The organism is Gordonia sp. McavH-238-E, from assembly GCF_022348225.1.
In the GTDB taxonomy this organism is placed as follows: Bacteria; Actinomycetota; Actinomycetes; order Mycobacteriales; family Mycobacteriaceae; genus Gordonia; species Gordonia terrae.
This window is the reverse complement of record NZ_JAKRFE010000001.1, coordinates 57,672-115,342: the sequence shown is the minus strand read 5'-3', so window position 1 is coordinate 115,342 and position 57,671 is coordinate 57,672. Positions and strand designations below refer to the sequence as shown.

General features: G+C 68.7%; 51 protein-coding genes, 1 tRNA gene and 1 pseudogene (2 of these 53 cut by a window edge). 23 read left to right on the top strand and 30 right to left on the bottom strand.

Annotated features, from left to right (window positions below; translation table 11 throughout):
* A protein-coding gene (locus MHN80_RS00530; RefSeq protein ID WP_239398665.1) for a quinone-dependent dihydroorotate dehydrogenase crosses the window boundary here: on the top strand, positions 1–422 show its 3' portion. Its footprint begins 715 nt before the window's first position; 422 of the gene's 1,137 nt are visible here — the last part of the coding sequence; its start codon lies off the left edge, out of view; it ends in the stop codon at positions 420–422.
* Between the two features lie 190 nt (positions 423–612).
* Here the strand turns inward: MHN80_RS00530 and MHN80_RS00525 are convergent, their stop codons facing one another.
* The gene (locus MHN80_RS00525) at positions 613–1,158 is read right to left on the bottom strand and encodes a YbhB/YbcL family Raf kinase inhibitor-like protein (RefSeq protein ID WP_064570815.1); all 546 of its coding nucleotides are present in this window, start codon (positions 1,156–1,158) and stop codon (positions 613–615) included.
* A gap of 129 nt (positions 1,159–1,287) precedes the next feature.
* A complete protein-coding gene (locus tag MHN80_RS00520) occupies positions 1,288–2,622 on the bottom strand; it encodes a M20/M25/M40 family metallo-hydrolase (protein WP_239398663.1) in 1,335 nt (444 codons plus the stop codon).
* A 108-nt stretch (positions 2,623–2,730) separates the two neighbouring features.
* On the opposite strand from MHN80_RS00520, the gene MHN80_RS00515 reads away from it, so the two are divergent.
* Positions 2,731–2,819 (top strand) — tRNA-Leu (locus MHN80_RS00515).
* 71 nt (positions 2,820–2,890) lie between these two features.
* Here the strand turns inward: MHN80_RS00515 and MHN80_RS00510 are convergent.
* Together MHN80_RS00510 and MHN80_RS00505 are read right to left on the bottom strand one after the other, a co-directional pair.
* A complete protein-coding gene (locus tag MHN80_RS00510; protein ID WP_064570804.1) occupies positions 2,891–3,820 on the bottom strand; it encodes a mechanosensitive ion channel family protein in 930 nt (309 codons plus the stop codon).
* A 92-nt stretch (positions 3,821–3,912) separates the two neighbouring features.
* Entirely contained in the window at positions 3,913–5,175 is a 1,263-nt protein-coding gene (locus MHN80_RS00505) for a M23 family metallopeptidase (protein WP_239398661.1), read from the bottom strand.
* Positions 5,176–5,287: 112 nt separating this feature from the next.
* Here MHN80_RS00505 and MHN80_RS00500 point away from each other — a divergent pair, with 112 nt between their 5' ends.
* Both MHN80_RS00500 and MHN80_RS00495 read left to right on the top strand, forming a co-directional pair.
* The gene (locus MHN80_RS00500) at positions 5,288–6,355 is read left to right on the top strand and encodes a nucleoside hydrolase (protein WP_239398659.1); all 1,068 of its coding nucleotides are present in this window, start codon (positions 5,288–5,290) and stop codon (positions 6,353–6,355) included.
* Positions 6,356–6,359: 4 nt separating this feature from the next.
* Positions 6,360–7,310 (top strand): LLM class F420-dependent oxidoreductase, encoded by a 951-nt coding sequence (locus tag MHN80_RS00495; protein WP_239398657.1) that lies wholly within the window; start codon positions 6,360–6,362, stop codon positions 7,308–7,310.
* 8 nt (positions 7,311–7,318) lie between these two features.
* Here the strand turns inward: MHN80_RS00495 and meaB are convergent, their stop codons facing one another.
* From meaB to MHN80_RS00480, 3 genes are read right to left on the bottom strand one after another with little or no spacing between them, the layout of a single operon-like run.
* Complete coding sequence (gene meaB / locus MHN80_RS00490) at positions 7,319–8,317, bottom strand: methylmalonyl Co-A mutase-associated GTPase MeaB (protein WP_004019109.1); 999 nt, start codon at positions 8,315–8,317, stop codon at positions 7,319–7,321.
* Positions 8,317–10,605 (bottom strand): methylmalonyl-CoA mutase, encoded by a 2,289-nt coding sequence (gene scpA / locus MHN80_RS00485; RefSeq protein ID WP_239398655.1) that lies wholly within the window; start codon positions 10,603–10,605, stop codon positions 8,317–8,319. The genes meaB and scpA overlap by 1 nt, the downstream gene beginning before the upstream one ends.
* Positions 10,602–12,548: a methylmalonyl-CoA mutase family protein gene (locus MHN80_RS00480; protein WP_239398653.1), complete on the bottom strand. Its 1,947-nt coding sequence runs from the start codon at positions 12,546–12,548 to the stop codon at positions 10,602–10,604. Before MHN80_RS00480 ends, scpA begins: the two co-directional genes overlap by 4 nt.
* Before the next feature lie 145 nt (positions 12,549–12,693).
* On the opposite strand from MHN80_RS00480, the gene MHN80_RS00475 reads away from it, so the two are divergent.
* The 3 genes from MHN80_RS00475 to MHN80_RS00465 all read left to right on the top strand — a co-directional run bounded on the left by MHN80_RS00475 (position 12,694) and on the right by MHN80_RS00465 (position 14,819).
* On the top strand, positions 12,694–13,479 hold the full coding sequence (locus tag MHN80_RS00475) for a TVP38/TMEM64 family protein (RefSeq protein WP_239398651.1): 786 nt from the start codon (positions 12,694–12,696) through the stop codon (positions 13,477–13,479).
* 81 nt (positions 13,480–13,560) lie between these two features.
* Positions 13,561–14,172 carry a hypothetical protein gene (locus MHN80_RS00470; protein WP_101818860.1) on the top strand — a complete coding sequence of 204 codons (612 nt, stop codon included), beginning with the start codon at positions 13,561–13,563 and terminating at the stop codon, positions 14,170–14,172.
* Entirely contained in the window at positions 14,169–14,819 is a 651-nt protein-coding gene (locus MHN80_RS00465; RefSeq protein ID WP_004019114.1) for a hypothetical protein, read from the top strand. Before MHN80_RS00470 ends, MHN80_RS00465 begins: the two co-directional genes overlap by 4 nt.
* Positions 14,820–14,835: 16 nt before the next feature.
* Here the strand turns inward: MHN80_RS00465 and MHN80_RS00460 are convergent, their stop codons facing one another.
* The 3 genes from MHN80_RS00460 to MHN80_RS00450 all read right to left on the bottom strand — a co-directional run bounded on the left by MHN80_RS00460 (position 14,836) and on the right by MHN80_RS00450 (position 17,448).
* Positions 14,836–16,059: an SPFH domain-containing protein gene (locus MHN80_RS00460; RefSeq protein ID WP_004019115.1), complete on the bottom strand. Its 1,224-nt coding sequence runs from the start codon at positions 16,057–16,059 to the stop codon at positions 14,836–14,838.
* 50 nt (positions 16,060–16,109) lie between these two features.
* A complete protein-coding gene (locus MHN80_RS00455; protein ID WP_004019116.1) occupies positions 16,110–16,538 on the bottom strand; it encodes an NfeD family protein in 429 nt (142 codons plus the stop codon).
* An 82-nt stretch (positions 16,539–16,620) separates the two neighbouring features.
* Complete coding sequence (locus tag MHN80_RS00450; protein WP_064570799.1) at positions 16,621–17,448, bottom strand: DUF3097 domain-containing protein; 828 nt, start codon at positions 17,446–17,448, stop codon at positions 16,621–16,623.
* Between the two features lie 143 nt (positions 17,449–17,591).
* On the opposite strand from MHN80_RS00450, the gene MHN80_RS00445 reads away from it, so the two are divergent.
* Complete coding sequence (locus MHN80_RS00445; RefSeq protein WP_239399256.1) at positions 17,592–18,461, top strand: serine/threonine protein kinase; 870 nt, start codon at positions 17,592–17,594, stop codon at positions 18,459–18,461.
* On the opposite strand, the gene MHN80_RS00440 is transcribed toward MHN80_RS00445, so the two are convergent.
* The 9 genes from MHN80_RS00440 to MHN80_RS00400 form a co-directional block, all read right to left on the bottom strand.
* Positions 18,447–19,106 (bottom strand): hypothetical protein, encoded by a 660-nt coding sequence (locus MHN80_RS00440; RefSeq protein ID WP_239398649.1) that lies wholly within the window; start codon positions 19,104–19,106, stop codon positions 18,447–18,449. The two genes, MHN80_RS00445 and MHN80_RS00440, sit on opposite strands and share 15 nt — an antisense overlap.
* A gap of 314 nt (positions 19,107–19,420) precedes the next feature.
* Positions 19,421–20,524: a ferrochelatase gene (locus MHN80_RS00435; RefSeq protein WP_239398647.1), complete on the bottom strand. Its 1,104-nt coding sequence runs from the start codon at positions 20,522–20,524 to the stop codon at positions 19,421–19,423.
* Positions 20,521–21,360: an NADH-dependent enoyl-ACP reductase InhA gene (gene inhA / locus MHN80_RS00430; RefSeq protein WP_004019121.1), complete on the bottom strand. Its 840-nt coding sequence runs from the start codon at positions 21,358–21,360 to the stop codon at positions 20,521–20,523. The genes MHN80_RS00435 and inhA overlap by 4 nt, the downstream gene beginning before the upstream one ends.
* 76 nt (positions 21,361–21,436) lie before the next feature.
* Entirely contained in the window at positions 21,437–22,171 is a 735-nt protein-coding gene (gene fabG1, locus MHN80_RS00425) for a 3-oxoacyl-ACP reductase FabG1 (RefSeq protein ID WP_004019122.1), read from the bottom strand.
* An 86-nt stretch (positions 22,172–22,257) separates the two neighbouring features.
* On the bottom strand, positions 22,258–23,226 hold the full coding sequence (locus tag MHN80_RS00420) for a VWA domain-containing protein (RefSeq protein ID WP_004019123.1): 969 nt from the start codon (positions 23,224–23,226) through the stop codon (positions 22,258–22,260).
* A gap of 4 nt (positions 23,227–23,230) precedes the next feature.
* Positions 23,231–24,169, bottom strand: a complete 939-nt coding sequence (locus MHN80_RS00415) for a DUF58 domain-containing protein (RefSeq protein ID WP_239398645.1) — start codon at positions 24,167–24,169, stop codon at positions 23,231–23,233.
* The gene (locus MHN80_RS00410; RefSeq protein ID WP_004019125.1) at positions 24,159–25,358 is read right to left on the bottom strand and encodes a MoxR family ATPase; all 1,200 of its coding nucleotides are present in this window, start codon (positions 25,356–25,358) and stop codon (positions 24,159–24,161) included. The genes MHN80_RS00415 and MHN80_RS00410 overlap by 11 nt, the downstream gene beginning before the upstream one ends.
* A 193-nt stretch (positions 25,359–25,551) precedes the next feature.
* Positions 25,552–27,063 carry an NlpC/P60 family protein gene (locus MHN80_RS00405; protein ID WP_033203537.1) on the bottom strand — a complete coding sequence of 504 codons (1,512 nt, stop codon included), beginning with the start codon at positions 27,061–27,063 and terminating at the stop codon, positions 25,552–25,554.
* 373 nt (positions 27,064–27,436) lie between these two features.
* Positions 27,437–28,048 (bottom strand): DUF6676 family protein, encoded by a 612-nt coding sequence (locus MHN80_RS00400; protein WP_239398643.1) that lies wholly within the window; start codon positions 28,046–28,048, stop codon positions 27,437–27,439.
* Positions 28,049–28,420: 372 nt separating this feature from the next.
* Here MHN80_RS00400 and MHN80_RS00395 point away from each other — a divergent pair, with 372 nt between their 5' ends.
* Entirely contained in the window at positions 28,421–31,243 is a 2,823-nt protein-coding gene (locus MHN80_RS00395; RefSeq protein ID WP_239398641.1) for an aconitate hydratase, read from the top strand.
* A gap of 15 nt (positions 31,244–31,258) precedes the next feature.
* Complete coding sequence (locus tag MHN80_RS00390) at positions 31,259–31,825, top strand: TetR/AcrR family transcriptional regulator (protein WP_004021928.1); 567 nt, start codon at positions 31,259–31,261, stop codon at positions 31,823–31,825.
* A gap of 3 nt (positions 31,826–31,828) precedes the next feature.
* Here the strand turns inward: MHN80_RS00390 and MHN80_RS00385 are convergent, their stop codons facing one another.
* Positions 31,829–32,692, bottom strand: coding sequence for a hypothetical protein (locus tag MHN80_RS00385; protein WP_239398640.1), 864 nt, complete (start codon positions 32,690–32,692; stop codon positions 31,829–31,831).
* 196 nt (positions 32,693–32,888) lie between these two features.
* Here MHN80_RS00385 and MHN80_RS00380 point away from each other — a divergent pair, with 196 nt between their 5' ends.
* From MHN80_RS00380 to MHN80_RS00355, 6 genes and pseudogenes are all read left to right on the top strand, one after another.
* Positions 32,889–34,454 carry a GMC oxidoreductase gene (locus tag MHN80_RS00380; protein WP_239399254.1) on the top strand — a complete coding sequence of 522 codons (1,566 nt, stop codon included), beginning with the start codon at positions 32,889–32,891 and terminating at the stop codon, positions 34,452–34,454.
* Positions 34,455–34,566: 112 nt separating this feature from the next.
* Positions 34,567–36,129, top strand: a complete 1,563-nt coding sequence (locus MHN80_RS00375) for an acyl-CoA synthetase (RefSeq protein ID WP_239398638.1) — start codon at positions 34,567–34,569, stop codon at positions 36,127–36,129.
* 218 nt (positions 36,130–36,347) lie between these two features.
* The gene (locus MHN80_RS00370; protein WP_239398636.1) at positions 36,348–38,030 is read left to right on the top strand and encodes a thiamine pyrophosphate-binding protein; all 1,683 of its coding nucleotides are present in this window, start codon (positions 36,348–36,350) and stop codon (positions 38,028–38,030) included.
* A pseudogene (locus MHN80_RS00365) lies at positions 38,027–38,691 on the top strand (SRPBCC family protein). The gene MHN80_RS00370 and the pseudogene MHN80_RS00365 overlap by 4 nt, the downstream one beginning before the upstream one ends.
* Positions 38,688–39,719, top strand: coding sequence for a 3-oxoacyl-ACP synthase III family protein (locus MHN80_RS00360; protein ID WP_064570809.1), 1,032 nt, complete (start codon positions 38,688–38,690; stop codon positions 39,717–39,719). Before MHN80_RS00365 ends, MHN80_RS00360 begins: the two are co-directional and overlap by 4 nt.
* Positions 39,716–40,774: a histidinol-phosphate transaminase gene (locus tag MHN80_RS00355; RefSeq protein WP_239398634.1), complete on the top strand. Its 1,059-nt coding sequence runs from the start codon at positions 39,716–39,718 to the stop codon at positions 40,772–40,774. Before MHN80_RS00360 ends, MHN80_RS00355 begins: the two co-directional genes overlap by 4 nt.
* Here MHN80_RS00355 and MHN80_RS00350 read toward each other — a convergent pair.
* Entirely contained in the window at positions 40,758–42,386 is a 1,629-nt protein-coding gene (locus tag MHN80_RS00350) for an ABC-F family ATP-binding cassette domain-containing protein (RefSeq protein WP_033203399.1), read from the bottom strand. The genes MHN80_RS00355 and MHN80_RS00350 overlap by 17 nt on opposite strands.
* Before the next feature lie 100 nt (positions 42,387–42,486).
* On the opposite strand from MHN80_RS00350, the gene MHN80_RS00345 reads away from it, so the two are divergent.
* Together MHN80_RS00345 and MHN80_RS00340 are read left to right on the top strand one after the other, a co-directional pair.
* Positions 42,487–43,299 (top strand): SDR family oxidoreductase, encoded by an 813-nt coding sequence (locus MHN80_RS00345; protein WP_004021937.1) that lies wholly within the window; start codon positions 42,487–42,489, stop codon positions 43,297–43,299.
* Positions 43,300–43,356: 57 nt separating this feature from the next.
* A complete protein-coding gene (locus tag MHN80_RS00340; RefSeq protein ID WP_064570789.1) occupies positions 43,357–44,484 on the top strand; it encodes a lycopene cyclase family protein in 1,128 nt (375 codons plus the stop codon).
* Here the strand turns inward: MHN80_RS00340 and MHN80_RS00335 are convergent, their stop codons facing one another.
* The 8 genes from MHN80_RS00335 to MHN80_RS00300 form a co-directional block, all read right to left on the bottom strand.
* Positions 44,485–44,877 (bottom strand): DUF1992 domain-containing protein, encoded by a 393-nt coding sequence (locus MHN80_RS00335; RefSeq protein WP_004021939.1) that lies wholly within the window; start codon positions 44,875–44,877, stop codon positions 44,485–44,487. It abuts the gene before it with no gap.
* 101 nt (positions 44,878–44,978) lie between these two features.
* Positions 44,979–45,371, bottom strand: a complete 393-nt coding sequence (locus MHN80_RS00330; RefSeq protein ID WP_004021940.1) for a metal-sulfur cluster assembly factor — start codon at positions 45,369–45,371, stop codon at positions 44,979–44,981.
* On the bottom strand, positions 45,368–45,835 hold the full coding sequence (gene sufU / locus MHN80_RS00325; protein WP_004021941.1) for a Fe-S cluster assembly sulfur transfer protein SufU: 468 nt from the start codon (positions 45,833–45,835) through the stop codon (positions 45,368–45,370). Before sufU ends, MHN80_RS00330 begins: the two co-directional genes overlap by 4 nt.
* Before the next feature lie 3 nt (positions 45,836–45,838).
* On the bottom strand, positions 45,839–47,128 hold the full coding sequence (locus MHN80_RS00320) for a cysteine desulfurase (RefSeq protein ID WP_239398632.1): 1,290 nt from the start codon (positions 47,126–47,128) through the stop codon (positions 45,839–45,841).
* Between the two features lie 44 nt (positions 47,129–47,172).
* Positions 47,173–47,946 (bottom strand): Fe-S cluster assembly ATPase SufC, encoded by a 774-nt coding sequence (gene sufC, locus MHN80_RS00315; protein WP_239398630.1) that lies wholly within the window; start codon positions 47,944–47,946, stop codon positions 47,173–47,175.
* 55 nt (positions 47,947–48,001) lie between these two features.
* Entirely contained in the window at positions 48,002–49,189 is a 1,188-nt protein-coding gene (gene sufD, locus MHN80_RS00310; RefSeq protein ID WP_239398628.1) for a Fe-S cluster assembly protein SufD, read from the bottom strand.
* Entirely contained in the window at positions 49,189–50,637 is a 1,449-nt protein-coding gene (gene sufB, locus MHN80_RS00305; RefSeq protein WP_004021945.1) for a Fe-S cluster assembly protein SufB, read from the bottom strand. Before sufB ends, sufD begins: the two co-directional genes overlap by 1 nt.
* Entirely contained in the window at positions 50,634–51,488 is an 855-nt protein-coding gene (locus MHN80_RS00300; RefSeq protein WP_239398627.1) for a metalloregulator ArsR/SmtB family transcription factor, read from the bottom strand. The genes sufB and MHN80_RS00300 overlap by 4 nt, the downstream gene beginning before the upstream one ends.
* A gap of 133 nt (positions 51,489–51,621) precedes the next feature.
* Here MHN80_RS00300 and mptB point away from each other — a divergent pair, with 133 nt between their 5' ends.
* From mptB to MHN80_RS00280, 4 genes are all read left to right on the top strand, one after another.
* Positions 51,622–53,454, top strand: a complete 1,833-nt coding sequence (gene mptB / locus MHN80_RS00295; protein ID WP_033203403.1) for a polyprenol phosphomannose-dependent alpha 1,6 mannosyltransferase MptB — start codon at positions 51,622–51,624, stop codon at positions 53,452–53,454.
* A gap of 66 nt (positions 53,455–53,520) precedes the next feature.
* The gene (locus MHN80_RS00290) at positions 53,521–54,552 is read left to right on the top strand and encodes an ABC transporter ATP-binding protein (protein WP_239398625.1); all 1,032 of its coding nucleotides are present in this window, start codon (positions 53,521–53,523) and stop codon (positions 54,550–54,552) included.
* Positions 54,549–55,364 (top strand): ABC transporter permease, encoded by an 816-nt coding sequence (locus MHN80_RS00285; protein ID WP_239398623.1) that lies wholly within the window; start codon positions 54,549–54,551, stop codon positions 55,362–55,364. The genes MHN80_RS00290 and MHN80_RS00285 overlap by 4 nt, the downstream gene beginning before the upstream one ends.
* Positions 55,361–56,404, top strand: a complete 1,044-nt coding sequence (locus MHN80_RS00280) for a heme A synthase (RefSeq protein WP_239398621.1) — start codon at positions 55,361–55,363, stop codon at positions 56,402–56,404. The genes MHN80_RS00285 and MHN80_RS00280 overlap by 4 nt, the downstream gene beginning before the upstream one ends.
* Positions 56,405–56,416: 12 nt before the next feature.
* Here the strand turns inward: MHN80_RS00280 and MHN80_RS00275 are convergent, their stop codons facing one another.
* The gene (locus tag MHN80_RS00275; RefSeq protein ID WP_004021951.1) at positions 56,417–56,803 is read right to left on the bottom strand and encodes a hypothetical protein; all 387 of its coding nucleotides are present in this window, start codon (positions 56,801–56,803) and stop codon (positions 56,417–56,419) included.
* A gap of 32 nt (positions 56,804–56,835) precedes the next feature.
* Between MHN80_RS00275 and MHN80_RS00270 the strand changes: the two genes are divergently transcribed.
* Positions 56,836–57,671 carry the 5' portion of a quinone oxidoreductase gene (locus MHN80_RS00270; protein WP_239398619.1) on the top strand. 139 nt of this gene lie beyond the right edge of the window, so the window shows 836 of its 975 coding nt (coding positions 1–836); the start codon lies at positions 56,836–56,838; the stop codon falls past the right edge of the window.

The following is a 57,671-nucleotide window of genomic DNA, read 5'->3' as shown; positions in this document are numbered from 1 at the left end:
ACGACGACGTCGACGCCGTGGCGGACCTGGCCGTCGAGCTCGGCTTGGCCGGGATCGTCGCCACCAACACCACGATCGGCCGCGAGGGTTTGCGCACCGCATCCGACGAGGTCCGGGAGATCGGTGCGGGTGGACTCTCCGGGCCACCGGTCGCCGCGCGGTCGCTGACCGTGCTGCGGCGCCTCTACAACCGGGTCGGCGGACGGATCGCGCTCGTCAGCGTCGGTGGCATCGAGACCGTCGACCAGGCCTGGGAACGCATCTGCGCCGGCGCCGACCTGCTGCAGGTCTACACCGGCTTCATCTACGGCGGCCCGGTGTGGCTCGCCGAGTTGCACGCCGGCCTCGCGCAGCGGGTGCGTGCCGGTGGCTTCGCCTCGATCTCCGACGCGGTGGGGTCCGCGGCTCGCAACCAGCCCTGATTCGCGAGAACCACACCCACTGCTCCCTCATCCGAAAGAGGCGCCCCCGCTCCCTGAGGTGCGACCGAAGCGAGCCCGAAGGGTCTCGCAACGTGCCTCACCAGGCCCTTCGAGGCTCGTCGCTATCGCTCCTCGCACCTCAGGGATCAGGGGGGTCATGCGGTTCTTTCGGATGAGGGAGCAGGGGTTATCAGACGTTCTCGCCCGGCTGTTCGTAGGTGCCGATGAGGGTCGCGCGCGCGATCGCGTGGGAGAACAGGTTGAAGCCCAGGTACGCGGGTGTCGCGTTCTCCGGTAGGCCCAGGGACTCGGTGTCCACGGCGTGGACGACGACGAAGTACCGGTGCGGTCCGTGTCCGGGCGGCGGCGCCGCACCGATGTAGCGGCGCAGCGAGGCGTCGTTGGTGAGCGTGACCGCACCATCGGGCAGTCCGGACCCCTCCTCGTCACCCGCCCCTTCGGGCAGGCTCGTGACCGAGACGGGGATGTCGGCGACCGCCCAGTGCCAGAATCCGGCGGCGGTCGGAGCGTCGGGGTCGTACACGGTGACGGCGAAACTCTTGGTCTCGGCGGGGAACCCGGACCAGCTGAGCTGCGGCGAGAGGTCCTCCCCACCCGCGCCCATGATCCCGCTCACCTGCCCGTTGGCCAGCGCGGCCCCGTCGGTGAGGCTCTCCGAGGTCAGGGTGAAGCCGGGCAGGCTCGGTAGCGGGGAGTACGGGTCGAATGACGACATGTGTTCACCTTTCTCACGTTTCGCGCGTCGGAAGAGTGCCGGGCATTCTCCGACGCGGTGGTCCCGGTCGGGAGGAAGGCCGTGCCGCCCACTGTAGTGGTGTGTCTCAGTGGTGCGTCTCGGATGCGATCAGCTGTGCCGCAGAAAGTGCTCGAAGACCTTGGTGCCGAACAGAACCGAGTCGACGGGAACGCGCTCGTCGACGCCGTGGAACAGTGCCGCGAAGTCGAGTTCGGGCGGCAGCTGCAGCGGCGCGAAGCCGAAGCAGCGGATCCCGAGTTTCGCGAACGCCTTGGCATCGGTGCCGCCGGAGAGCATGTACGGCACCGTCTTTCCCTGTGGATCGTGCTCGAGGATGGCGGCGTTCATCGCCTCGACGAGGTCACCGTCGAACGTGGTCTCGTAGGAATCGAGATGAGTGATCCACTCGCGGCGCACGTTGGGCCCGATGAGTTCGTCGATCTCCTTCTCGAAGGCGGCCTGGCGTCCGGGCAGGACGCGGCAGTCGATGACCGCCTCGGCCTTCTGCGGGATGACGTTGGCCTTGTAGCCGGCCTTGAGCATCGTGGGATTGGCGGTGTCGCGCAGTGTCGCACCGATGATCCGCGCGAGATTGCCCAGTTTGAACAGCGACGTCTCCAGGTCGGGGGCCTCCGGGCTCAGGTCGAGACCCGTCTCCGCGCTGACCTCGGCCAGGAACTGGCTCACCGATTCCGTCATCACCAGGGGAAACGTGTGCCGTCCGATCCGGGCGACCGCGTCGGCGACCTCGGTGACCGCGTTCTCGTCGTGCAGGAACGACCCGTGCCCGGCCCGCGCCTCGGCGGTCAGGCGCATCCAGGCCAGACCCTTCTCCGCGGTCTCCACGAGATAGAGACGCTTCTGGGTTCCGTCCGGCCGGTCGACGGTGAGCGAGAAGCCACCGACCTCGCCGACCGCCTCGGTGATGCCCTCGAACAGGTCCGGACGGTTCTCCACCAGCCAGTGCGAACCCCAGGCACCACCGGCCTCCTCGTCGGCGAGGAACGCGAAGACGATCTCCCGGGGCGGCACCGTGCCGTCGCGCTTGAACTGCCGGGCGAGCGCGAGCGCCATCCCGGCCATGTCCTTCATGTCGACGGCGCCGCGGCCCCAGATGTAGCCGTCCTTGATGGCGCCGGAGAACGGATGCACGCTCCAGTCGGCCGGCTCGGCCGGGACGACGTCGAGGTGCGCATGCACGAGCAGCGCGCCGCGGTCGGAATCCGCCGGTCCGGCCAGCCGCGCGAAGACGTTCCCGCGGCCGGGACGTCCCGACTCGACGTACTGGGTGGTGTAGCCCACCTCCTCGAGTTGCTGGGCCACCCACTTGGCGCAATCCTCTTCGCCTTTGGTGGTCTCGGGTTCACCCGTGTTGGAGGTGTCGAACCGGATCAGCTGGCTGACCAGATCGACGACTTCGTCGGTCGCAGACTGTGAAGACACCCCTCACTCCTACGGGATTTGGGATACGCGGGCAACCTCGGTTAGGGTTATCCCGCTGCAGCGAGATGACGGCGGGACACCGCCGGAAACACTCACCGCGGCATGCAGGTCCGAGTGGCGGAATGGCAGACGCGCTAGCTTGAGGTGCTAGTGTCCTATTAACGGACGTGGGGGTTCAAGTCCCCCCTCGGACACCAGAACAATGAGTAGAACCCCGGCTCTGAGCCGGGGTTCTTCTCGTTGTGTCAGCAGTCGTCTGCGCAGCCCGTCACGGCGCGACGGAATCCGCCAGCGCCGCCCAGGCCCGCGAGTACGGCAGGTCGATCGAGTTCTCCACGAAGGCCCGCAGGATGGCACGGCGCAGACGCCGCTGCACCGCCCACTGGCCGTTCGGCTTGGTCTTCACCGTCAGCCGCAGGACGACCTGATCCGACGACACCTCCTGCACGCCGAGCATCTCGATCTGGCCGAGGATGTCCGTCGAGTCCTCCTCGACCGCGGTGCGGGCCGCCTCGTCCGCCACCTGCTGCGCCTTGTCGATGTCGGCACCCGGTGCCACCGGGACGTCGACACGCGCGACCGCGAATTCCTGGCTCATGTTGCCCACCCGGGCGATCTCGCCGTTGCGGACGTACCAGAGGGTGCCGTCGATGTCGCGCAGCGTGGTCACCCGGAGACCCACCGACTCGACCTCGCCGACCGCCTCGCCGAGATCGACGATGTCACCCACGCCGTACTGGTCCTCGAGGAGCATGAACACGCCGGTCACGAAGTCCCGCACCAGATTCTGCGCGCCGAAACCGATGGCGAGGCCGACGATCCCGGCCGAGGCGATGAACGGTGCGATGTTGACGCCGAGGACGCTGAGCACGCTGAGCACGACCCAGACGAGCAGGACGATCGACACCGTGGACTTGAGGACCGAGCCGATCGTCGCCGCACGCTGCGCCCGCCGGGCGGCGATCTGCGCGCTGCGTTCGGGCGAGGGCGATTTCGACCGGAGCCCACGCATGAGGGCCGTCCCCCGGCCCGGCTCGCCACCGGCGGTTCGCGGCCGGGTGGCGCGGTCGATGGAGCGATGGATCACGAAACGGACGATCAACGCGACGACCACGTAAGCGACGATGCGAGCAGGATTCTCGATCAGCCATTCGCGATTCGTTTCCGTCCATTCGAAGGCAGAGTCTTGAATCGACATGGGTCCGACCGTACGGATGATGACCTCGATGTCCAGTCGCGACGGGCCGCGTCATCGCGGACGGCCGCGTGTGACGGAGTCGGAAACCGTTGTCAGCCTGCGGTGAACGAGACGATGTTCTGATCGAGGATCATCTGATCCTCATGTGTGCTCTCGGTCACGCCAGGCGTGAGCCGAAGCGGTACCCCGGTCCCCTCCGACGCGTCGAAGGCCGCGGTGTCGGCCACGCGCCCGGTGACCGTGAATCTGTCGGTCACACTGGGGACGCCTTCCGACCCGAGGAACTCCGGTCCGTTCATCACGTGCACGTGCAGGTGCGGCGCCACCGAGTTCCCGCTGTTGCCGACCTTGCCGAGGACGTCGCCGCGCCGCACGCGATCGCCCGCTGCGAAGCGCACCGACCCGGGTTGCATGTGCGCGTAGTTCACGTAGAAGCCATCGCCGATGTCGAGCACGAGATTGTTGCCGTCGGCGTCGTCGATCGGCAGTCCGGCCGGATACTCTCCCGGGGTCTGCTCGGGCAGGTCGTTGCGGCTCGCGACGACGGTGCCGTCACCGACGGCGAGGACGTCGTCGCCGAAGATCCGATAACTCGCCGGGTTCTTCGCGTCGCCGACGAAGATCCGTCCGTCCGCGGCCGCCTGTTCCCAGTCCACCGCGTACCGCTGCGCGAGGACCGGGGATCCGTTCAGCGGGAGGACCGCACGGGTGTGCCGGACGGCGTCGCAGCACGCATCGGCGGCGATGTAGTACTCGCCGGCGAGTGGCGGTCCCAGGACCGGGACGGTCGAGTCGCTGACCGTGACGGGCGCGATGCGTTCGTTGACGCTCTGCATCCCCGCTGGCGCCTCGTCAGCGCGTACCGCGATCTCGTGGATCAGTTCCTTCGGCGCGTTCCCCGAGAAGATCACGTGCAGGAAGAGGACGCCGTTCTGACCCGCCGCCAGCACGGCCGCGTACCCCTCCGGTGTGCCGGGGGCCGTCGGCACCGACGGTGCGCCGGTGGGCTTGAGCCGGCTGCGGACCCCGTTCTCGTCGAGAGCGAGCAGCGGTTCGCCGTTCGCGGTGGCGTCGAGAACCTCCACCCCGGTGATCGTCACCGGTGCGCGCATGAAATTGGTCAGCGAGATCTCGTAGACGAGATGGTTGTTGCCGTCGGAACCGGCGAAGGGCGTGGGGGCGAACATCACCGAACCGACCACCGGTGTGACGACGGGTTCCGGCGGGGTGCCGCTCGACCCGGCCGTATCACTGCTCGCGGAGGCATCCGGATCCGACGAGTTCGCGCCGCATGCGCTCATGAGGAGTACCGCAGCGGCACCGAGGGCGGCCAGCATGAGTCGTGTCGAGGCCATCGGTTTCCTCCGGGCTCATCGGGCCGACGTCGGTTCGTCCCGGCTGCGGCGAGCGTAGGGCTCCGGCGGGGTGGTGCGGCGACGTTCGCGCCGGACCCGGCACAATTGTGTGGTGACCCAGCGCCTGTTCTTCGACTGCGACACCGGCATCGACGACTCGCTCGCCCTGATCTACCTACTCGCACGCGCCGACGTCGATCTCGTCGGCATCGCATCCACGGCCGGCAACGTGCCCGTCGACGTCGTCACGTCCAACAACCTCTCCTGGCTGGAACTGTGCGGCCGTCCCGAGGTACCGGTCTCGACCGGTTCGGCCACTCCCCTCGTCGCGGCACTGATGACCACCGAGGACACACATGGACCGCTGGGTGTCGGGCACGCCGAGCTGCCTGCCCCCACGACGACGCCGAGCCATCTCGATGCCGCCGACGCCTGGATCGAGGCGTCGCAGGCGCACGACGGTGAACTCGTCGGCCTGGTGACCGGACCGCTCACGTCCCTGGCGACCGCGATCCGCCGGGACCCGGGCCTGCCGCAACGCCTGCGGCGACTGGTCATCATGGGCGGCGCCTTTCACACGCACGGCAACACGACACCCACCTCGGAGTGGAACGTCGCCGTCGATCCGGAGGCCGCCGCCGAGGTGTTCGCGGCCTTCGGCACCGCGGGTGCGCCCGAACCCATCGTCTGCGCACTCGACCTCACCGAATCGGTCGTGCTGACCCCCGATCATGTGGTCCGGCTCGCCGCCGCGGCCGGCAGCGCACCCGTCGAATGCCCGGACCCGACCGACGAACGCGGCCTCCGGTCGGTCGCCGACAACGAGATCGTCCGGCACCTCGTCGACGCCCTGCGGTTCTACTTCGAGTTCCACGACGACCACGACGAGGGCTACATCGCCCACCTCCACGATCCGTTCGCCGCGCTCGTCGCGCTGGTCCCCGACACGGTGCAGACGCGCGCGGCGTATGTCGACGTCGAGCTCGCCGGGACCCTGACCCGGGGCATGACCGTGGCTGACGAACGCTGGATGACCTCACCTGGCCCCAACGTCCGCATCGCGACATCGGCCGACGTCGACGCCGTGTTCGACGAACTCATCGAGACGATCGGCGCGTTCGCCCGACGCCGTGCAACGGAAATGAACGGCGCCACGGCGGAGTCCGCCGGACTAGTCTGAACGGGTGACTCGACTCGGATATCAGATCCCGAACTTCACCTACCCCGGCGTGCCCGCCGACCAGCTGTTCCCCACCGTGGTGGCGCAGGCGCGAGAAGCCGAGAACGCCGGATTCGACACCGTTCTCGTGATGGACCATTTCTATCAACTGCCGATGCTGGGTGAACCCGACGATCCGATGATCGAGTGTTACACCCTGCTCGCGGCCCTCGCGCAGCACACCTCGAAGGTCCGTCTGTCATCGCTGGTCACCGGCAACACCTATCGCAATCCGACCCTGCTGGCGAAGACGGTCACCGCACTCGATGTGGTGTCCGGTGGTCGGGCTCAGCTCGGCATCGGCGCGGGATGGTATGAGCTGGAACACGATTCACTCGGGTACGAGTTCGGGACGTTCACCGACCGGTTCGAGCGTCTCGAGGAGGCGCTGCAGATCATCCTCGGCATGCTCGCCGGGGAGGCTCCCAGCCTCGACGGCAAGCGCTACCGGGTCGCCGATGCCCTCAATGTGCCTGCGCCGCTGTCGAAGATCCCGGTGATGATCGGTGGCGGCGGTGAACGCAAGACGTTGCGGATGGTCGCGCAGTACGCCGACGAATCGAACCTGCTCTGCACGCCCGCCGACATCCCCCGCAAACTCGACGCCCTCGCCGAACACTGCGAACGACTCGGTCGCGACCGCTCGGAGATCACCGTGACCGTGCAGACGTCGGCGTGCGTGGCGCCCACCTCCGCCGAGGCGACCGCCGAGCTGGAGGCATACCTGGAGCGCACACCGGCGGCCGAGTCGCGTCGCGGATCGACGATCGTCGGCGACCCCGACGAGGTGGCCGCCCGGTACGCCGACCTGCTCGCGACCGGTATCGACGGTGTCACGGTGAACGCACCCGCCAACGGCCATGTGCCGGGACGTGTCTCGCTGCTCGGCGAGACACTGGCACCGCTGCTGGCCTGACCGACAGCTCAGCGTTCGTCGAACGCGTCCACGATCCGTTGCGCCGCGAGTGCGGGGGTCAGTGACCCGTCACGCAGCTGCTGCTCGACCTCGCCGCGGATTCCGCGCACCGCGGACGAGTCGCCGAGCCGGGACAGCACGATGTCGTTGACCATCGCCCACGTCCAGTCGATCTGCTGCTGGTTGCGGCGCGCGGTGAACTCCCCCGCCTCGGTGAGGGTCTCGTTGTGGCGCACGACGGTCTTCCAGAACTCGTCCACCCCGGTGTTCTCGATCGCGCTCATCGTGAGCACCGGCGGCATCCACAAGGCGTCGTGTGGGTAGATGAGCTTCAGCGCGTTGGTGAGTTCCCGGGCCGCGCCCTTGGCCTCGTTGAGGTGTTTGCCGTCGGCCTTGTTCACGACGACCACATCGGCGAGCTCGAGGACGCCCTTCTTGATGCCCTGCAACGAATCTCCGGTGCGGGCCAGGGTGAGGAACGTGAAGGTGTCGACCATGTTGGCGACCGTCACCTCGGACTGGCCGACGCCGACGGTCTCCACCAGCACGACGTCGAACCCGGCCGCCTCGACGAGCACGATGCTCTCGCGGGTGGCCTTGGCGACGCCACCGAGCGTGCCCGAGGTCGGCGACGGCCGGATATACGCGTTCTCCGACATCGACAGCCGACCCATGCGCGTTTTGTCGCCGAGGATCGAGCCGCGGGTACGCGTCGAACTCGGATCGACGGCGAGCACCGCGACCTTGTGACCGAGCTCGAGCAGATGCATACCGAGCGCTTCGATCGTCGTCGACTTGCCGACGCCCGGCACACCGGTGATGCCGACCCGGAACGACTTACCCGCGTGCGGGGTCAGCTTCAGGAGCAGTTCCTGCGCGGCCGCCCGATGGTCGGCGCGCTTGGACTCGACGAGCGTGATCGCGCGCGCCAGGTCGGCACGGCGATCCGCCAGCACGGCGTCGGCCAGCGCGTCGACGTCGACGGGACGTCGAGGTTGCACCGCCATCAGTTCGCGGTCGCCCCGGGCAGCTCCAGGCCGAGCGTGTCCGCCAGCTTGCCGATGAGCTCCACGGCCGAGTCGGCGATGACCGATCCGGGCGGGAAGATCGCGGCGGCGCCGGCCTCGTACAGCTCCGCGAAGTCACCGGGCGGGATCACACCGCCGACGACGACCATGATGTCCTCGCGGCCGACCTCCTTCAGCGCCTCCCGCAGGGCGGGGACCAGCGTCAGGTGGCCGGCGGCCAGTGACGACACTCCCACCACGTGCACGTCGTTGTCGGCGGCCTGGGCGGCCACCTCCTCGGGCGTGGCGAACAGCGGGCCCACGTCGACGTCGAAGCCGAGGTCGGCGAAGGCGGTCGCGATCACCTTCTGACCGCGGTCGTGACCGTCCTGGCCCATCTTCGCGACCAGGACACGCGGCTGACGACCCTCCGCCTCGGCGAACTGGCGCACGGCCTCGATCGCCGCATCGATGTTGCTCACCTCGCCCGCCTCATGCCGATACACCCCGCTGATCGTCTTGATCTCCGCCTGATGGCGACCATAGACCTTCTCGAGTGCCTCGGAGATCTCGCCGACCGTCGCCTGATGCCGCGCGGCCTCGATGGCCAGCGCCATCAGGTTGTTCTCCAGACCACCCTCCGACGACGCGGCGGCGCGGGTCAGATCGGCCAGCGCAGCCTCGACGGCTGCCGAGTCACGCTCGGCGCGAAGCCGATCCAGCTTCTCCAGCTGCTCGGCGCGCACCTTGGAGTTCTCGACCTTGAGGACCTCGATCTCCTCGTCGTCGGCGACCTGGTACTTGTTCACACCGACCAACGGCTGCTGGCCCGAGTCGATGCGCGCCTGGGTCCGTGCCGCGGCTTCCTCGATACGCAGCTTCGGCAGGCCCTCGTTGATGGCCTGCGTCATACCGCCGGCCTCTTCGACCTCACGAATGTGCTTGCGCGCCTTCTGCGCCAGCTGATGGGTGAGCCACTCGACGTAGTTCGAACCGGCCCACGGATCGATCGGGCGCGTGGTCCCCGACTCCTGCTGCAGCAGCAGCTGCGTGTTGCGGGCGATGCGCGCCGAGAAGTCGGTCGGCAGCGCGATCGCCTCGTCGAGGGCGTTGGTGTGCAGAGACTGGGTGTGCCCCTGGGTCGCGGCCATCGCCTCCACGCAGGTGCGGGCCACGTTGTTGAACACGTCCTGGGCGGTCAGCGACCATCCGGAGGTCTGCGAATGTGTGCGCAGCGACAGCGATTTCGCGTTCTTCGGCTCGAAGTCGGCGACGAGCTCACTCCACAGGAGACGCGCCGCCCGCAGCTTGGCGACCTCCATGAAGAAGTTCATGCCGATGCCCCAGAAGAACGACAGGCGCGGCGCGAACTTGTCGATGTCCAGACCGGCCTCGAGGCCCGCGCGGATGTATTCGACGCCGTCGGCCAGGGTGTAGGCCAGTTCCAGGTCGGCCGTCGCCCCGGCCTCCTGGATGTGGTAGCCGGAGATGGAGATCGAGTTGAACTTCGGCATCTTCTGGCTGGTGTACTCGAAGATGTTCGAGATGATCCGCATCGACGGCTTCGGCGGATAGATGTAGGTGTTGCGGACCATGAACTCTTTGAGGATGTCGTTCTGGATGGTCCCGGCCAGCTTCTCCGGCGGCACACCCTGTTCCTCGGCGGCCACGACGTAGAGCGCGAGGATCGGCAGCACGGCGCCGTTCATCGTCATCGACACCGACACGCTGCCGAGGTCGATGCCGTCGAAGAGCTGACGCATGTCGAGGATCGAGTCGATCGCCACACCGGCCATGCCGACGTCGCCGGCGACACGCGGATGGTCGGAGTCGTATCCGCGGTGGGTCGCGAGGTCGAAGGCGACCGACAGTCCCTTCTGGCCGGCCGCGAGGTTACGGCGGTAGAAGGCGTTGGACTCGGCGGCGGTCGAGAAGCCGGCGTACTGGCGGATCGTCCACGGCTGGTTGACGTACATCGTCGGGTACGGGCCCCGGATGAACGGCGCGGCACCGGGAACCGAGTCGAGCGGGTACGGATGCTCGGCGTCGTCGAGCACGGCGTCGCGCTCGGCACGGGTGTAGACCGGCGTGACGTCGATCTGCTCCGGGGTGTTCCAGGTGACCTGGTCCACCGAGTAACCATGCGCCGAGGCGAGTTCGTCGGTGACCGCGGCCGCGGAACCGGACGGTCCCCCGCCTGCGATCGACGAGCCGGTGTCGTCCGACGTCAGCCCGATCCCGGCGAAGCTCGGGATCGACTGTGTCACATCGGGTTCGGTCTGGGTCATGCCGTAGCTCCCGCCGTCGTCGGGGATGTCGAGGCCAGCTGGTCGAGAAGGTCACCGAGGGTGCTCACCGCGTCGATGCCCACCCGCAGTGAACCGTCGGGGCGATCGTCTCCCTCGGGCCATTCCTTGTCCGGTCCGGCGAGCAGGACCTTCGACAGTCCGGCCGCGCGAGCGGCCGCGAGTGCGGCGGGCCCCTCCTCGGCGTACCGGGCCTTGGTGCCACAGAGCACCGCGATCGGGGTGCTCGCCCCGGCCACCGCGTCGCCGATCTTGTCGGCGGTCAACGGGCCCGGGTTCACGACGGTGATGCCGCCGGCCCCCAGGAAGTTCGCGACGAAGGTGGTGCGGCCGTTGTGTTCGGCGACGCTGCCCAGCGGGATCAGCAGGATCGAGGGCCGGGCCCCGCGCTCGGCGAGCACGACGTCGGAACGATCCCGCAACGCCTCGAAGGCGCGCCCGATCCGCGCGAGACGCGGTGTTCCGGTGACGACATCGGTGACCGCCGAAGCCGGGGCCCCCGTCGTCTCCGACAGCGCGCGCTCGTCGATGTTCGGGAACTCGTTGACGCCGGTCACCGAGATCCGACGGTGTGCGACCTCGGTGTCGCGGCGTGCGAGCGAGGCGTCGACCTTCTCGGTGATCCAGCCGGTGTCGAGCGCGACACGGTAACCGCCCGCGGCCTCGACCTCGGTGAACACCGTCCACGCATTCGTGGCCATCTCGTCGGTCAGCGATTCGACGAACCACGAGCCACCGGCCGGATCGAGGACACGGCCGACGTTGGACTCCTCGAGCAGCAGCAACTGGGTGTTGCGCGCGATGCGCCGTGAGAACGAGGCGCTCGAGGTGCGCTTGTCCGCCGGGATGGTCGCGTCGTAGCCCAGGACGGTGAGCTGGTCGGCACCGCCGACACCGGCCCCGAACGCCGCGATGGTGCTGCGGAGCATGTTCACCCACGGGTCGCGCTGGGAGTACATCGACAGATCGGTCACGCCGTGGGTCAGGGCACCGCCGGCTGCGGGTGCGCCGACCACCTCGGCCACTCGGGCCCAGATCTTGCGCAGCGCACGGAATTTCGCGATCGTGGCGAACTGGTCGTCATCGGCCGAGACGCCGAAGGTGATCTGACCCAGCGCTGCCTCGGCCGAGAGGCCGGCGGCGGTGAGGTCCCGGAGATGGGCGACCGCGGCCGCCACCGTGAGGGCCAGTTCGAGGCCGTTGTCGGCGCCCGCGGTGGCGAAGTCGCTTCCGTCGACGCGGAACGTACGCACCCCGTCGGGCAGCCCGGAGGCCGCGAGCGCGGTGGCCTCGTCCGGATCGACGGTGGGTCGGCCGGAGAAGGCCGCCGTCAGCGGCGACAGTCCGAACGAGTGGACGGTGGCCGCCGTCGGAGCGGCGGCGACCGGAGCCGACTGGGCCTGTTCCTTCAGTCTGAGCAGTTCGCGGGCTGCCGCGATCCCCTCCGTGCCCGCATCGAGGGTCACCGGCACCAGATCGAGGTACACGCCGCGCAGCGCTGTCGCGAGGTCGGCGACCCCGAGCCCGTCGCCGGGCCTGCTCACCGAGAGCCAGAGTCCGCTCGTCCCGTTGGCCATCGCCTCGAGGATGAGCTCGTTGAGGTCCTCCGCGGAGGCCGCGTCGTCGCCGAAGCGCTCGGTGACACGCCAGCCGGTGGTGACATCCCGAGCGGGATCGGCACCGCGGACGAACGGGAAGCGACCGGGAACACCGGGTTCGGCGAGTTCGTCGCGCCGCGTGTAGAGCGGTCGGATGGTCAGCCCGTCGGCGGTGTCGGTCGAGAGCAGCGCCTCGGGTGTGTCGGGCAGCTCGTCGACGTCGACACGTCGCGACTTCGCCAGAACGGCCGCGGCGGCCGTGGACCACGCCTGGTAGGCCTGGTCGAGTTCTGGGTCCGGTTTGGGCTGGTCAGTTTGCTGTGGCATGTGGGGAAGCACACCTCCGTGAATGCACTGTGATGAGCGCGTAGACGACACTAGCCGATCGCTCGCTCGGCCCGGCGCCGAGGTGGGCGTGACGTGGCCCACTCGAGCAGGCTGACCGTCGCGGGGTCCAGAGTAGAGTGTCCGGGTGCCCGATCCTTCCACTGTCAGCGAGGACGTCGCCGACCCGATCGGGACCGATGCCGCCGATGCCGCGGACGCGGGAGCGACCGGCGACGCCCGGACCCCGGTACCCGGCCGCCGGCGATTCGATCGCCGAACCGTGCGCCGGGCGGTCTTCGCCGCCGCACTCCTCGCAGCCGTCCTCGCCGGTTCCTACTTCGTCCCGCTGCCCTCGATCGTGAGCGTGCGCGACTGGGGCGCCGACCTCGGCCCGGCCTTCGTGTGGGTGTTCTTCCTCGCCTACGCGGTGATCACCATCGCGCCGATCCCGCGTTCGACGTTCACCGTCATGGCCGGGGTGTTCTTCGGGCCGCTCGTCGGCTTCGCGGGGGCGATGATCGCCTCGTCGATCGCGGCGGTGGCCGCGTTCGCCCTGGTCCGCCGGGTCGGGCGTGATCGCGTGCAGCCCTATCTGAAGACGCCGGTGGTCCGGGCCGTCGAGTACCGGCTCGAGCGACGCGGCTGGCTGGCGGTCGGGTCACTGCGCTTCATCGCGGCCTGCCCGTTCTCGGTGGCGAACTACTGCTCGGCCCTGTCGTCGGTGCGTCCCGTGCCGTACGCGGTGGCCAGCATCCTCGGGATGGCCCCGGGTACCGCGGCCGTGGTGATGCTCGGCGATTCCCTGACCGGTGACACGCATCCGGCTCAGCTGGCGGTCACCGGCGGCTTGTTCGCGATCGGCATCGCCGGCCTGGTCTTGGACTCGCGCCTGCCGGTGGTGCGCGCCGGGGCGACAAGCTCCGAGCGTTGATGGCCACCGATCAAGCCATCAGTCTTGATTCATCTAGCTCCATGCCTTGATTCACCCTGATCAAGCATATAGCCTTGAGTGATGTTCGTTGTGACCGTCGACCAACGGGGCAGCCGGCGCGACATCGACCGGGTGGACCCCGTCCTCGCCGCACTCGAGGCGGTCGACACCGTCCGCGCCTTCGAACGCACCGCGGGTGACGAGATCCAGGGCATCCTCGCCGACCCGGTGGCCACTGCCCGACTGGCCGTCGAACTCACCGCCGACGGGCACTGGAGTGTCGGCATCGGCGCCGGCGATGTCGACGAGCCCCTCCCCCCGTCCACCCGCGCCGGGCGCGGACCCGCCTTCGTCCACGCCCGCGACGCCGTCGAGGCCGCCAAACGGCAGCGGATACCGCTGTGCGTCCGCGGCCCCGACGCCCGCTGGTGCCGCCACGCCCAGACGGCCGGCCGGCTCATCGCCGACGTCATCACCGCGCGCAGTTCCGCCGGGCGGGAGGCGGTGGAACTCATGCGGCGCGGCCTGACCCAGGTCGACGCAGCCGCCGAACTCGCCATCACGCCGCAGGCCATGAGCCAACGCCTGCGTGCCGCGGGCTGGGATCTCGAATCCGACTCCCTCGACCTCGTCGCCGATGCGCTCGCCGAGGCAGACCGACGGATGACAGCACCGACCGGAGGACCGGAATGACCACCGCCGCGATCGTCCTGCTGCTCCTGACCGCCCTGACGACGCCGATCTGGGCACTCGCGACGCGCACACGGCGCAGCCGGGCTCCGGTGGCCGTCGTCCGCAGACTCGACGTGATCGGAGCCGTCGTACTCCTCCTGCTGGCCTCGATCGCCGCCGTGCTCGCCGCCGCAGCCGGGCCCGCGACCGGCTTCCTCGCATCGGCGGTCCCGGTCGTCGCCGCCCTCGCGGCGGTCACCGGCGGCGGACCCGTGGTCCGGACGGTTCTCGTCGCCGGCGGGGTCGGCGCGCGAACAGGCCGCGGGCCCGACGCCCCGGACTCGCCGGACCACGAACCGGGCGGCGACGCCGAATCACCGGACGCCCCGGAGCACCCGGCACCCGACGCCGACGGACCGGCCGGGGCCACCGACGGCGGCCCGCTGCGCGGTGGCCGCGTCATCGGCTATCTCGAACGACTCGCGGTCGTCACCACGCTCATGGCCGGATGGCCCGAGGGCCTCGCGATCATCCTCGCCGTGAAGAGCCTCGCCCGTTATCCCGAACTCCGCGCGCCGCACGCGGCCGAGCAGTTCATCATGGGCACTTTCGCCTCGGTGATGTGGGCCGTCGGGATGGCGGGGATCGAACACCTCGTCATCCGCTGAACGCGGCGCCGACCGACTACGTCGTGGGCTCGGACGTGCCCGGATCCGCGGGTTCGGACCAACCGCCATCGGTGAGTTCGGCCGGCTCGGTCCCGACCGGCGGTACATGTCGTGAGGCGCGCCCGGCGCGCGCCGTGATCTCGGGCGCGACCGGGGTACGGGCGACCGCCTCGGCCTCGGCGACCGCCTGCGCGACCTTCGGATCCGAGGCCATCGAGAACCAGTCCTCGGTCTCCGTGTCGTCGATCGGCGAGGGCGGCGAGTCCGTCGGCTCGTACCGGAACACCCCATCGTCCCCCTGCACACCGAACGACTTGGCGAATCCCTGTAGGGCCGAACCGAAGTCGGAGGGCACGACCCACACCTTGCTGCCCTCCCCTTTCGCCATCTCGGGCAACTGCTGCAGATATTGGTAGGCCAGGAGCTCGGGCGTCGGCTTGGCCGCCTTGATCGCGGCGAAGGTCTTCTCGATCGCCTTCGCCTCACCCTGCGCGTTGAGGTACGACGCGGCCCGCTCGCCCTGTGCCCGGAGGATGCGCGACTGCCGGTCGGCCTCGGCCGCGAGGATCGCGGCCTGCTTGGCACCCTCGGCGGCGAGGATCTGCGACTGCTTGTTGCCCTCGGCGGTCTTGATCGCCGACTCGCGCTGGCCCTCGGCGGAGAGGATCGTCGCCCGCTTCTCGCGGTCGGCCTTCATCTGCTTCTCCATCGACTCCTGGATCGACGGCGGCGGCATGATCGATTTCAGCTCGACGCGTGCGACCCGGAGTCCCCAGCGGCCGGTCGCCTCGTCGAGGACGCCGCGCAGCTGACCGTTGATGGAGTCGCGAGAGGTCAGGGTCTCCTCGAGTGTCATCCCGCCGACCACGTTGCGCAGGGTCGTGATGGTCAGCTGTTCGACGCCGGCGATGTAGTCGTCGATCTCGTACACGGCGGCCCGCGGGTTGGTGACCTGGAAGTAGACGACCGTGTCGATGGACAGGGTCAGATTGTCCTCCGTGATGACCGGCTGCGGCGGGAACGAGACCACCCGCTCACGGACATCCACGCGAGCGCGGATGCGGTCGATGAACGGCAACAGCAGCGTGAGTTGCCCAGACACGGTCCGCGTGTAGCGGCCCAGTCGCTCGATCACCGCCGCCTCCGCCTGCGGGATGAGGGCCACCGACTTGACCAGCATCACCACCACGAGCAACACGAGCAAGACGAGGACGGTCAGGCCGAAGATCTCGTACTCCATGGTCACCTTCCTGCGTTGTCGTTCCTACGTGTCCGCACTGCCGCCGCGGATCAGGCGCGCCACACCACCGCGGTCGCGCCGTCGATCTCCACGACGGTCACGTGGGTTCCCGGTTCGAGCACCTGAGACGGATCCATCGTGCGGGCCGACCACACGTCGCCGTCGATCTTGACCCGACCGTCGGTGGCGTCGACCTGTTCGGTCACCACCGCGGGCCGACCCTCGAGAGCCTCGGTGTTCATCAGCACCGCGGGCCGGTTGAGCATGTGCCTGCGGGCGATCGGACGAACCGCGACGAGCAGCAACACCGAGACGAGTGCGAAGACGACGCCATCCACCCAGAGCGGTGGCTCGAAGACGAAGTCGACGCCCGCAGCAGCGAGTGCGCCACCGGCCAGCATGAGCAGGACCAGTTCGCCCCCGAACATCTCCGCGACCGTCAGGACGATCGCGGCCGCCAACCACAGCAGGGCGCTCATGCGTCCAGTCTGCCAGAGATGTCCGAACCCCCTTCGGCGCTCGCGACGCGGACGCATCCCTGTCCGCGTCCGGCCGGAGTGGTCATCTGGGCTCTTCGGCCGCGGTCACGAAGTCGATGAGTTCTTCCACCGAGCGCAGGAGATCGACCTCGAGGTCTCGGAAACTGCTCACGCCGCTCAGCACCCGGCGCCAGCCGTCGCGCGGCTCCCCCCAGCCGAGTTCCGCGCACACCCCCGTCTTCCAGTCGGTGCCCCGCGGAATCCGCGGCCACGCAGTGATCTTCACCGACGCGGGCTTCACGGCCTCCCAGACGTCGATGTAGGGGTGCCCACACACGAGGACGTGCTCCCCGACCTCGGCGGTCAGGTGTGCTTCTTTGGACCCGGCGACCAGATGGTCGACGAGGACCCCCGCGCGTCGATGAGACGCGGGTTGGAACTCCTCGAGCGCCGCATCGAGGTTGTCGAGCCCGTCGAGACTGACGACGACCACACCCTCGGCGCGGAGATCGTCGCCCCACACGCGTTCGAGAAGCGTCGCGTCGTGCACGCCCTCGACGAAGATCCGGCTCGCGCGGGCGGTGCGCGCGCGTGCACGCGGCGCGGCTCGCGAACCCGAGGCCGTCATGGCCGGTTTCTGCGGCCCCCTGGTGCGCGGACGCACGAGCGTCACCGGGCGGCCGTCGATGAGGAACGCACCGGGGTGCATGAGGAAGACCCGCGTCTGCCCCCGCCGGTCCTCGAGCCGTACGAGGTCGCCGGCGTAGCTCTTCTCGAGGCCGACGACCGCACCGCAGAATCCGGTGGCGGCGTCCTCGACGACCAGGTCCCGCTCCGCGGCGACCTCCGCGGGACGCGGCTTCGCCCGGCGGGGTTGAGAGAGCACGTCGCGCCCGTAGCGGTCATCCATCGCACACCACCTTCTCGATCCGACCTCTCGCCGCCGCGGCGGAGAGCGTTGCCGCGGCGCACACACCGTATGCCCCGACGCCCCGCTCAGCGGGTTGCCACGCCCGACCCGACCGTCGGCCGCGGCGGTACCCTGGCATCTTGATGAATCGCAGCCGTCTCCTCTCCTCGACCGTCGCGTGGCCGACGTGTGCTCTCGGCGCGTGGTCGGCCGCCTGGCTGACCGGCCGTTGCTCGCCCGACGACGTGATCGAGACGCTGGCGGAGTCCGCCGACCGGCACCTGGTGCAGTGGCCGGACGCCCCCGGACCGACGGTCGAACAGGAGTCGCTTCCAACGGGTTCGGCGAGTGGAGTGCTCGACCTCCTGGCGCTTCTACGACCGGCCCGGCGACTCGTTGTCCGTCTGCCCTCGACGGGCGATCCACAGGGGCTCCCGCCCCATGCGGCGACATCGGCCGCCCTCGGCGCGGGTGAGGTCCTGCTCGTCGACGACGCGACGGGCACCGGCACGCTCGCCCTCGTGCCGACCTTCACCGTCAGGACGTCCGCCGTTGACGTCGCCGAACCGCCGTTCATCATCTGCACGTGGTACGCCCACCGATATAACACCGCACTCGACCTCGGACACCTCGTCTCCGCGGGACCCAGCGCGGGCGACCTGGAATACGAGCTGCGGCAGGCCGTCCGGGACGCCACCACGATCATCGGCGGTCTCGGCGGCCGACGGGCGACGGACGCGACCGACCTCCGCGCGCAGCTGGTCGCGCTCACCTCGCGGCATCGGGTCGCCCTGCCGCCCCACGTCCTGGACGCCCGGTCGACCCGCCTGATCGACACCGCGGCGCAGGTGGAGGCCATCGTCGACCTCGCGGGCGCGCGCGGCGTGGAGATCGGCGACAGTGCCGGACAATGGGATTCCGGCGACGCGACCCTCCGCGGTCTCCAGGTGTTGACCCGGACCGCGAGGGCCGCCGCGGTCAACCAGACGATTCTGGAGTTACTGCGTCACTGAGTCGCGGTGGTGTTCACCGGCTCGGACTTCTCGCAGTCTGGGTGGGCGCTCGGACACGACGCCGTACAGGTCGAGTCCGTTCCGGCTCTCCGTCGCGAACAACGACGCTCCCCATTCGTGGACGAACCAGTCCCGCAGCCGCTTGGATCCGGTCCAGGCGTAGTACGGCCGGGCCGCCGAGACACAGAACCGTTCCACTTCGCGCATCATGCCGGTGAGGGCGTCGCCACCACGGACCTCGGGAGCGACCGCCGCGATTCGCACATCGACGGCATCTGTTGCCGGGAACGGCAACTGCTCGCTGGTCAAGAACTGGATCAGCCGCTCTCGGAGTCCGGGGATGGTCGCGACCCGGACGAAGTCTTCGGGGATGAGTAGCGGTGCACCGTCGGATGACAACTCGACGTCATGAGGATGCCAGATGAGGATTCCGACGAGGTGCTCGTCGAAAAAGGAACCGATCACATATCCGGCTCCGAGATAGGGGCGCACCAGAATCTCGGCCAACCATTCACGCAGCGAGCGATCTGTGAGGCGATCACCCAATACCCATCGATACAGCGGAATTTCCTCGACCGCTCGGGCCAGGAGTTCGGTGGCGGGCCGTAGATCAGCGGCGGTCAGTGTTCGTTCTGAGGTGAGCACGGTGGTGTACGCCCTGGAAGAAGGTGGTCATGCCGTGGTGAGCCGAGTCGACGACACAGCCCACCACGGCTGAACAGTTTTAGGTGGGGGTTTCGCTGCTGCCTTCAGCGGAGCCGGACATGAGTGTTTCGAGAATCGGTCCGAGGACGTCGATCTCGAGCCTGATGGGTCCTTCTGCCATGGCAATTCCTCTCTCACATTCGCACTCTGATCCGAGTGCGCGTGCTAAGAGGGTTACATTTCTGTTGAGGCGAAGATCACATTTCGGCACGTTCCTATATCAAAACGTTATAGACGCGAATGATTTGTGCCGATCAGCGAGAATTGTTCGCCGCCGATTTCGGTCGCGCCGCAGGCACACAACACCGATCTCGACACGTACGACCGTTGTCGCCGCACCCCATGGCGGACAGATCGCCGTCGCCCCCGGCGTAGCCCTGGACGAAGTCGCCGATCATCGAGATGAAACGCGGATCGGGACCCACGGTGGCGGCGCGCGCATAGTCGATGCCCAGCCGTTCGGCGACCTCGGCGGCCTCGTTGTCCAGATCCCAGATCACCTCGAGATGGTCGGAGATGAACCCCACGGGGTACACCACCACGCGCCGGACCCCCTGGGCAGCAAGGCTTTCCAGATGATCACAGATGTCCGGCTCGAGCCATGGGATCTGCGGCGGACCCGACCGCGACTGCCAGACCTGATCGAAGTCGGTGACGCCGAGTTCGTCGGCGACAGCCTGTGAGGCAGCCATCACCTGGCGCGAGTACAGGCCGCCGCCGTCCGCTGCGGGCCCCGACGCGGCGTCGGCCGAGGTCGGTACCGAGTGGGCGGTGAACACCAGCCGCGGGGTCTCGTCACCGGGGCCGAGCGTCTCGAACGCGCGGCGTACCGCGTCGGCCCCGGCCGCGACGAACGCCGGATGCGACCAGTACTGCGGAAGTTTGCGCAACACCACCGCGTCGTCGGGACGACTGCTGCCCGGCTCGCGTTCGGCCAGTGCTGTCAGCGCCCGGTCGATGTCCTCGTGATACTGCCGGCAGCCGGAGTAGCCACCCCACGCCGACGTCGGGAACACGAGGATCCGGCGATGTCCGGCCCGATACATCTCGGCCAGCGTGTCCTCGACCATCGGGTGCCAGTTGCGGTTTCCGAAGTACACCGGCAGGTCGACACCGCGCCGGCCGAGCTCGTCGCGGAGCGCGTCGATCATCTCCAGGTTGAGCCGGTTGATCGGCGAGACACCACCGAAGTGGAGGTAGTGCTCGGCCACCGACTCGAGCCGCTCACGCGGGATTCCGCGACCACGGGTGACGTTCTCCAGGAACGGCATCACGTCATCGGGTCCGTCCGGCCCGCCGAACGACAGGAACAGGACGGCATCGAAGGGCGCGGTGTCGCCCGGTGCTGGCGAGCTCATGAGCCGGTGGTCATGCCCTCCGGGAACCAGGTGTTGTGGCTGGCGCCGCCGTCGACGTAGACGATGGAACCGGTGGTGGCCGGCAGCCAGTCGCTGAGTAGTGCGCAGACCGACTTGGCGACGACGGTCGGGTCATCGACGTCCCAGCCGATCGGCGACGCACCGTCCCAGTACTCGTTGAGCATGTTGAGCTGCTTGGCGTCGTCTGTCGCGGTCCCGGCGATGGCCTTCGCGGCCAGGGTCTTGATGGGACCGGCGGCCACGAGATTCGATCGGACGTTCTTGGCGTTGCCGACCTCGCGCGCCACGTACCGGTTCACCGATTCCAGCGCAGCCTTCGCCACGCCCATCCAGTTGTAGTACGGCATCGCGGTGCGGGGGTCGAAGTCCATGCCCACGATCGATCCGCCCTCGTTCATGGCGGGCAGCACGGCCCGGGCGAGCGAGGCGTAGCTCCAGGCCGAGATCTCGAAGGCCTTCGCGGCGTCGGGGCCGGGCCCCTCCAGGAACGGCTTGGCCTCGGGGCCCATCAACGTCCGGGGCGCGAAGGCGATCGAGTGCATGACGCCGTCGATGCCCTGCGGTGCCAGTTCGGTGATCTTCCCGGCGAGTGCGTCGAGGTCGTCCTCGTTGGTGACGTCGAGACCGATGGCCGGCGGCACCTCCTTGGGCAACCGCTTGGCGATCCGGTCGATCAGCCGGAGCCGCTCGGGGATGCCGGTGATGATGACGGTCGCGCCCTGCTCCTGCGCCATGGCGGCAGCGTGGAAGGCGATCGACGCATCGGTGATGATGCCCGTGATGAGGACGGTCTTCCCGTCCAGGATTCCGCTCACGTGGATGTGCTCCTGAGATCGACGTTGATTGACGTGCCGTGTGGCCGCGCATGGCGGCTCGGTGATCGGGTGACGGTCAGTGCCCCATGCCCATGCCGCCGTCGACGGGCAGGACCGCACCGGAGATGTAGCCGCCCTCGTCGGAGGCGAGGAAGCTGATGGCCGCGGCAACGTCCTCGGGCTTGCCGGTACGGCCGAGTGGGATGGCCTGCTTGGCCATCTCGATGTAGCGGTCCTCCATCGACGCGGTCATGTCCGTCTCGATGAATCCGGGCGCCACGACATTGGCGGTGATGTTCCGGGACCCGATCTCACGTGCGATCGAGCGCGCCATGCCGATCAGGCCCGCCTTCGAGGCGGCGTAGTTCACCTGTCCGGGGATGCCGGACATCGCGACCACCGAGCCGAGGAAGATCATGCGTCCCCACTTGGCGCGCTGCATCCCCTTGGTGGCGCGCTTGGCGCACCGGAATGCGCCGGTGAGGTTCGCGTCGACGACCTTCTCGAAGGAGTCCTCGGACAGTCGCATGAGGAGCATGTTGTCGGTGATGCCCGCGTTGGCGACGAGGATCTCGACGGGGCCCTGGTGCTCCTCGACCTCGGCGAACGCGCGGTCCACCGACTCGGAGTCGGTGACATCGCACTTCACGCCGAACAGTCCGTCCGGGGCCCCGGAACCACGATGGGTCACCGCGACCCGGTGACCGTCGGCCGCGAGGCGCTGTGCCACGGCCAGGCCGATTCCGCGGTTGCCGCCGGTGACCAGGACCGAGCGGGAGGGATTCTGCGCTTCGTTGCTAGCTGCCGTCATGGGTGTTCAACCTATCCGTTCTCGTTGCGTGGGTGGCACGCGGTCGGCGCGCGGGGGCGTGGCGGCACACCCCGGACACCTCCGCGTCAGGGCAGCCGGCGATTGATCGCCAGCGCGGCGAACGCCGACACCAGCGCAAACAACGTACCCGCGATCAGCCACGGCTTCGAATTGTCCCCTCGCCGGGTCTCGTAACCGATCTCGTCCTGGAGCTGCTCGTAGACCTTGTTCAGTTCGTCGAGGCTGGCCGCGGTGAAGAAGTCGCCGCCGGACAGGTTGGCGATCTTGCGCAGCGAGTCGTCGTCGACCGGGACCGGCACCCGGTCACCCTCGAGTTCGACGGTGCCCGTCCGGGTGCCGAAGGAGATGGTGGAGACCGGGATCTTCTCCTCCTTGGCCTTGCGGGCAGCGGTGAAGGCACCGCGCGGATCGTCGGGGTCGTCCGGCACGGTCTCCTTGCCGTCGGAGAGCAGCACGATGCGCGCGGGCGGCGCGCCCTCGGTGCCGCCGAGCACCGCGTTCAGGGTGCTGATCTGCTGGAGCGCCGCGAAGATGCCCTCGCCGGTTGCCGTCTTGTCGTCGAGACGGAGTTTGTCCACGGCGACCTTGGTCGCGTTGTGGTCGGGTGTCGGTGACACCAGGCTCGCCGCGGTCCCGGCGAAGGAGATCAGACCGAGATTGATCCCCTCGGTCAGCTCGTCGGCGAACTTCTTGGCCGCCTCCTGGGCCGCGCGGATCCGGGAGGGCGACACGTCGGTGGCGTTCATCGATCGCGACACGTCCATCACCAGCACCACCGTCGCCTTGTTGCGCGGCACCTTCCGATCCGCCTGCGGGCCGGAGAGCGCGACCGTCAGCAGGATCAGCGAGATGATCAGGAGCGCGATCGGCAGGTGACGCAACCGGCCGCGGTCGGCCGGGGCGACCGACTTCAGCAGGTCGAGGTTCGCGAAGGTCAGCGCGCGTTGCCTACGGCGCCGCAGCATGTACACGTAGGCGACGCCGAGCAGCACCACGACCAGGAGCAGCAGCAACCACCAGGGACTGGACAGCATCGGCCTACCCCACCCCCGCCGCGAGGCCGCGACGGCGTTGTGCGACGAACTTGACGGTGTCGGCGATCCATTCGCGATCGGTACGCAGGGTCAGGACCGCCCCGCCACAACTGCGCAGCGTGCGGTGGACCCGCTGCTGGTGCGCCGCGGCCGCGGCCCCGAAGTCGCGTCGGAGATCGTCGGTGATCGTCACGTCGTGGATCTCGCCGGATTCCGCATCGGCCAGCGTGACCTCGCCGATCGCCGGCAGGTCGAGGTCGCGGGGATCGAGGACCTCGACCGCGAGCAGTTCGTGATGCGCGCCGACGGCGCGGAGCGAGCGTTCCCAGTCGATGGGTCCGAGGAAGTCGCTGATGACGACCGCGAGCCCGCGCCGACGCTGGGGCCGGCGGAGGGCCTCGATGCCCGCCCTCAGATCGCCGCGCACCCCGGGAGAACTGCGTCGGGTCGTGGCGATGGCCTTCAAGAGGTTCTGTGCGTGCGCGCGTCCGGCCCGGGCCGGGACCCGCACGAGGTCGTCGCCGGTCACCACCAGCGCGCCGTGCCGGTTGCCGCCGCCGGTCGTGAGATGGACCAGCGCCGCGGCCGCAGCCACCGCGAGGTCACGCTTGGTGCAGTCGACGGTGCCGAAGTCGAGACTGGCCGAGGCATCGACGACGAGCCAGGTCTCCAGTTCGCGGTCGGCGATCATCTGCCGGACATGCGGCTGGGTGGTGCGCGCGGTGACCGACCACTCCATCCGCCGGACGTCGTCGCCCGGCTGGTAGGCCCGTGCCTCCCCCGGTTCCGAACCCGGTCCGGGAATCAGTCCCAGGTGCTCACCCTGCAGCACGCCGTCGAGCTTGCGCCGCACGGTGAGCTCGAGCATCTTCAGGGCCGCGGTCAGCTGCGGCTCGTCGAGCAGACCGGCTCCGAGGCGCGGAAGGTCGCGATTAGCCGCCATACTGAGGTGAATTCCGGTTCGCCGGTGCCGAATTCGGGTCCACCGGTCCGGCGGACTGCGAGACCTGCTGTCCCGCATACCCATTCGGCCCGTGTCCACCGTTGGGCGCCTGCGGCTGCCCGGCCGGGTACTGCCCCTGCGGGATCGGCTGCGCGCCGACCTGCGGCAGTCCGACGGTCTGCAGGACCCGGGCGATCACCTGGTCGGCGTCGATCTCGTCGGCCAGTGCGTCGTAGGACAGCACCAGTCGGTGCCGGAGCACGTCGGGCATGATCTCGACGACGTCCTGCGGGATCACGTAATCGCGACCGCGGACCAGCGCCAGCGCGCGAGCGGCGGCCACGATGCCCAGGGTCGCGCGCGGCGATGCCCCGTAGGACAGCCAGGAGGCGACGTCGTTGAGGCCCAGCTCGGCCGGGCGGCGGGTCGCGTTGATGACGCGGACGACGTAGTCGACGAGGGCGTGGTGGACGAAGACGTTCGCCGCGGTCCGCTGCAGGCGCAGCATCGCGGCCGGGTCGAGGACCTGGGACGCGGTCGGTGGGACGTTGCCCATCCGGTAGACGATCTCTCGTTCCTCCTCCACCGACGGGTAGTCGACGAGCACCTTGAACAGGAAGCGGTCCCGCTGGGCCTCGGGCAGCGGGTAGACGCCCTCGTTCTCGATGGGGTTCTGGGTCGCCATCACCAGGAACGGATCCGGCATCGAGTAGGTCTTGCCGCCGATCGAGACATGCCGCTCGGCCATCACCTCGAGCAGGGCGGACTGCACCTTGGCGGGTGCGCGGTTGATCTCGTCGGCCAGCAGGAAGTTCGCGACGACCGGGCCCAGCTCGGTGTCGAATTCCTCACGGCCCTGGCGGTAGATACGCGTACCGATCAGGTCGGTGGGCACCAGGTCGGGGGTGAACTGGACGCGGGAGAACGACCCGCCGACGACGCGGGCGAACGTCTCGACCGCGAGCGTCTTCGCGACACCGGGCACACCCTCCAGCAGGATGTGGCCTCGGGCCAGCAGACCGACGAGAATGCGCTCGACGAGCTGATCCTGGCCGACGATGACGCGCTTGACCTCGTAGATGGCCCGTTCGAGCAGGGCGACGTCGGCGTCGCTCAGCACCGAGGAGTCCGCTCCTGCCGCCCCGGGATCCCCCGTGGCCGCCTTGCCGAGGGAGTGCGATTCGGTCAACCCGTGCTCCTGTTCCTCTGAACTGCTGTTCTTCTCGGGCGGCGAGGCGTCAGCCCTGGGTGCGGCCGCGATCGCGCAGCGCGCAGGCGTCGACCCCGCGTGTCTGTGCCAGCCTAGCCGTGCGAACTGAAAAGGTGCCAAGAAGACTCGGCGGTTGTCGGTCGTTCACGACCCCCGCCCGGACCGCCGGCCGTCAGAGCAGACGCACCACGTTCGGCATCGCGCCGTCGGTGCGCAGCGGCGACACCTTGACGACGTCTCCGGACTGCGGCGCCTCGACCATCTTGTTGTCCCCGAGGTAGAGCGCGACGTGCGCACTCGCGTTGGGGCCGTAGAAGATCATGTCGCCGCGGCGCATCTGCGACAGCGGGAACTGCGGTCCCGAGGTGTACTGGTAGCCGGTGTAGTGCGGCAACTCGATACCCACTCCGGCGAACGCGTAGATCATCAGACCCGAGCAGTCGAAGCCGATCTTGTTGTAGTCGCCGTAGCTGTCGGCGACGCCGCCGTCGCGGATGCCCTGCGTGGGCCCGTTGGCGTCGCCGCCGCCCCAGGCGTAGGGCACGTTCAGCTGCGAGAGGGCGCGGTTGACCGCGATCTCCACCGCCTGCGGGCCGCGCAGTCCGGGTCGGACCATCCCACCTCCGCCGCCACCGCCGGAGGAGCTGCCGAACAGGGTGCCGAGGCTTCCGGAACCGAGTCGCGCGCTGAGGGTGTCGCCACCGCTGCTGCCGGTGACATCCGCACCACCGAGTCCGAGCTCGTTCAGCAACTCCGACTGCGGCAGCTGCTGCTGACCGACGAGACCCGCGAGGATCGACTGACCGACATCGACCGCGAGGCGTGCGGCGGCCTCGGCCGCGACGGCGAGCGCCTGGTTGTCGGTGACCGGCGTGGCCGGCAGCGCCTTCAGGGCACCCTCGGCCGACGGGTCCTTCGGGAACAGGTTGGACAGCAGATCGCTCGCCGACGGCCCCTCGACCGTCTTCTTCGGGACATAGCCGCGAATGGTGTTGAGACGCTTCTGTACCCGATCGCGCTCACCGATGAGGGTGGCCTTGCGCTTCTGCTGGGTCGTGATGGCGGTCTTGGCCTCGGTCACCGCGGCCATCGCATCGATCTTGCGCTGCTCGGCGCTCTTGGCCGCGAACGACGCCTGTCGACGGGTGGCCTCCACCGCGGCGAGACGGTTGGCCTTCTGGTTGCGTGCGACCTGCAGCCGCCGGATCATCTCCTGCTGCTTCTTGCCGACCTGGTCGATCAGCTTCATGCGGTCGAGCACGGCCTGCGGGTCTTCCGAGGACACGTAGTTCGACATCGAGCCCTGCTCGGGTCCCTGCTGGTAGGCCAGCCGCGCGAACCGGTCGAACTCCTTCTGCGCATCGACGACGGCCTTGCTGGAGCGATCGAGTTCGGTCCGGGCGCCGCGTGCGGCCACCGTGGCGAGGCGTCGCTGGGCGAGGGAGTTCTGGAAATCGGCGATCGACCGGTTCACGTTCTCCTGGCGGGCGGCGAGCGCCTGATCCAGGTCGGCGATGTCCTGGTTGACCGTCGCGATGCGGTTGATCAGACCGGAGATGGGCGACTCGGGCGTCTTCTTGGGTGCCGCGTCGGCGTGACCCGCGCCGAGCGCGCAGATGAGTACGACAGCCAGGGCTGCCGAGACGCGCGCCGGCCACGACGCACCAGTTCTTCCTCGCCTCACCTGGAACTCCTCGCGATTCGTGCGGGGATCTCGCGATCCCCGGCCGGCGATCGTCCGGGTCGTCGAAACCGCGGCGATCACGCACTGCACTTGCGCCACATCGGACCCTGTAGGGGACACAGGCATCACACGTGACATCAGAACCGTACGTCACATCAACCACACGAGAAAACCGCGTTCGTGAATTACAAACGCGTGATTACCTGCGAAAATGCCGTGAACTGGCGAAAGCTCGAGCAGTTGTCGAGGTCTCGAATTGGCAACAGACCGGACGACACGCCGGCCATGGTCCGCAGGGAGGGACGAGACGGGTGTCAGGGGGTCGAGATCGGGCGCCCCGGCTGTCGCGTCGAGCGGCGCCGGAGCCTCGCGACTACCTGCCGGAAGAAGACGACTCGCGGTGGCGCGACGACGGTTCGTCCGATGTCGTGCCGGCGGGCTGCACGGGTCCCAGCGGACCGGCGGCCAGGTTCTTGCGGGTGCGGATCCGACGCAGCCTGGCGAGCACCGCACCGATCGCGACGACGAGGACCAGCAGGACGCCGACGATCGTCCAGTCCACATTCGGACCGGTCATCGTGTCGATCATCTGGCGAGCCGCCCCGGCCGGGTCCGTCAGCGTGAGGCCGTCGGTGGCCTGCTCCTGCACCACGCGGCTGAAATCCGGAGACGAGCTACCGACCGAGTTGGGGCCCAGCACGATGACGGTTCCGCCGACCTGCTCCTGCAACTGGTTCGCGATGTCGCGGTAGAGCGTGAAGCGCGGCTGCACCTGATCGATGACCACGAAGCTCACGTCGTGACCCTTGGAGTGGGCGTACTCGACGACCTCGAGCATCCGGGGCAACTGCTCGGGTGTCGCACCGGCGACACCGTCATCGGCGATGTCCCGGGACAGCTCGCCCATCTCGACCCCGACGAGTCCGGTGAGTTCGTTGTTCTCCGCAGGAGCTGCCAGCACCAACGTCGTCGCCTGCGGACCCATCCGCCACCCCTGTCCTCTCGAGATCACCGGGGTTGCGCAGACGTGGACGGCCGGTATCGCGCCGACGTCGAGTGTCCACTCGCCGAACCCCGCCCTGCACCGTACGACACAATGGAGTCGTCTGGGTACTCCGGTGGCGGCACGTCCGCCCGGCGCGTCCCGGGCACGAGCTTGGTAACAGTACGCTCGTACTGTTAGACTGGACGATGTTGTCGCGGGTGGCCCTCGCGGACATCCGATGGCGCCGGCGCAGCCCGCCGGTGCAGAACGTCAGACGGCGCACACACCGACGGAACGGGAGCGACGCCCGCCCGCCGGTCACGCCCGACCGCAAGTGGATCATCGAGTATCGCCGGCGCAGCCCGCCGGTACATGAGGAGAGTGGATTTAGACGTGAGTATCAATTCCTTCGACGCCCGCGGCACGCTGGACGTCGGCGACAACAGCTACGAGATCTACCGTCTGAACGCGGTCGAGGGCACCGGCAAACTCCCCTACTCGCTGAAGGTCCTGGCGGAGAACCTGCTGCGCACCGAAGACGGCGTCAACATCACGAAGGAACACATCGAGGCGATCGCGAACTGGGATCCGAACGCGGACCCCAGCATCGAGATCCAGTTCACCCCCGCGCGCGTGATCATGCAGGACTTCACCGGCGTGCCCTGCATCGTCGACCTCACCACGATGCGTGACGCGGTCAAGGAACTCGGCGGCGACCCGGACAAGGTGAACCCCCTCGCGCCCGCCGAGATGGTCATCGACCACTCGGTCATCATCGAGGCCTTCGGCAACGCGCAGGCCTTCGAGCGCAACGTCGAGATCGAGTACCAGCGCAACGAAGAGCGCTACAAGTTCCTCCGCTGGGGCCAGGGCGCCTTCGACGACTTCCGCGTCGTGCCGCCGGGCACCGGCATCGTCCACCAGGTCAACATCGAGCACCTCGCGCGCTCGATCATGGTCCGCGACGGCGTGGCCTACCCCGACACCTGTATCGGCACCGACTCGCACACCACCATGGAGAACGGTCTCGGCGTCCTGGGCTGGGGCGTCGGCGGCATCGAGGCCGAGGCCGCGATGCTCGGCCAGCCGGTCTCGATGCTGATCCCGCGTGTCGTCGGCTTCAAGCTGACCGGCTCGGCCAAGCCCGGCGTGACCGCCACCGACGTGGTCCTCACCATCACCGAGATGCTCCGCAAGCACGGCGTCGTCGGCAAGTTCGTCGAGTTCTACGGCAACGGCGTCGGCGAGGTCCCGCTGGCCAACCGCGCCACCATCGGCAACATGAGCCCCGAGTTCGGTTCCACCTGTGCGATGTTCCCCATCGACGAGGAGACCGTGAAGTACCTGCGGCTCACCGGCCGCAGCGAGGAGACGCTCGCGCTCGTCGAGGCGTACGCCAAGGAACAGGGCATGTGGCTGGAGAAGGACGCCGAGGAGGCCGTCTACTCCGAGTACCTCGAACTCGATCTCGCCGACGTCGTGCCCTCGATCGCCGGCCCGAAGCGCCCGCAGGACCGGATCGAGCTGTGGGACGCCAAGAACGCGTTCCGCAAGGACATCCACAACTACGTCGAGAACGGCAACTCCGCCCCGCAGACGAAGCTCGACGAGGCCGTCGAGGAGACCTTCCCGGCGTCCGATCCCGCGACGCTGTCCTTCGCCGACGACGACGCCGAGCCACTGCACTCGGCCGCCAACGGCGCCGAGGGTCGGCCGACCAACCCGGTCCGGGTCGACTCCGAGGAGCGCGGCTCGATGATCCTCGACCACGGCATCGTGACCATCGCGTCGATCACCAGCTGCACCAACACGTCCAACCCGTCGGTCATGCTCGGTGCGGCGCTGCTCGCCAAGAAGGCCGTTGAGAAGGGCCTGAGCTCCAAGCCGTGGGTCAAGACCTCGATGGCACCCGGTTCGCAGGTCGTCACCGGCTACTACGACAAGTCCGGCCTGTGGCCGTACCTGGAGAAGCTCGGCTTCTACCTCGTCGGCTACGGCTGCACCACCTGCATCGGCAACTCGGGCCCGCTGCCGGAGGAGATCTCCAAGGCGATCAACGACAACGACCTGACCGCCACCGCGGTGCTCTCGGGCAACCGCAACTTCGAGGGTCGCATCAACCCCGACGTGAAGATGAACTACCTCGCGTCGCCGCCGCTGGTCATCGCCTATGCACTGGCCGGAACGATGGACTTCGACTTCGAGACCGACGCCCTCGGCCAGGACACCGACGGCAACGACGTGTTCCTCAAGGACATCTGGCCGTCCAACGAGGAGATCGAGGCGACCATCGCCTCGTCGATCTCGCCGGAGCAGTACGCCTCGGATTACGCCGACGTCTTCAAGGGCGACGAGCGCTGGCAGAACCTGCCGACCCCGTCGGGCAAGACCTTCGAGTGGGACGACGAGTCCACCTACGTGCGCAAGCCTCCGTACTTCGAGGGCATGCAGCGTGAGCCGTCGCCGGTCTCCGACATCAAGGGCGCACGCGTGCTCGCGAAGCTCGGCGACTCGGTGACCACCGACCACATCTCCCCCGCGTCGACGATCAAGCCCGGCACCCCCGCCGCGCAGTACCTCGACGCGAACGGTGTGGCCCGCAAGGACTACAACTCGCTGGGCGCCCGCCGCGGCAACCACGAGGTGATGATCCGGTCGACCTTCGGCAACATCCGTCTGCAGAACCAGCTGCTCGACGGTGTCACCGGCGGCTACACCCGCGACTTCACCCAGGAGGGTGCACCGCAGTCGTTCATCTACGACGCCGCGCAGAACTACGCCGAGCAGAACATCCCGCTCGTCGTGCTCGGCGGCAAGGAGTACGGCACCGGGTCGTCGCGTGACTGGGCCGCCAAGGGCACCAGCCTGCTCGGCGTCAAGGCCGTCATCACCGAGAGCTTCGAGCGCATCCACCGCTCGAACCTGATCGGCATGGGCGTGATCCCGCTGCAGTTCCCCGAGGGTGAGTCGCACAAGTCGCTGGGCCTCGACGGCACCGAGACCTTCGACATCGCCGGGATCGAGGAGCTGAACAACGGCACCACGCCGTCGACCGTGCACGTCACCGCCACCAAGGAGGACGGTTCGACGGTGGAGTTCGATGCGAAGGTCCGCATCGACACCCCCGGCGAAGCCGACTACTACCGCAACGGAGGCATCCTGCAGTACGTGCTGCGCAACATGATCAAGAGCTGACAGGAGGCACTCGACGTGCCCAAGGTCAGCGATGACCGGCTTGCCGCGCGTCGTCGGGAGATTCTCGACGGCGCGCGGCATTGCTTCGCGGAGTACGGATACGACGGCGCCACCGTCAAGCGCATCGAGGAGTCCACGGGCCTGTCCCGCGGAGCGATCTTCCACCACTATCGGGACAAGGAAGCGCTGTTCCTCGCGCTTGCCCGGGAAGATGCCGAGCGCATGGCCGATGTGGCGGCCGAACAGGGTCTGGTGCAGGTGATGCGCGACATGCTCACCCGGCCGCAGGATTTCGACTGGCTCGGCACCCGGTTGGAGATCGCCCGAAAACTACGGACGGACAACGGTTTCCGGACGGAGTGGGTCTCTTACTCGGCCGAGGTCGAGCAGGCGACCCTGAGTCGGCTGGAACGGGGCCGCCAGGCGGGACGCCTGCGCGACGACGTGCCGACAGACGTGCTGCTGAACTATCTCGACCTCGTCCTCGACGGCCTGATCACCCGGTTGGCCACCGGCCAGCCCACCGACGACCTGCACGCGGTGCTCGACCTGGTCGAGGCGTCGGTGCGCGCTCACGAGTGACGCTCACCGCGCATTCAGGATGGTGACGACCTCACTGATGGAACGGTTCGCCGACAACCGGTAGGCCCGGACCGCCTCGTCGCCCGTCAGCTGGACGACGGGATCGCCTCTCGTCGTCCAGCGCTCCGTTCCAGCGACCCCCGACCCCATCGGCCACAGCTCCGGCGCCGGCATCCGGGAGGCGTCGATGACCGGGGCCAGTCCCCGTGCCTGCCTCGCCCGCTGTCCGGCGACGGCGACCAACCAGCACTCGGCGACCGCAACGGGCCGGATCGATGACATGACCCCATGCGTGCCGTCGAAGGTCATGGTCATGGTGTCGGCGCGCTGTACCCGTATGGGCGATCCGAACAGCGTGAAGCGTGCCAGCCGGTCGTTGTGCAGATCGAACTCCGCGCCGAACCCACGCAACGCCGCGGTGCAGTCGTCGGTCAGATACCGAGCCGACGAGTCGCTCTCCCGGCGCCGCTCTTCCTCCTCACGTCGCCGGTCGCCGATGGGGCGGTACTCCCGTTCCAGTGCGGGCCGGTTCGCGGCCGTACCGTCGGCGAGCCGCCGATGCAGCCACGCCGGGTCGATCTGCAGGAAGTACCGGTAGTGGATCCGTCGCGGCCCGTCCGAGGCGGACACCGGAGCGTCCTCGACGAGCATCTGCACGCCGTGGTCCACCGACCAGACGGCGGCGACCCGGCCGTCGACGTCGGCCACCCAGGACCACCCCCGGGCACGGATCTCGGGCGCCGCCGACTCGAGCACGACACTCAGCGCCGTACCCGGTTGCACCGCGAGCGAATACCCGTGTGGCGAGACATCATCCCCCATCGACACACTGTCGCGGTCCACCCCGATCACCAGCGAAGCCGTCACGCCCGGAGCCTATCGTCCGGGCGCGCCCACCGGCTCGTCGAGACATCCCGTGACGTCATGGGAAAGAACCGGCCCGAACGGTGATCCATCCCACATTCTCACCTACGTTAAGGAGTTCCTAACCTTACTTAGCTCACGCTAAGGTGCCCAGGTGAACCACGACATCTCCGGTCCGGCCGTCTCTCGCCGGACCCTCATGCGCTCGGCGGCCGGCGCCGGAGCACTCGTCGCGCTCGGCGCGACTGTCACTCCGGCGCAGGCGGCGCCGGGGCAGACCGCGATCGTCATCGGCACCGGCTTCGGCGGCGCGGTGGCCGCCCGCCGGCTCGGCGAGGCCGGTTATCGCACAACAGTTTTCGAGCGTGGCCGCCGCTGGCCGATTCGGCCGGACGGCAACACCTTCGCCACGACCACCAATCCCGACAAGCGCGCGGCGTGGTTCGGCAGCCCGGCCGGCGCGAGTGCGGCGAGTGGACTGCCGGTCGAGCCCTACCCCGGTGTCCTCGACCATGTGATGGGCAACGGTGTCGAGGCCGTGTACGGCGCGGGCGTCGGCGGCGGATCCCTCGTGTTCGGTTCTTTCACTCCCGTCCCCCGCCGCCAGGACTTCGACCACATCTTCCCGGCGGCCGCCGACTACGCGCAGCTCGCCCAGACCTACTTTCCGCGCGCCAAGGCCGGGCTCGGCGTCTCGCCGCTGCCCGCGGACATCCTCGCGCACCCGAAGTACGTCGGCGCGCGGTCGTGGCTGAAGGTCATCGAGCGCTACGGAGCGTCCCCACACTTCTTCGACTTCGCGATCGACTGGGACATCGTCCGCGACGAACTGGCCGGCCGGGCAACCCCGTCGGTCACCGCGGGCGAACTGAGCTACGGCGTCAACAGCGGCGCCAAGAAGTCGCTCGACCGCAGCTATCTCCTCGCCGCCGAACGGACCGGCAACGTGTCCGTCATGCCGATGCACGAGGTCTTCGACATCCGGCCCCGGTCACGGCGCGCCGGATTCGTCGTCACCGCACGGGTTCTCGACGAGCAGGGACGCTCGGTGCGTACCGTCACCGCCGAGGCCGATCACCTCTTCATGGCCGCGGGGTCGTTCCACACCACTCGCTTGCTCGTCCAGGCGCGCGCCCAGGGGCGCCTCCCGCGGTTGTCGCCGCGCATCGGTGACGGCTTCGGCGTCAACGGCGACTTCCTCACCATCCGCGCGAACCCGCGTGAGGACTTCGGCGCCGTCCAGGGCGGACCGGGTTATGCCCGGATCTATGAGGACAACCTGCCCGGTGGGCCGGTCTCGATGGTCTACCAGGCCACCCCGCTGCCCGCGCCGCTCGGCAAGGCGGCGACCACCCACCTCGTCCAGGCCCACACCGACGAGCGGGGCACGATCGACTACGACCATCGCACGCGTCGGGCGCAGTTGAACTACCCCCACCCGGCCGACCGCAACGACCTCGACCGTCGCAGCAACGCATTCATCAGGCGGTTCCACGAACGCACCGAGGGCCGGTTCGGGTTCGGCGCGAACGGTACCCATGTGTCGTCGCGGGCGCTCGGATTCGGTTCCGCGAGCACCTATCACGGACTCGGCGGCGTGGTGATGGGTGCCGCTGCCGACATGGACGGCGGCGTGCGCGGCTACGACAACCTGTGGGTCGTCGACGGCTCCTTCGTCCCGGGCGCCGTGGGCCTGGTGAACCCCGCGCTCACCATCACCGCTCTCGCGGAACGCACCATGGACAGGTTTCTCGCGACGCGGTGAGGGTCTGAGAAATCGGACACGACGCTAGGGTAATGTGACTCGCACCACCCCGAACGATCGTTAGATACGGCCGTTCGGGGTGTCCATCCCTTCGTCACGAGGAGCGCCTCCCTTGTTTCCTGGAGTCTTCGCGAAATCCACTCCCGACAAGCCGGCCGTCGTCCGTGCCGCGACCGGTGAGGGACTGACGTACCGGCAGCTGGACGAGAACTCGACCCGCCTCGCCAACTACCTCGAGTCCCTCGGCCTTCGCCGCGGCGACAGCATCGCAGTGGTCTCGGCCAACGACTTCCACGTGTTCGAGGTCTACTGGGCGGCCCTGCGCAGCGGCCTGTACGTGACCGCCGTGAACCACCACCTCACCGCAGCCGAGACCAACTACATCCTCGCCGACTGCAATGCCCAGGTCCTGTTCGCCGGCGCATCGGTCGTCGATGCCGTGTCGGCGTCCGGCGAGATCGAGGCACTGGCGGGCCCGGGACGGCGCGTCGTCTGGGGCGGCGACATCGACGGCTTCGACAGCTTCGACGAGGTACTGGCCAATGCCTCATCCGAACCCCGTACCGATCAACCGCGCGGCACCGACATGCTCTATTCCTCGGGTACCACCGGCCGCCCGAAGGGCATCAAGACACCGATGCCCGAAGGACAGGTCGACGAGGTCCCCGACGCCTACACCGCGATCTTCGCGCCGATGTACGGCTACGACGACACCGCCGTCTACCTCTCCCCCGCACCGCTGTATCACGCTGCGCCACTGCGCTATTGCGGCATGACGAATTCCGTCGGCGGCACGGTCGTGATGATGGATCGTTTCGATCCGGAAGCAGCCCTCGCGGCCATCGAGAAGTACAAGGTGACCCACAGCCAGTGGGTCCCCACCATGTTCATCCGGATGCTCAAGCTCCCGGCGGACGTCCGCACCAAGTACGACGTCAGCAGCCTGAAGGTCGCCGTCCACGCGGCCGCGCCGTGTCCGGTCGAGGTCAAGCGCGCGATGATCGAGTGGTGGGGCCCGGTGATCCACGAGTACTACGCGTCGACCGAGGCCGCGGGGGCCACGTTCATCGGCCCCCAGGAGGCACTGGACCATCCCGGTTCGGTGGGCAAGCCACTGCTCGGCGTCGTCCACATCTGCGACGAGGACGGCAAGGAACTCCCGACCGGCGAGGTCGGGCAGGTGTTCTTCGAACGCGAGGACGTGGCCTTCCAGTACCACAACGATCCGGACAAGACCCGCAAGGCCCAGCATCCCGAACACGAGAATTGGTCCACCACAGGCGATGTCGGGTACGTCGACGCGGAGGGTTACCTGTACCTGACCGACCGCAAGGCGTTCATGATCATTTCCGGCGGCGTCAACATCTATCCGCAGGAGGCCGAGAACGTCCTCATCAATCACCCCGCGGTGTTCGATGTCGCGGTGATCGGCGTCCCCGACGCCGACCTCGGCGAGGTGGCGAAGGCATGTGTCCAGCTCGCGGACGGTCACGAACCCACCGATCAGCTCGCCGAGGAGCTGATCTCGTTCACCACCGACAGCATCGCGGCGTACAAGGCGCCCCGATCGGTCGACTTCGTCGACGAGCTGCCGCGCACGCCCACCGGCAAGCTCGTGAAGGGCGACCTGCGCAAGCGGTACTGGCCGGAGACACCAAGCCCCTCAGCTGGTTGAGCCGCCCCACCGCTGGTCGAGCCGACACCGAGCGGAGCGAGGAGCCGAGTCGAAGCCACCTGGTGACCCGACCACTCGTCCAGACCATACCCCCTGCCTCGGACATTAGCTTACGCTAAGCTAACTCGAACTGAGTTGTCCGTGTGAGTCGGACTCCGGCGAATCGACCGGTGCCGCACGATGTTCGGGGCTGGGAGTGCAGGGTTGTGGACACACGCGTGGGGCACTCACCCGCACCGGTCGGCCGCGCAACGGTGGCCGACCGGGTCGCCGGGCGACTCGTCGACGCCGGTGTGCGGACCGCATTCGGCGTTCACGGCGCCAACATCGAAGACGTCTTCGACGCGGCCCTTAAACATCCTCGATTGCGCCCGGTCATCGCCAAGCACGAGTTCGGGGCCGGCGCGATGGCCGACGGGCACATGCGGCTCACCGGTGAGCCGACCGCGGTCCTGACGACGTCGGGCGGCGGGGCGCTGAATGTCGTACCGGCGCTGGGCGAGGCCTACGACAGCCGCGTCCCGGTGATCGCCCTGATCGGTTCGGCGCCGACCCCCTCGGTGGGACGCGGCGGTTTCCAGGACATGCTCGATCCGCCCGACACCGTGGATCTGCGCGCGGTCTTGTCCGGTGTGACCGGCTTCTGCGAACTCGTCGACGAGCCGTCTGGTCTCGACCTGGTCCTCGACGCTGCGTTCGCCACCATGGCGCGCGGTCTGCCGGCCGCGGTGATCGTGCCGAAGGACGTCCAGTGCTCGCCCTGGACGGGCGCAGATGCGAACGCAGACCGGCCGAAAGACACCGGCACGGTGCCCGCGGCCGTGGTCGACGGACTCGCCGGCCGGCTCGCGGACGTCGTGCGCGACGGCGGGACCGTGTGCATCTGGGCCGGCGAGGAGGCGTCCCGTCTCGAGATGTCGGTTGCGGTGGACGATCTCGCTCACCTTCTCGGCGCCGCGGTCGTGGTGTCCCCCGGTGGGCGCGACGTCGGGCGCTCCACATGTTCCGGGGTCACCGGGGTGATGGGACACCCGTCGGCGCACCGCGCCGTGCGGGATGCGCAGTTGCTCCTGGTGCTCGGCTGCCGGATGTCGATGACGGATCGCGCGGGCCTCGACGACGCGCTCGCCACGATCCCGATCGTCCATCTCGGCAGCGCGCCGCCGCGCACACCCGCTGCCGCCGAACACATCCGAACCCCGCACCTCGCCGACACCGTCGACGCGCTCCGCAACTCGCTCGCCGACCGAGTCGGCCACCGCCGGTCGCCGCGGGCCCATCCGATCGACCATCTGCCCGTGGACCCGCCGTCGAGGGCCGTCGGGATGCGCGAGGTTCTTAACACCATCGGCGACGCCCTCCCCGAGCGAAGCGCGGTGTTCGCCGACGCCGGGAACACCGGTGCGGCGGCGATCCATCACCTCCCGTTCCGCGACGGGCGGTTCGTCGTCGCTCTGGGCATGGGCGGGATGGGATGGGCCATCGCAGCGGGGATCGGCTCCGCGATCGCCCTAGCCCCCGATGCCGACGGCCGGGTCGTCGTCATCGCCGGCGACGGCTCGTTCCTCATGCACGGCATGGAGATCCACACCGCGATCGAACACGATGCGCCGGTCACCCTCATCGTGCTCAACAACGACGCACACGGCATGTGCGTCACGCGGGAGGCGCGCTTCTTTCCCGACGCGCCGAGCGTCAACCGGTTCCGCCACACCGACATCGCGGGTGGGCTGGCCGCGATGTTCGCCGGTCTGCCGGTGCGCTCCGCTCCCGACCTGGAGTCCCTGCGTTCGGCGTGCGACGAGCTGTTGGCACGTCCCGGACCCAACTGCATCGTCGTGGATGTCGATCCCGACGAGACACCCCCGTTCGCCCCATTGATCGCGAGAGGTACCCCATGACCACGCACTCCCCGGCCCTGTCCGACCTCGGGGGCACCGCGGCCACGCTCGACGGCGTGGTCCGGGTGGAGACCCACCCCCGGTCCGCCAACACGCACTCGTCGTCGACAAGGTCCGCTCGGTGTATCCCCATCACCAGGTGTTCGGCGACTTCTGCCCCGTGCAGGGTTACGTCGACGCACCCCCGCGCGAACTGTACCAATGGCTGGCCGACACCCGCTCACTCGAGGAATGGACCTACAGCACACGAGGTTTCGAGCCGGCCGGGGAGCCGAACCTCTGGGTCGGATACGACCGACTGAACGAGGACACCAAGATCTATGTCCGGACTGTGGCCAACGCCGAGTCCATGACCGTCGACTACCACTGCGCCTGGGACCAGGGAGAGCACCTCTGGATGATCTATCTGATGCGGGTCGTCGACGCGCAGCTCGTCCTGAACCGCCCCGGTTCGGTGGTCCTGTGGAACAACTGCCACCACCCGTTCTACGACGAGAACCCCTACCCCGACACCGCACCGGCCGGTCGCGAGGAGTGGGTCGGCGACCTGTGGGACATGTTCGGTGCCGGACACCAGATCGAACTCGACAACCTCACGGCCATCGCCGAACACCGCCATCGCCACGGCCTTCCGCTGACCCCCGAATGGATGCGCTCATGACCGCCGCCCCCGCCCCGTCGATCTCCCTCGCCGATCTCGCCACCTACCGGCCGGCCGCGCGGGTCCCTGCGGAGTTCTTCGCGCAGTACGCCGAGGACGACGAACTCGCCGACAACGTGATGTTCCGGGCACCGGCCTTCCGGCATCATGCGGCCGACGATGAGACCTCCGCGGACATGATCGTCGCCGCCGCACGCCGTCTGCTCGATCGGCACGGCGACACCTATCTCGACGACGTGGACGTCGTCCTCACCCACAGTCAGCTGCCGGAGGTCCCCGTCCGCGGGTGTGTGGGCGAGGTCGCCCATCGACTCGGACTCGCGCCGCGGACCGTACTCGACGTGCACAACGGCGGCTGTGCCGCATTCGTCCACCTGATCGAGATCGCCGGCGCACTGCTGCGCGCGGGCGGAGGTCGCAAGGCCCTGATCGGGTTGGCGCAGAACAGCGCCGGACAGATCTTCACCCAGGAGCAGGTCCGGGTGAAGGCCCAGGCCGCGATCCCCGGCGACGGGGCGGCGGTCGCGACCCTGACGCTCGGCGACTCCGGGAACCCGGTGCTGGGCACCGAGTCGCGGTCCTTCGGCCAGTTCTCGGCGGACATGACCGCCGTCGCGCAACCGGAGCGCAAGTACTGGGAGGCGGGTCCGGGACAGATCCACGTCGGCTTCACCGAGGCGAAGATCGCCAAGGTCCTGGCCCGCGGGAACCGGATGGTTCCGGAAGTGGCTGCGGCACTGGCCGACCGAATCGGCGTGCGACCCGCCGACCTGGATGTGCTCGTCACGAATCAGCCCAACCGGATCTTCCTGCGCAACTGGCGCGAGGCCCTCGAGCTGCCCGAGTCGCGGCATCCCGACACCTTCGACGAGTGCGGGAACCTGTTCGCGGTCGGAATCCCGATGACCTTGGACGCGGCTGTCGACGACGGACGGGTCCGTCCCGGAGATGTCGTGATGATGTCGGCGTTCGCCCACGCCGGCGACTTCGCCGCGGCCGGTGCGATCCGGTGGAGCGGACGTTCGTGACCGTCCTCCTCCCCGGCCCGGCGGGTGCACGCGTCGACGACTCGATCACGCACTCGACGGATACCGTGTGGTGCGACCGGAACGAGTCGGCGTACCCACCCCTACCCGCGGTCGTGTCCGCGCTCCGCCGTCACACGACCGCAGCGCACCACTACCCGTCGTTCCGTCCCGACCATCTGCGCAGGGCCATCGCCGAGCACACCGGGTCGGACATCGACCACATCACCGTCGGCGCCGGTGCGACCGCCGTACTCGCGGCGATCCTGCACGACTCGGCGACGCCACGCCGGGCGGCGGGCCACTTCGTCCCTCGGATCGCCACCCCGGCACCGACTTTCGAGGGTTTCGCGCTGCTCGCCGACATGATCGGCCTGGTGCTCGACACGACGCCGCTGCTCGACGACGGGCGTCCCGACCTGGCTGCGCTCGCGGCCGCCGCGGGTCCCGAGACCGCGGCCCTCGTCGTGTGCAGCCCGCACAACCCGACCGGAGCGGTCCTGACCGATGACGAGGTGCGCGCGCTGCTGGCGCCTGTCGATCCGTCCATTCCGGTGGTCCTCGACCAGGCGTATGTCGAGTACAGCCGGGACACGCCCGATGTCCGGATGTTGCTCGACGAGCACCCCAACCTGATCGTCGTCCGGACGTTCTCCAAGGCCCACGGCCTGGCAGGGCTGCGCGTCGGATACGCGTTCGGGTCGGCGACCTCGGTGCGCGGCGCCCGGCGCCTCGAGATCCCGTTCGCGATCACCGCGGCCGCCGAACAGGCCGCCGCGCTGGCGCTCGGCGCGTCCGACGAACTGGCCGGGCGGGTCACGGCGATGCGCCGCGAACGCGACCGACTCGCCGACGCCTTGCGGCGGGCGGGCCATCCCGCGCTGCCGAGCGAGGCGAACTTCCTGTTCGTGCCGGGCGCCGACGGCATCGAGTTCGGCCGGCGGCTCCGGGCGGCCGGAGTCGTCGGACGGGAATTCGACGGTCACGGCCACCGACTGACGGTGCCCGACCGGGCCGGTACCGACCGGGTCGTCGAGGCGATCAGGCGAGCTCGATGAGCTCCTGATACTCCTCGCTCCAGTGGTCCTCGGTGCCGTCGGGCAGCAGGATCACGCGCTGCGGATCGAGCGCGGCCGCGGCGCCCGGGTCGTGCGTCACCAGGACGACGGCACCGGTGTAGCTGCGCAAGGCGTCGAGGACCTGTTCACGCGAGATCGGATCGAGGTTGTTGGTCGGCTCGTCGAGGAGCAGCACATTCGCGGCCGACGACACCAGCCCGGCCAGAGTGAGACGGGTCTTCTCACCACCCGACAGCGTGCCGGCCGGCTGATCGAGCTGGGCGCCGCTGAACATGAACGCGCCCAACAGACCTCGGAGATCCTGCTCCCCGGCGTCGGGGGCGGCGTGCCGGATGTTCTCCCACACCGAGGCCTGATCGTCCAGGGTGTCGTGTTCCTGCGCGAAGTAACCGATCTTCAAACCGAAGCCGGGCTCGATCTGTCCGGTGTCCGGCTTCTCCACTCCGGCAAGCATTCTCAGCAGCGTGGTCTTGCCCGCACCGTTGAGACCGAGGACGACGACCCGGCTGCCCTTGTCGATCGCGAGGTCGACGCCGGTGAAGATCTCCAGCGAGCCATAGCTCTTCGACAGACCGGACGTCATCAGCGGGGTCTTGCCGCATGTCGCGGGTTCGGGGAACCGGATCCGCGCGGTGCGGTCGGCCACCCGCTCGTCGTCGAGGGCATCGATCATCCGCTCGGCGCGCTTCAGCATGTTCTGCGCGGCCGTCGCCTTGGTGGCCTTGGCACCCAGCTTCGCGGCCTGCGCACGCAGCGCGGACGCCTTCTTCTCGGCATTGGCGCGTTCCCGGCGACGGCGTTGCTCGTCGGTCGCCCGGGCATCCAGGTATCGCTTCCAGCTCATGTTGTAGATGTCGGCCTCACCGCGCACCGCGTCGAGGAACCACACCCGGTTCACCACGTCGGCCAGCAGATCCACATCGTGGCTGATCACGACGAGACCGCCGTCGTGGTTCTGCAGGAAGCTGCGGAGCCAGGCGATCGAATCGGCGTCGAGGTGGTTGGTCGGCTCGTCCAGCAGCAGCGTGGTGTCGGACTTCCCCGAACCGTCCGACGCCGCGAACAGGATCCGCGCGAGTTCGATGCGGCGCCGCTGCCCGCCGGACAGTGTCCGAAGCGGCTGGTTCAGCACCCGATCGGGCAGCCCCAGGCTGTTGCAGATCCGCGCCGCCTCGGACTCCGCGACGTACCCGCCGAGCGACGCGAACCGCTCCTCGAGTCGGCCGTAGCGCGCCACGGCCTTGTCACGCAGCTTGTCGTCGGCGGCCTCGGCCATCTGCGCCTGCTGCTTCTCCATGTCGCGCAGGATCTGGTCGAGACCGCGGGCGGAGAGCACCCGATCCTTGGCCAGGACGTCGAGGTCGCCCTCCTTGGGGTCCTGCGGGAGGTAGCCGAGTTCGCCGGACCGGCGGATCGACCCCGCATAGGGTTCGGTCTCGCCGGCCAGGATGCGCAGCGTGGTGGTCTTGCCGGCACCGTTACGGCCCACGAGGCCGATCCGGTCGCCGGGCTGAATGCGTAGGGCGTCGCCGGGCGCCGACAACAGGGTCCGAGCACCCGCTCGCACTTCCAGGTCGGTCGCGGTGATCACGACGGTCGATTCTACCGGTGCCGCGCCACTGGTTTGTCCACGCACGGGCCGGCGCACCGCATGCGCGAGTCGGCCCGCGGTGACATGGTGGCCCGATACGGTGTGGGGCGTGACGCACTCCACAACGATTCCGCAGAATTTTCCGCAGACCTCCGACCTGACCGGCCGCTCCGCACTGGTCACCGGTGCCAGTCGCGGCATCGGCGAGGCGATCGCGACCGAGCTGGCCCGACGTGGGGCGTCGGTCGTCATCACGAGCCGCAAGGCCGAGCCCCTCGAGGAGGCCGCCGGCCGGATTCGGGAGTCGGTGCCCGGCGCGACGGTCTCCGCGTGCGCGGGAAACACCGGCGACGCCGACGATCGGGCGGCCGCGGTGGCCGCCGCCGTCGCCCAGGGCGGCGGCATCCACATCCTCGTCAACAACACCGGCATCGCACCGCTGGCCGGCCCCCTGATGGATGCCGACCTGTCTGCCTACCGCAAGACGTTCGACACCAATGTGGTCGCCGCGCTGGGATTCGTCCAGGAGGCCTACCGGGCGGGCATGAAGGACACCGGTGGTTCGGTCGTCAACATCTCGTCCGTCGCGGGCCTGCGGTCGACCGGCGTCATCGCGGCGTACGGAACATCGAAGGCGGCGCTGATCCGGCTCACCGCCGAACTCGCCTGGGAACTCGGGCCGAACATCCGGGTCAACGCGATCGCCCCCTCGATCGTGCGGACCAAGTTCGCATCGGTGTTCACCGAAGGTGACAACGAGGCGCGTGCGGCGGCCTCGTACCCCATGAAGCGGATCGGCGAGCCCGAGGACGTGGCCCGCGCGGTCGCCTTCCTGGCGAGCGACGAGTCGGCGTGGATCACCGGCGAGACCCTCGCCGTCGACGGCGGCATGTTGGCGACCGGCGGTTCATGACATCGTCGTCCGACGCCACACCCCGTCCGGATCGCCGCCCGTGACGAAGGACGGGGTGTGAATTCCGGAGTCATCGTCGCGGGGGCCGGACCGGCCGGCCGTGCCCTCGCACACCGGCTGGTCGGTGCCGGTGTTGCCGTCACGCTGGTCGACCCGTCTCCCGATCGGGTCTGGCGGTCGACGTTCGCCTGCTGGTCCGACGAGTTGCCCGACTGGATCGATCCGTCCGCGATCGCCGCCCGCACCGAGCGCGTCGGCGTTGCGGGCCGCGACCTCGAGGAGGTCGCCCGCGGGTACACCGTCTTCGACACTCCGGGCCTGCAACGGTCACTGTCCCTGGACGGGGTTGCGACCGTGGCCGCCCGCGTGGTCGAGATCGACGGTGCGCGTGTGCATCTCGACAATGGAACGGTCCTGACCGGGGACGCGGTGGTCGACTCCCGCGGCGCGCTCCCCCACGACGCGCCCCGGCAGACCGCATACGGGATCGTCGTCGGGGCGCGGACCGCCGAACCGATCCTGGCCGGACACGAGGCGATGTTGATGGATTGGCGGGGCGGCGCCGCGGACCGCCGGTCGCTGCCGTCGTTCCTGTACGTCGTGCCCCTCGGGGGAGGCGAGTACCTCCTCGAGGAGACCTGCCTCGCCGGGTATCCCGCCCTGGGCCTCGACGAACTCGAACGCCGACTCGCCGCCCGTCTGGGCGGGATGCCGACCGAGGTTCTGCGGGTCGAACACGTCGACTTCCCGCTGACCGGTTCGTCGCCACAACCGTGGCGCGACCGCACGTTCCGATTCGGCGCCGCGGGCGGCTTCAAGAACCCGACGACGGGCTACAGCGTCGCAACGTCCCTCATGTGCACCGACGCAGTGGTGGACGCGCTCGCCGCGGGTCGCGACCCCGCCGTCGACCTGTGGCCGTCGTCTGCACGCGCGGTCCACAATCTGCGTCTACGCGGGCTCAGCGCGCTGCTGCGGCTGAGCCCGTCGCAGACCATCGCCTTCTTCGAGGCGTTCTTCGCGATGCCCGTTGCCGCCCAACGCAGTTACCTCAGCGGGCGCGACGACCTCACCGGCACGATGGGCGCGATGACGCGGGTCATCACAGCGGTGGACATGCGCACCCGCGCAGTGGTGGCACGTGGCGCCATGTCGACACCGGCGTGGGCCGGCGACACCGACTGATCAGCTCCGCAACGCCCGCCACCGCCGGATCACGTCGTCGACGTCAACGGTGTGCGCGACGACACTGTGCGGCAGCGCCATCTGACGCGACGCCAGATGTGCTTCGCGCACACGGCGATTGAAGTCGACGAGGATATCGCGGACCGCGTCCTCGTCGGCGATGTCGCGCAGCGATTCCGGGAAGTCCTGCGCCTCCCGGCGCAGTTGCAGCGGCGCCGGGAGCAACGCCGACGAGTCCAGATTCTCGTCGCGGATCTTCCGTTTCACCCACCAGTCGGGGTCGTCGCTGTCGGTGAGATCGAGGGGCTTGCCCGCACCCGGGAGATCGTCGAACTCGCCGCGTTCGGTCGCCTCACGGATCATCCGCTCGACTCGTGATTCGAAGCGTCTCATGCGATCTACTCCTCGCACGGAAGGTGCTGTGGAACCGACGAGCGCCGGACCCGGTCATCGATCGTGACCGAAGCCGGCGCTCGGGGTGCCTGCGGCGTCTACTAGACGGTGAAGCCGAGGGCGCGCAGCTGCTCGCGGCCGTCGTCGGTGATCTTGTCGGGGCCCCACGGCGGCAGCCAGACCCAATTGATCTCCAGCTCGGTGCACAGTCCGCTGCTGACCAGTGCCCCACGGGACTGGTCCTCGATCACGTCGGTCAGCGGACAGGCCGCCGAGGTGAGGGTCATGTCGATCTTGGCGACCGCGTCATCGGTCACCTCGATGCCGTAGACCAGGCCGAGATCGACGACGTTGATGCCCAGTTCGGGATCCACGACGTCGCGCATGGCCTCTTCGACGTCCTCGATGGCAGGCAGCGAGGTCGCGGGTGCCGGAGGTGTGCCCGTCACACCGGTGTCGGTCGGGGTGGTGGTCGTCGCTGTGTCGTCACTCATGCTGTCTCCGCTCGTGTCTCGTGACTGTCCATCGTCTGTGCGAGTGCGTCCTTGAACGCCATCCAGCCCAGAAGTGCGCATTTGACGCGTGCCGGGTACTTGCTCACCCCGGCGAAGGCGATCCCGTCGCCGATCACGTCCTCGTCTCCGGCGTCCTTACCGCGCGAGGTCATCATCGAGTTGAACGACTCGACGGTGGCCAGCGCTTCCCCGACCGGCAGGCCGACGATCAGGTCGTGCAGCACCGATGTCGAGGCCTGGGAGATCGAACATCCCTGTCCGTCGTAGGACACGTCGTCGATGCTGGAGCCGTCATCGGACACCGCGACGCGCAACGTCACCTCGTCACCGCAGGTCGGGTTGACGTGATGGACCTCGGCGCCGAACGGCTCGCGGAGTCCGCGGCCGTGCGGGTGTTTGTAGTGATCGAGGATCACTTCCTGGTACATCTGTTCCATCCGCATGGCTCAGACCGTCCCGAAGAACTTCTGCGCCTTGACGATGGCGGCGGCGAGCGCGTCGACCTCGGCGAACGTGTTGTACGCGGCGAACGATGCTCGTGCGGTCGCCGCGACACCGAAGCGCCGATGCAGCGGCCAGGTGCAGTGGTGACCCACCCGGATGGCCACGCCCTCGTCGTCGAGGATCTGGCCGAGATCATGCGCGTGGATGCCGTCGACGAGGAAGGCCACGGCCCCACCGCGATCCTCCGCGGTCGACGGGCCGATGATGCGCAGACCGTCGATGTCACTCAGCTGGTCCAGCGTTCGCGCGGTGAGCGCGTGCTCATGCGCGGCAACGGCGTCCATGCCGAGATCGGTGAGATACCGCACCGCGGCACCGAGTCCGACGACCTGTGAGGTCATCGGCACGCCGGCCTCGAAACGTTGGGGCGGCGGGGCGTAGGTCGACCCCTCCATCGTCACGGTCTCGATCATCGATCCGCCGGTGATGAACGGCGGCAACGCAGTCAGCAGTTCAGCGCGGCCGTACAGGGCACCGACACCGCTGGGCCCGAACATCTTGTGCCCCGAGAAGGCGGCGAAATCGACGCCGAGAGCGCCGAAGTCGACCGACATGTGGGGCACCGACTGGCACGCGTCGAGCACGACCAGCGCCCCCACCGCGCGGGCGCGCGAGACGAGTTCGGCCACATCGGCGACCGCGCCGGTCACATTCGACTGGTGGGTGAAGGCGACGACCTTCACCGACTCGTCGAGGGTCAGCGAGTCCAGGTCGATCCGACCGTCGTCCGTCACGCCGTACCAGCGCAGGGTCGCGCCCGTGCGGCGGCACAGTTCTTGCCACGGAACGAGGTTGGCGTGGTGCTCCAGCTCGGTGATCACGACGGTGTCGCCGGGTCCGAGAGCCGACCCGCCGAGGACGTCTGCCGACCGCGGGTCGCCGAGGGTGTAGGTCACGAGGTTGAGCGCCTCGGTCGCGTTCTTGGTGAACACGAGTTCGTCCGCCGAGGCGCCCACGAACGCCGCGATGACCTCGCGGGCGTCCTCATAGGCGTCGGTCGCCTCCTCGGCGAGCTGATGCGCACCGCGGTGCACCGCGGCGTTGTGATGCGTGAGGAAATACCGCTCGGCGTCGAGCACCTGGACCGGACGCTGCGAAGTGGCGCCGGAATCCAGGTACACCAACGGTTTCCCGTCGCGAACAGTCCGCGACAGGATCGGGAAGTCGGCCCGCAACGCGGCGACGTCCAGTGCTGCGGGAGCCTCTGACGTTGCCTCGGTCGAGAGTGTCACCTGGTACACCTCCTGTGCTGAGGGACTCGGACCGGTCAGGGAGCTCAGCCGGCCTTGGCGGCCGAGGTGAAGCGCTCGTAGCCCTTCTCCTCGAGCTCGTCGGCGAGCTCGGGACCGGCGGATTCGACGACGCGTCCGTTGACGAAGACGTGCACGAAGTCCGGCTTGATGTAGCGGAGGATGCGCGTGTAGTGCGTGATCAGTAGGATGCCGCCGTTGTCGCGGTCCTTGTAGCGGTTCACGCCCTCGCTGACCACGCGCAGGGCGTCGACGTCGAGACCGGAGTCGGTCTCGTCGAGGATCGCGATGCGCGGCTTGAGCAGGTCGAGCTGCAGGATCTCGTGACGCTTCTTCTCGCCGCCGGAGAAGCCCTCGTTGACGCTGCGCTCGGAGAACGACGGATCGATGTCGAGCGAGGTCATCGCCTCCTTGGTCTCCTTGACCCAGTGGCGCAGCTTCGGCGCCTCACCGCGCACGGCGGTCGCGGCGGTCCGCAGGAAGTTCGACATCGAGACGCCGGGCACCTCGACGGGGTACTGCATCGCCAGGAACAGGCCGGCGCGAGCGCGCTCGTCGACACTCATCTCCAGGACGTCCTCACCGTCGAGGGTGATCGAGCCCGAGGTCACCTCGTATTTGGGGTGGCCGGCGATGGCGTACGACAGCGTCGACTTGCCGGAACCGTTCGGGCCCATGATCGCGTGGGTCTCCCCCGACTTCACGGTCAGGTTGACACCCTTGAGGATGTGGATGGGCTCGGCGTCGGTGTCGGTCTGCGCGACGTCGACGTGCAGATCGCGGATTTCCAGTGTGGTCATAGTCTCAGGATTCTTTCTCCGGGCTGGGGAAGTTCGTGTGGCTGATGTCCGGCGGTCAGGCGCCGGCGAGTTCGAGTTCTTGCTCGACCGCGGCGGACAGACGCTCGCGCAGTTCGGGCACACCGATCTTCGCGATCACCTCGCCGAAGAAGCCGCGGATGACCAGGCGGCGGGCCTGATCCTCCGGGATACCGCGGGCCTGCAGGTAGAACAGCTGCTCGTCGTCGAAACGTCCGGTGGCACTGGCGTGTCCGGCGCCGACGATCTCGCCGGTCTCGATCTCGAGGTTGGGCACCGAGTCGGCGCGCGCGTTGTCGGTGAGCACCAGGTTGCGGTTGAGCTCGAAGGTGTCGGTGCCCTCGGCCTCGGCGCGGATCAACACGTCACCGATCCACACGGTGTGGGCCTCGCGGGTCCGGTCACCCGAGACGTCGCCCTGTAGTGCGCCCTTGTAGACGACGTTGGAGCGGCAGTGCGGCTGGCTGTGATCGACGAGCAGGCGCTGCTCGAGATGCTGGCCCGCATCGGCGAAGTACAGACCCCACATCTCGACGTCGCCGCCGGGTGCGTCGTAGTGCACGATCGGCGACAGGCGAACCAGGTTGCCGCCGAAGCTGATCGCGAAGTGCCGGACCACGGAATCGCGACCCGCGCGCACGTGGTGTGTCGCGACATGGACGGCGTCGTCTGCCCAGTCGTGGATGTTCACGACGGTCAGGGCCGCGCTGTCGCCGACGACGAACTCGACGTTCTCCGCGTAAGTTCCACTGCCCCTCTGGTCGAGGACGACGACTGCGCGGGCGAACGCCTCGAGACGGACCTGGGTGTGGCCGAACCCGGTTTCGCCCTCACCGGGGCCGGTGACCGTGATGGTGACCGGGTCGGCGAGTTCGACCTCGCGGCCGACGGTCACCACGGTCGCCTGCGTGAACGACGAGTAGGCCTGCGCGGCGACACGATCGAACGGCACACCGCCATCGCCGAGTCGCTTGTCGTCGCGACCGACGGTCTCGACGGTCACACCGTCGGCAAGCCCGGTCACCTCCACGTTCGCCTCCGCGGTCCGTACCGCGGAACCGTCGTGCAGACCTCGGAGACGACGGAACGGGGTGAACCGCCAGGCCTCCTCGCGGGGACTCGGCACCTCGAAGGCGTTCACGTCGAACGAGGTGAACAGCTCCCCCTTGTTGACGACGGGCGCCTGGGAGCCGGGGGTGGACACGGGGAGTGTGGGATCGGCCATCAGCCGACAGCTCCTTCCATCTGGAGCTCGATCAGGCGGTTGAGCTCGAGCGCGTATTCCATGGGGAGTTCTTTGGCGATCGGTTCGACGAAGCCGCGAACGACCATGGCCATCGCCTCGTCCTCGGTCAGGCCACGACTCATCAGATAGAAGAGCTGATCGTCGCTGACCTTCGAGACGGTCGCCTCGTGACCCATCGTCACGTCGTCCTCGCGGATGTCGACGTAGGGGTAGGTGTCACTGCGGGAGATCGTGTCCACCAGCAGCGCATCACATTTCACCGTCGACCGGCTGCCGTGAGCACCGTTGTTGATCTTGATCAGGCCGCGGTAGGACGCGCGGCCACCGCCCCGCGCCACCGACTTGGAGACGATGTTGCTCGAGGTGTTCGGCGCCAGGTGGACCATCTTCGATCCGGTGTCCTGGTGCTGGCCGGGACCTGCGAACGCGACCGAGAGGACCTCGCCCTTGGCGTGCTCACCGGTCAGCCAGACCGCCGGGTACTTCATGGTGACCTTGGAGCCGATGTTGCCGTCGACCCACTCCATCGTGGCGCCGGCCTCGGCCTTGGCGCGCTTGGTCACCAGGTTGTAGACGTTGTTCGACCAGTTCTGGATGGTCGTGTAGCGGCAGCGGCCACCCTTCTTCACGATGATCTCGACGACCGCGGAGTGCAGCGAGTCGGTCTTGTAGATCGGCGCGGTACAACCCTCGACGTAGTGAACGTAGGCACCCTCGTCGACGATGATCAGCGTGCGCTCGAACTGGCCCATGTTCTCGGTGTTGATCCGGAAGTAGGCCTGCAGCGGGATGTCGACATGGACTCCCGGCGGCACGTAGATGAACGAACCGCCCGACCACACCGCGGTGTTGAGCGCGGAGAACTTGTTGTCACCGGCCGGGATGACGGTCCCGAAGTACTGCTGGAAGATCTCCGGGTGCTCCTTGAGCGCGGTGTCGGTGTCGAGGAAGATCACGCCCTGCTTCTCGAGGTCCTCGCGGATCGAGTGGTAGACGACCTCGGACTCGTACTGCGCCGCGACGCCGGAGACCAGACGCTGCTTCTCCGCCTCGGGGATGCCGAGCTTGTCGTAGGTGTTCTTGATGTCCTCGGGCAGGTCGTCCCACGTGGCGGCCTGCTTCTCGCTCGAGCGCACGAAGTACTTGATGTTGTCGAAGTCGATGCCCTCGAGCCCCGCGCCCCAGCCCGGCATCGGCTTCTTGTCGAAGATCTTGAGCGCCTTGAGGCGCTGCTCGAGCATCCACTCGGGCTCGCTCTTCTTCGACGAGATGTCGGCGACGACCGCCGGGGAGAGTCCGCGCTTGGCGCTCGCGCCCGCGACGTCGGAGTCGGCCCAGCCGTAGCCGTACTTGCCGAGGGCGGCGATCGTCTCCTCTTGCGAGAGGGGCGCCGCTGGGGTCGGGGTGGCCGGATCGGTGACAGTCATCGCGTGGCCTTTCGGGTTGTCGTGGCAGTCGGTGTCGGAGCAGGGGTCGCGCGGCGCGATACGGGCTGGGTATCGGAATCCGCGCCGGCCCCGGGCGGGTCGGGTCTGGCCTCGTGCGTCCCGCCCGGCGGCGGGTGGATCGGCACATGGGTGGTGCAGGCGCAGTCACCGTTGGCGATGGTCGCCAGACGCTGCACGTGCGTGCCGAGGAGTTCGGTGAAGACCGCGGTCTCCGCCTCACACAGCTCCGGGAACTCGGTGGCGACATGTGCCACCGGGCAGTGGTGCTGACAGATCTGCAGGCCGGTCCCGACCTGACGGGTGTTGGTGGAGTACCCGGCGCTGGTCAGCGCGTCGGCGATCTCCTCGACGGTGTCGGCCACCGTCACCGGGTTCGTGCTGGGACGCACATCGGCGACGATGCGTTCGACGCGCTCCCGGGCGAATTCGGCAACCGCATCGGAACCGCCGAGATCGCGGAGCTTGCGCATCGCCGCGCCGGCCAGGTCGTCGTACGCGTGCCGCATCTTGCCACGACCGGACGCCGTCAGCTGGAAGTATTTGGCGGGACGTCCGCGGCCGCGCTGGCCGAAGCCCGGCGAGGCGACCTCGATGTCGCCGGCGCCCTCGAGGGCGTCGAGGTGACGACGGACACCGGCCGCCGAGATCCCGAGACGTTCGCCGATGTCACCCGCGGTGAGCGGGCCGTCCTCGACCAGAAGGGTGACCACGGCCTCGCGTGTCTGACCGTCGTGGTGCGCGTCGGCACCACCGGCCGTTCCCGTGGCGCCCGTACCAGCGGATGGCACGGCGCCGACGCCGCCCGAAGGCAGCACAACATCGTTCCGCATGGTTTTCACAACACGAGTGTGACGTAATTGCTTCCCGCCTGCCAGCAAGGGTGCCCTTATCGCGGGGGGTCGTGAGGCCACCACGTCCGGCGATTACAGTCGTCGTGTGCCCGAAACCACAGCTCCGCGCCGCGTGCCGGACTACTTCGGACTCGTGTGGACCCGACTGCTCGGCGTGCTGACCTATCTCGGGCTGCGCAAACAGCGCCCCGCCGACGCCGTTCCCACCGACACCGATCGCGGCGACTACGGCAAGACCGTCGCCCGCCTCCACCACGACGACGAGCGCGAGGTCGGACCGCTCAACGCCGAGGAGACCCGCCGGCTGCGCCGTATCAAGCTGTTCGGCGCCACCGGTTCGGTCCTCATCCTCATCGGCGCCCTCGGTACCGGGGCGGTGCCCGTGCTGCAGAACCCGGTGGCCGGGATGCGGGTGCTGTCGCTGCCGTCGCGCATGTTCGGTACCGCCCTCGCACTGTCGATCGGCGGTGCGATCACGCTGGTCGTCGCGTGGCTGCTTCTCGGCCGGTTCGCGGTCGGCCGGTTCAGCGTCGAGGTCCGACACGGCCGGAGCCCGGAGCGCCGCATGAGCCGCCGCCAGGCCGACCGGACCCTCATGCTGTGGATCGCGCCGATCATCGTGGCGCCCCCACTGCTCAGCAAGGACATCTACTCCTACCTCGCGCAGAGCGCGATCGCGTTCCGCGGCATGGACCCCTATTCGGTGAGCCCCGTCCGCGGGCTCGGGGTCGACCACATCCTGACCAGGTCGGTCCCCAATCTGTGGCGGGACACCCCGGCGCCCTACGGTCCCTTTTTCCTGTGGATCGGCGAGGGCATCACCAAGGTCACCGGCGACAACATCACCGCCGCGATCTTCCTGCACCGCATCGTCGCGCTGATCGGTGTGGCCCTCATCGTCTGGGCACTCCCCCGGTTGGCACGCCGATGCGGGGTGTCCTCGGTGGCTGCACTCTGGCTCGGCGCGATGAATCCGCTGGTCATCCTTCATCTCGTCGGCGGTATCCACAACGAGGCCCTGATGCTCGGGCTGATGCTCGTCGGCCTCGAGTTGAGCTTCCGTGCGATCTACGGCGCCGAACGATTACGCCGACCCGGAACGCTCGTGCCCACCCGCGCGGGCTGGTTGCTCATCGCCGGGGGCGCGGTGCTCGCGGCGTCGGCGATGATCAAGGTCACCTCGATGCTCGCCCTCGGCTTCGTCGGCATCGCCCTGGCCATGCGTTGGGGCGCCACGCTGCCCGCCCTGCGGCATGCGCCGATCCGCGAGTGGTGGGGCCGGTCGCGCTGGTCGATCTACATGCTGAGTGCCTCCGCGGCGTTCTACGTGGTGGTCCTCGGCATCGTGATGATGGGCATCTCGCTGGGCACCGGACTCGGGTTCGGCTGGACCGGCACGCTGTCGACGGGCGAGATCGTCCGCTCGTGGATGTCGATGCCGACGCTGCTGTCGGTGACCACCGGACGGATCGGCGTGACCCTCGGTCTCGGCGAGCACACCCAGGCGATCCTCGAGGTGGCCCGACCGATCGGTCAGCTCGTCGCCGCACTGTTCATCGTCCGGTGGATGCTCGCCACCCTCGGCGGCCGGCTCCACCCGCTCGGCGCCCTCGGTGTGTCGATGGCCACAGTCGTGCTGTTCTTCCCGTTCGTCCAGGCCTGGTATCTCCTCTGGGCCGTCATCCCACTGGCCGCGTGGGCGACCGGCGCCTGGTTCCGGATCTCCACCATCGCCGCGTCGGCGATCATCGCCATCGTGGTGATGCCCACCAGTTCCAACACCAGCGGAGTGGTGCTGGCACAGGGACTTCTGGCAGGCGTGATCATGGTCGCGGTCCTCACCGCGCTGTTCTTCGAGGACCGCGCGCCCGGCCGCCGGCGTCGTCGTGACGAGGCCCCGACCGTCGACCGGGCACCCGCCGACCCGCCGTCGACACGACGTTGAGCACCTGCGTGGTGGGCCGGGTCACCGTTTTTCGTCCCTGGGCTCCGAGCGCCTAGTCTGACCTGTGTGCGAAGCACGACCTCTCGGCAGATCAGCGACGACGATCGGGTGAACGATCGTCGGCTCCGCGATCCCGGGTCATCATCCGGTGAGGTCGCCGCGGATCGGCCCGCGTCGGCCGGTCCCGCGGTCGAGATCAGCGGCCTGGTCAAACGCTTCGGCGACCGCACCGCCGTCGACCGGCTCGACCTCACCCTCCGTCGCGGCGAGATCCTGGCCCTGCTGGGGCCCAACGGTGCGGGCAAGACGACCACCGTCGAGATCTGCGAAGGATTCACCACGCCCGACGCCGGCACCGTCCGCGTCCTCGGACTCGACCCGGTCGCCGACAACGACGCGCTCCGGCGCCGCATCGGCGTCATGCTGCAGGGCGGCGGCGCCTACCCGGGTGCGCGTGCCGAGGAGATGCTGCGCCTCGTCGCGGCGTACGCGGCAGACCCCATCGACCCAGAGTTACTCCTCGACGCGCTCGGCCTGACCGAGGTGCGTCGCACCTCCTACCGCCGTCTGTCCGGCGGCCAACAGCAGCGCCTCGCGCTGGCCTGCGCGGTCGTCAATCGGCCCGAACTGGTCTTCCTCGACGAGCCGACCGCCGGCCTCGACGCCCACGCCCGACTCGTCGTGTGGGAGCTCATCGACCGCCTGCGGGCCGACGGTGCGTCGGTGCTGCTGACCACGCACCTGATGGACGAGGCGGAAGAACTCGCCGACCACGTCGCGATCATCGACCACGGGCGGGTCGTCGCCGACGGCACACCCGCCGACCTCACCAGCACCGGCGCGGAGAACGAACTGCGTTTCACCGCACCGCGTGGTCTCGATCTGTCGATGCTGGTCCTGGCGCTGCCGGAGGATTACCACTGCACCGAGGCCACCCCCGGTTCGTATCTCGTGATCGGTCCGATGACGCCGCAGGTGCTGGCCACCGTGACGGCGTGGTGCGCGAAGATCAATGTCCTCGCCACCGATCTCCGGGTCGAGACCCGCAGCCTCGAAGACGTGTTCCTCGACCTCACCGGACGGGCCCTACGACCGTGACCTCCTCCGTTCCCACCGACGCGCAGCGTTCCGGCACATTCCCCGACGGCCTGTTCCGCCCGGCCCCACGCCCGGCCTCCCTCCCCGCGATGATCGCCGCGCAATCCACCCTCGAACTCAAGCTCCTGCTCCGCAACGGCGAGCAACTGCTGCTCACGATGTTCATCCCGATCACGCTGCTCATCGGGTTGTGCCTGCTGCCGATCGACACCGGCTTCGGGGACGGTCCGGCAGAGCGGGCGGCGATGTTCGTCCCGGCGATCCTGACCGTCGCCGTGATGTCGACCGCGTTCACCGGACAGGCCATCGCCGTGGGCTTCGACCGTCGCTACGGCGCCCTCAAACGCCTTGGCGCCACGCCGATCCCGCGCTGGGGGATCATCGTGGGCAAATCGATCGCCGTGCTCCTGGTGGTCGCGTTGCAGTCGGTGATCCTGGGCGCGATCGGTGCCGCGTTCGGATGGCGCCCGAGTCCCGTCGGCCTGCTCATCGGCGCGGTGGTCCTGGCGGTCGGCACCGCGTGCTTCGCGGCGCTCGGCTTGTTGCTCGGCGGCACGCTCAAAGCGGAAGTCGTCCTGGCGCTCGCGAACCTGTTGTGGTTCGCGTTCATCGGCCTCGGCAGCCTGGTCGTCGTCGACTCCAACATCCCCGACGCCGTGCACTGGATCGCGCGGTGCATCCCGTCGGGGGCCCTGAGCGAGGCACTCGAGATGGCCTCCGAGGGTTCGTTCGACGCCTTCGGGGTGGGTGTCTTGCTGGTGTGGGCCGCAGTGGCCGGCACCTTGGCCGTGAGGTGGTTCCGATTCCGATGACATCCGATACTTCGAACGCACCGGCCGGGTCCCGGTCCGGCGCGCGACCCACGTCCACCGACGACGCACCGCGCCCGCTGACCGGTCCGTGGCGGTTCGTCCCCGGCTTCGGCCGGCCGACAGCCCGATTCGTACACCGTTGGGCCATCGCGCTGCTGATCTCGAACGTGGGCATCGTCGCAACCGGCGGCGCCGTACGCCTCACCGGCTCGGGACTGGGTTGTCCGACCTGGCCACGGTGCACCGACGAGTCGTTCGTGCCGCACGGTGAACTGGGTCTGCACGGCGCGATCGAGTTCGGCAACCGCCTCCTCACCTTCGTGTTGGTCGTCATCGCGATCGCGACCTGGGTGGCGGTCCTGCGCCTCGCCGGGTCCGCACGACGCGACAAGTGGCTGGTCACGCTGATCGCGCTCGGCATCCCCTTCCAGGGTGTCATCGGCGGCATCACGGTGCTCACGCAGCTCAACCCGTGGGTCGTCGCGCTGCACTTCCTGCTCTCCATGGCCTTGGTGTCCGCGTCCACCGTCCTGGTCTTCCGGATGCGCCCGTATCCGACTCCCGCCGCGCCGGACTCGCCCGACCCCGACGCCCCGCCGACCGCGACCCGCCGCCTCGGCATCTATCTCGCCTGGCTCGTCTACGTCGTCACCTGGGCGGCGATCTACCTCGGCACGGTGGTGACCGGCTCCGGCCCCCACGCCGGCGACGCCGACGCCCCGCGCAACGGTCTGGACCCGGGCAATGCGACACAGTTGCACGCTGATGCCGTCTTCGCTCTCGTCGGGCTGGCAATCGCCGCACTCGTCTACGCGCGCGTCTTCGCGCGTCCGCAGCAGCGGTCGGCCGTGGTGTTCATGCTGCTGCTGCTGCTGCAGGGTCTGATCGGGTTCGTCCAGTTCGCCACCGACCTGCCGATCGCGCTCGTCATCGCGCACATGTTCGGCAGCGCGGTCCTGCTCATCGGAGCCACCTGGCAGCTCCTGGTCGCGCGAGACACGGGCACGAAAAAGGCAGACCCGCTGCGCGAGTCTGCCTGATCGACGCCGACCTCAGAGAATGGCGCGGTTGCGTGCGCGCGGGAACCGCTTCTGCCGCGCGACCCAACCGGCCATCTTGCGGTAGTGCGACGTCGACACCGTCGTCTCCGACGTGAGGTCACGATCCCATTCGGCGATCTCGAGACCGTCGACCGCGTCGACCACTGCCTGCGCCGTGGCGAGGTCGGGAACGACCCGGTCACCGAGGATGCCGTTCGCGTCGCCGACCAGCGTGATACGCACGCCGGCGTCGCCGATCGCCTGGAGGACGACCTTCGCGCTTCCACCCTCGCGTGCGACGAACTTGCGTACCGAGGCGACGACCTCGGTGGGTGCCTCGACCTTCTGCTGCGTGCTCGAGTTCTCGTCGGCGGTGGTGTTCGTCATGGGGGTCAGCATACCGGGACGATTTCGGCGTGTAGAACGGTGTCGTGCGAGCTATCCAGGTGACCCGCCACGGCGGACCCGACGTCCTGACCTTCGGCAGCGTCGACGACCCCATCCCCGCTCCCGACGAGGTGATCGTCCGGACCGCCGCGGTGGGCGTCAACTTCATCGACACGTATCTGCGCCGCGGCCTGTATCCCTCGACGCCGCCCTACATTCTCGGCACCGAGGGTGCCGGCGTCGTCGTCGCGACCGGCTCGGAGGTGACCTCGCTGCAGGAGGGGCAACGCGTGGCGTGGTGCGCGGCGCCCGGTTCCTATGCCGAGCTCGTCGCGGTCCCGGCGTCGAAGGCAGTGCGGGTGCCCGACGCGGTCGACGACGCGGTGGCCGGCTCGTCGCTGCTGCGCGGCCTCACCGCGCACTACCTCCTGGACGGGAGTGCTCGTCCACAGGCCGGCGATCCGATTCTCGTGCACGCCGGTGGCGGCGGTGTCGGACTGATCCTCACCCAGCTCGCCAAGCGTCGCGGACTGACGGTCATCACGACGGTGTCGTCCGACGAGAAGGAAGAACTCTCCCGGGCGGCGGGCGCCGACCACGTCCTGCGCTACGGCGACGACCTCAGCTCCCGGGTGCGTGAACTGACCGACGGGCGCGGCGTGCCGGTGGTCTACGACGGTGTCGGCGCCGACACCTTCGAGCAGTCGTTGGCGTCGACGGCGATCCGGGGGATCGTCGTGTTGTTCGGGGCGGCGAGCGGTCCGGTGCCCCCGTTCGATCTCCAGCGGCTCAACCCGGCGGGATCACTGTCGGTGACCCGGCCGACGCTGGCCCACTTCACCGACACGGCCGAGGAACTCGACTGGCGAGCCGGTGAGTA

Coding starts and splice junctions, on each gene's coding strand:
- MHN80_RS00480 (WP_239398653.1), bottom strand. CDS start 12,548: ATGCCACAGCAAACTGACCAGCCCAAACCGGACCCAGAACTCGACCAG.
- MHN80_RS00360 (WP_064570809.1), top strand. CDS start 38,688: ATGACCGCCGCCCCCGCCCCGTCGATCTCCCTCGCCGATCTCGCCACC.
- MHN80_RS00445 (WP_239399256.1), top strand. CDS start 17,592: ATGAATCGCAGCCGTCTCCTCTCCTCGACCGTCGCGTGGCCGACGTGT.
- MHN80_RS00335 (WP_004021939.1), bottom strand. CDS start 44,877: ATGAGACGCTTCGAATCACGAGTCGAGCGGATGATCCGTGAGGCGACC.
- sufC (WP_239398630.1), bottom strand. CDS start 47,946: ATGACCACACTGGAAATCCGCGATCTGCACGTCGACGTCGCGCAGACC.
- scpA (WP_239398655.1), bottom strand. CDS start 10,605: ATGACCCAGACCGAACCCGATGTGACACAGTCGATCCCGAGCTTCGCC.
- MHN80_RS00525 (WP_064570815.1), bottom strand. CDS start 1,158: ATGTCGTCATTCGACCCGTACTCCCCGCTACCGAGCCTGCCCGGCTTC.
- sufU (WP_004021941.1), bottom strand. CDS start 45,835: ATGCGGATGGAACAGATGTACCAGGAAGTGATCCTCGATCACTACAAA.
- MHN80_RS00470 (WP_101818860.1), top strand. CDS start 13,561: ATGTTCGTTGTGACCGTCGACCAACGGGGCAGCCGGCGCGACATCGAC.
- MHN80_RS00435 (WP_239398647.1), bottom strand. CDS start 20,524: ATGAGCTCGCCAGCACCGGGCGACACCGCGCCCTTCGATGCCGTCCTG.
- MHN80_RS00275 (WP_004021951.1), bottom strand. CDS start 56,803: ATGCTGACCCCCATGACGAACACCACCGCCGACGAGAACTCGAGCACG.
- MHN80_RS00395 (WP_239398641.1), top strand. CDS start 28,421: ATGAGGAGAGTGGATTTAGACGTGAGTATCAATTCCTTCGACGCCCGC.
- MHN80_RS00455 (WP_004019116.1), bottom strand. CDS start 16,538: ATGAGCGCCCTGCTGTGGTTGGCGGCCGCGATCGTCCTGACGGTCGCG.
- MHN80_RS00510 (WP_064570804.1), bottom strand. CDS start 3,820: ATGTCGATTCAAGACTCTGCCTTCGAATGGACGGAAACGAATCGCGAA.
- MHN80_RS00400 (WP_239398643.1), bottom strand. CDS start 28,048: ATGGGTCCGCAGGCGACGACGTTGGTGCTGGCAGCTCCTGCGGAGAAC.
- sufD (WP_239398628.1), bottom strand. CDS start 49,189: ATGGCCGATCCCACACTCCCCGTGTCCACCCCCGGCTCCCAGGCGCCC.
- MHN80_RS00465 (WP_004019114.1), top strand. CDS start 14,169: ATGACCACCGCCGCGATCGTCCTGCTGCTCCTGACCGCCCTGACGACG.
- meaB (WP_004019109.1), bottom strand. CDS start 8,317: ATGGCGGTGCAACCTCGACGTCCCGTCGACGTCGACGCGCTGGCCGAC.
- MHN80_RS00300 (WP_239398627.1), bottom strand. CDS start 51,488: ATGCGGAACGATGTTGTGCTGCCTTCGGGCGGCGTCGGCGCCGTGCCA.
- MHN80_RS00460 (WP_004019115.1), bottom strand. CDS start 16,059: ATGGAGTACGAGATCTTCGGCCTGACCGTCCTCGTCTTGCTCGTGTTG.
- sufB (WP_004021945.1), bottom strand. CDS start 50,637: ATGACTGTCACCGATCCGGCCACCCCGACCCCAGCGGCGCCCCTCTCG.
- MHN80_RS00280 (WP_239398621.1), top strand. CDS start 55,361: ATGACATCCGATACTTCGAACGCACCGGCCGGGTCCCGGTCCGGCGCG.
- MHN80_RS00415 (WP_239398645.1), bottom strand. CDS start 24,169: ATGGCGGCTAATCGCGACCTTCCGCGCCTCGGAGCCGGTCTGCTCGAC.
- MHN80_RS00380 (WP_239399254.1), top strand. CDS start 32,889: ATGCGCTCGGCGGCCGGCGCCGGAGCACTCGTCGCGCTCGGCGCGACT.
- MHN80_RS00505 (WP_239398661.1), bottom strand. CDS start 5,175: ATGGCCTCGACACGACTCATGCTGGCCGCCCTCGGTGCCGCTGCGGTA.
- MHN80_RS00420 (WP_004019123.1), bottom strand. CDS start 23,226: ATGCTGTCCAGTCCCTGGTGGTTGCTGCTGCTCCTGGTCGTGGTGCTG.
- fabG1 (WP_004019122.1), bottom strand. CDS start 22,171: ATGACGGCAGCTAGCAACGAAGCGCAGAATCCCTCCCGCTCGGTCCTG.
- MHN80_RS00330 (WP_004021940.1), bottom strand. CDS start 45,371: ATGAGTGACGACACAGCGACGACCACCACCCCGACCGACACCGGTGTG.
- MHN80_RS00450 (WP_064570799.1), bottom strand. CDS start 17,448: ATGGATGACCGCTACGGGCGCGACGTGCTCTCTCAACCCCGCCGGGCG.